This window comes from Ferrovum sp. (genome assembly GCF_027317285.1).
In the GTDB taxonomy this organism is placed as follows: Bacteria; Pseudomonadota; Gammaproteobacteria; order Burkholderiales; family Ferrovaceae; genus Ferrovum.
Genome location: NZ_DAHVHV010000002.1, coordinates 1 through 55907, shown reverse-complemented (window position 1 = coordinate 55907; position 55907 = coordinate 1). Strand labels below are relative to the sequence as shown.

The window sequence follows — 55907 nt, the reverse complement described above, 5'->3', positions numbered from 1 at the left end:
AAACAATCTGCCTGTGGTGGGCAAGGAACGCTTTGGCAAGGGGCAGGCCATGCACTGGATCCGCATCGAACGTTACTGGGGGGAGGGGGAGGCCATGACCTCCGAATTCCCCGATCATGGCGCGCAATACCTGCCCATGCTCTGCCAGCAGTGCGAAGCGGCTCCCTGTGAACCGGTCTGTCCCGTCGGTGCCACGCATCACTCGCCGGATGGTCTCAATACCCAGGTGTATAACCGGTGCGTGGGGTCGCGTTATTGTTCTGCCAACTGTCCGTACAAGGTTCGTTACTTCAACTGGTGGAATTACCCTGATCGGGCCTGGCCCAATCCGCTGGAATTGCAATTGAATCCGGACGTGACGGTGCGGAGCAAGGGGGTCATGGAAAAGTGTACGTTCTGCATGCAACGGTTGCGCGCGGGGATGGACAAGGCCAAGACCGAAGGGCGTATCCTGGCTGATGGCGAAGTGCTCACGGCCTGTGCGCAGGCCTGCCCCACCTCCGCCATCACCTTTGGAAACCTGGCGGATAAAAAGTCCAAGGTGGCCAGAATGTGGAAAAACCAGCAGGTCGATCTGGCCAAGGACAGTCAGGAAAAATCCGAGGAGGGGATTCGCGGTTACCGGATTCTGGAAGAGTTGAATACCTATCCGTCCATCGTGTATCTCGAACGCGTACGCAATCTCGAGGCTTGAGTTGACCCGCGCGTTCACGAATACCACCATTCAGGGAAAAAACCATGAGTCATAGTGTTCATAGCCATCCTCAGCTGGATGTGCAAGTTGAAAGAAAGTTCATCCCCAAGCAGAAGGATCTGGGGGCGGACGTTACCTGGGCCAAGATCAACAAGGATGTGCTGAAAAGTCTGGAAAAGCCGCGCCCCGTTTTCTGGGTGATTTTCTTTTCTGCCCTGGCCTTGTTTTCCTTTGGCGTTTACTGTGAGGTTTATCAGTATCAGAACGGAATGGGGGTGGCAGATTTGAACAACCCGCAGGTCTGGGGTTTATATATTGCCACCTTCATTTTCTGGATCGGGATGGGTCACTCCGGTACCCTGCTGTCCGCCCTGCTTCATATCATCCATGCGGACTGGCGAAAACCGATCTATCGGTATTCGGAAGCCATGACCACCTTTACCTTGCTTACGGCTGCCCTGTTCGTGCTGGTGCACATGGGACGGCTCTGGCAGTTTTACTATGTGGTGGCCTATCCCAACGAACGCTGGACCTGGCCTAATTTCACCTCACCCCTGGTGTGGGATGCCACGGCCATCGGAACCTATCTGACCTCGTCACTCCTGTTCCTCTACATGGGGATGATTCCCGATCTGGCGATCTGTCGTGACAATGCCAGGGGAGCACGGCGGGCACTCTATCGCTTTCTTTCCATGGGCTGGCAGGGAACCGATCGGCAGTGGGCCAATTTCAAGGTGGCTTACATGACCATGGCCTGCTTTCTGATGCCGCTGGCAGTTTCGGTTCACTCCATCGTGTCCACCGACTTTGCCGTGTCCCAGAACCCCGGTTGGCACGTGACGTCCTTCCCGCCTTATTTTGTGTTGGGTGCACTGTATTCAGGATGCTCGGGCATCATTACCCTGTTCATCGTGCTGCGTTATGTCTTCCGTTTCGAAGCCTACATGACCCAGCCCATCCTGAACAAGCTGATCAAGATGACCTTCGCCATTGCCATGGTATGGACCTATCTGGATCTGATCGAGTATGCCACCACCTGGTACGGCAGCGATGAAGTGGCCAAGGCCGACTTGATTTACCGGGCGACGGGGGATTATGCCCTGCAGTTCTGGGGAATGATTTTCTGCGCCATGGTGATGCCCTTCACCTTGTTGATCCGTTTCGTGCGTCACAACTATGTGGTCTTGCTGATCATTTCACTGATCCTCAATGTGGGGATGTGGCTGGAACGTTTCCAGATCATTACGCCTACCTTTGCGAAATCGCACTACCCGTGGACATGGACGGCGGGCTGGTGGCCGAGTTGGGTCCAGTGGGGCATCGTGGCCGGGAGTTTTGGCTGGTTCACCATGCTCTTCATGCTGTACTGCAAGATCTTCCCCAGCGTGTCCATGTATGAAGTCAAGGAAATGGTGCACGAACAGAACATGGAAGAAAAGGCGCTTGCGGCACAGACAGATGTCCATGAAGCTGGTCTGGTGCCAGAAATGAAGGGAGGACAGGCATAATGAAAAAATCTCATACTCTGGCGCTGTATGCGGATATGGATGAAGCGGCCAATGCCCTCAGGGAACTCAAGTCCTCCGGCATGTCGGGTTTCAGGATGGAGGACGTGGTGGTCAAATCCCCCATCGACCATCCTGAACTGAGCGAGTTGCTGGGCCCTCGTCCCGTCTATATCCAGTGGTTTACCTTGCTGGGGGTCCTGTTGGGCCCCACTACCGGGTTGGTGTTGATTGCGTCTGCCCAGGCCAGTTTCATCTATCAGGTGCGGGGCGGGCGACCGGTGGTTCCGCTTCCACCGGATATGGTGCTGACCTATGAGCTGTTCATCCTGTCCGGGGTGCTCATGACGGTTCTGGCGACTTTCGTGGCCATGAAGTTGCCGGGTAACCGGAGCCCGCTTTATAACGCCAGCGTGTCCGAAGACAAGATCGGTATCCTGGTGAAGGCAGACCCGCAAAGCATTCCTCAGATCAACGAAATTTTGGGGCGTCACAAGCCTCTCGAAATCATGGGAGACCAAGCACGATGAAATCCTTTACTCGCTGGATACCCATTCTGGCTCTGGTTCCCTCGGTCGCCCTGGCATGGCCGTGGAGCAAGGATATGGCCAATCAGATCAGCGTCAAACCCCAGGAGGGGCCGGATGCGGTGCGACCTTTTCCGGAAAATTCCGTGCCGATGTCCGGAACGCCGACCACCCCTTATGTGCACGATGGGGATGCGGCCATGAATCTGCCCAACCCCAATCCGCCTACTGAAAAGTCGGTGGCTTATGGGCGTGAGATGTTCAAGATCTACTGTGTTCCCTGTCACGGAGACTCGGGTACCGGAGATGGACTGGTGGGCGAGAAACTGATCGTACGCCCCTTTGACCTGACGGCTCCCCGGGTTCAGAAAGAAGTTCCCGAAGGCTATATCTGGGGACATATCACCTTTGGCGGGGCGCTCATGCCCTCCTACGGGAATGACATGTCGCCTTCCGAGCGCTGGGATGTGGTGAATTATGTGCGACATGGTCTGTTGACAGATCCTACCGCCAAAAAACGCGACATGACCACCACCGAAAACAAATAAACCACAAGGAGCCGCGCCGTGATTCCATTTGCAAGTTGGTCAGTATTGACCGTGGACTTTCTGATCGTGTTGCACCTGTGCCTGGCAGGCGTTGCCCTGCCTTGCCTGCTGCATCTGGTCAATGCCAAGTGGCGTTATGAAGTTCGCCACATTTCCGTTGCATTCTTCGCCCTGTATCCGCTGGCCGTGATACTTCTGCTGATCCTGCTGTTTGGGGGGGAAATGACCTTTCCCTGGGCGGGCACCTTCGAGCATCTGCCCAAGTGGAACAACCTGAAGTTTTTGCGGGTACGGGAGATCGCCGGCATCATCATCGTGGGGCTGGCTTATGGCGCATTCGTCCGCTTGCAGCGTACCTCTGAAGATTCTCCGGAAAATCTTTCCCGCTTCAAGGCGCTCGCCGCGGCCATTCCCTTCATCCACGTCCTGTATTGCACCATGGTGGCGTGGGATTTCGAGATGACCCTCTTGCCTCATTGGGAAAGTTCCATGTTTTCCGTGAACTACATTGTCAGTGTCTCGGGCATGTTCCTGGCTTCCTTCGTGATCCTGCTCACCATTCTTCAGAACACCGGGGTGATCCGGCAAAAGATCCGTTTCCAGATTTTCAATTATCTGGCGCAGATGATGCTGGGCTTCACCATTTTATGGATCTATACCTTCTTCGGTCAGTACCTCATCATCTGGTACGGCAACATTACGGAGGAAACGACCCGCATCTACCAGATGCAGTATGGTGACTACAGTCCGCTGTTCTGGCTGTTCTTTGTGATGAAGTTCATCATTCCCTTCGTGACCCTGGTTTTCCCCTTCAGTCGGCATAACCCGAGGGTGATTTTCTTCATTGCCTGCGACATCGTCCTGGGCAGCTGGATCGAGCGTTATACCTGGATTTCCGGTACCTACCCCACCCCGCACTTTCCGATGACCGGCAGTTTCGACATCGGCGTGACGGTGGTAGTGATGGTCACGGCGTTCCTGATCGTACGCAGCCGGTTGAAAAACACCCAGGTGATCAAGTAAGAAAGAAGAATTTCCAGTGCGGATGTTGAAAACCGCACGGGATGCTGGTATAAAGTGGCATGAGAGGTTGAAACCGCAAGGAAACGACCCACAGGTAAGACAAGAGAGATAATCAGCAAAATAAAAAGTTTTGTAAGTTGCTGAATATCATTAATTTCAGTAAAAACGAAAGAGAGGGGGGAGGAATGCAAAAAAAATCCATCATGTCGCGCGGCTTTTGGTGCATGATCGTCGGCGGAATGCTGACGGGTATGGGCAATGGCAGCGTGTTCGGTGCAGCCTTGATGTGTTTCCTGGGGCGCGGTGACTTCAATAATTGGGGAGGATGGAACGGTCAGGCCTATGACCCTCATACCTTCACGGGATTCATCGACTGGTGTATGCTCGTTTTCGGTTTCGCCTACATCGGTATTCTGGCCATCGCCTTTCAACGGCATGATGCCATTGAAAACGCTGCCTGATCCTCATCCAACCATTTGCGCGCCATTCGCGTCAAGGAGACATTGAAATGATCGGTACCATCGCCGCAGTTTTGGGGATTGCCCTTGCCTTCTCCAGCATGCTTCTTTCCTGGTATGTCCTGATGCCCCGCAAGCGTCAGGGTCACCATTAATTCATTCCAATAACACATTCATTTACTCACGTAATCTGATATAGAAAACAACAGGGGGGGTTCAAGATGTTCAAGTACCTATTTGCGCGTAGCGAGGATATTCCGGAGGGATCGGCAGCGGTTTACTTCGGTTTCTCCGCGATTACCTGGTTTGTGATTGGAACCGGGCTGGGTGCCTTCAATGCAGCCAAGTTGGCATTTCCTGATTTTGTCACGGGTCTCGAGTTCGTTTCCTTCGGTCACATGCGTCAGGTGCACGTTCACGCCGTGATTTTCGGCTGGATTTCCATGGCGTTTGCCATGGCCATGATGTACATGACCCCGGCCTTGGGTAACACCAAGTTGTGGTCGGAAAAGTTGGGCATCTGGAATGCGTTCCTCTGGAATGTCGGGCTGTCGCTGGGACTGACGCTGTTGTGGTCCGGGATGACCTCGGGGCGGGAATATTCCGACTTCCCCTGGTTCATCGATCTGTACATTGCGACCTTCATGACCATTCCTTTGGGGATCAATGTCTGGATGACCGTCATTCACCGCAAGACGCAGGGGATCTACACCACCAACTGGTTCTTTGCTTCTGCCGTGTTCATGGTCAGCATCGTGTTCATCGTGGGTAACCTGCCCGAGTGGTTCCATCTGACCGGGTTGACTGAAGCCTACCTGACCTGGTGGTTTGCGCACAATGTGCTGGGTCTGTGGATTACTCCGGTTGCAGCGGCCATTGCCTACTACACCATTCCCAAGGTGACCGGCAATCCGCTCTATTCACACCGGATCGGCCACCTGCACTTCTGGTCTGTGGTCGTGTTCTATTCCACCCCTGCTGCCCACCACCTGATGTCCGCTCCCCTGCCTGAATGGCTCAAGTCCTTCGCTTCGGTGGAAGGGGTGTTGATTCTGGTGCCGGCCGTTGCCTTCGTGTCCAACATTCTGTTGACCATGCAAGGGAAATGGAACATGTTCGTGGAAAACCTGGAAATCCGCTTCACGGTGACCGGCTGTCTGATGGCCATTCCGCTGAACATGCAAGGGGGTTTCCAGCAAACCCGTGCCATCAACTGGTACATTCACGGGACGGGCTGGATCGTGGCCCATGCCCACCTGGCTCTCCTGGGTTTCTCGACCTTCCTGGAAGCTGCCGCTGTCTACCTGGGTTTGCAAACCCTCATGAAGCGTAAACTGTACTCTCTGACCTTGGGGAATCTGCATTTCTGGTTCCTGTTGATCGGATTCACCACCTACTGGGTGTCCATGACCATTGCTGGATTGATTCAGGGGGCTGGAAAGATTTACGAAGTCCCGTACATTGATGTGGTCATGGCTGAACATCCCTACATGATTGCGCGCTGGATCGGTGGTTCCCTGGTGTTCACAGGAAACTGCTTCTGGCTCTACAACATGTGGATGACCGCACGCGCTGGGACGGTGATTCCAGAGGGACGCATGGCCCACGAACTGGCCTACGAACGTTAATCGGCCACTGATCGCAGAACTGGAGGAGAATATCAAATGGTCAATTTTAGAGAGTACAAGATCGGAGCGCGGTTTTTCGGTCTTGCCCTGGGTGGTTCGATGACGATCACCTTGTTTATGCCAAGTTTCGACTTGCGTAATGTGAATGCCACGGAGATGGCGCTGGACAAGCAACTGTGGGCCGGTCACGAATCTGGTTTTAGTCTGGATGATCCTTTCCTGACAGGGGAACATCGGCCAGTGCGCGTGACCTTGAAGGTGGACCCGAAAACGGGGCAACCCATGGCCTCTACGGTCGCCTATGTTTATCCTGCAGGAACGCCCCTTCCCAATGGAGTGGACCACCCCGATAACCTCGGGAGCATCGTGGAGCAATTGAGCCGGGACAAGGGTCGAATCGGTGAAGCCAGCAAGTCGCAAGGTGCTGTGTTCTTGCTGAGTTCTGAGCCTCAAGGGGATGGTTCCAAGCAGTTTTACATCGAAAATGCTTCAGCCACCAAGGGCTGGAATCCCGAAGAAGTCATGAAAGCAGCTGGAGATGAAAATACTTACCATGCTTCTTATGGGAAAGCCATTTTTGTGCGTGAAGGTTGCTGGTGGTGTCATACCCTGCTGCCGGAAGAAACCCAGGATTGGCAAGTGTTTGGTGCCCCTCCCATGTTGGGCGACTTCAATGGGGAATCCCCCACCGCCTTTGGTTCTGACCGCAAGGCACCGGATATCCTGCACGTGGGATCACGCAATTCGTCCCGGGAATGGATGATGTTGCACTTCTTCAATCCCCGTCTGGTCCAGCCTCATTCCATCATGCCCCGCTTCGATTATCTGTGGGGACCGGTTGATGACAAGGGTCAGAAGATTGATTTTGACAAGTGGCGTGCCGAATACAACGAGTATGTGGACGGAAAACGGATCACTCCGCCGGAAGTTCCCATGTATGCCAGCAATTCCGATGCCCGCGCGTTGATCGACTTCGTTCTGTCGCTCAAGTAATTATCTGATACCAAACAGACTGCCCTTTTATCTTTGACGGGTATGGGGCAGTCGATAATAAGTGGAGGTCTCTATGAGTAATTGGTCCTTTGATTCACCCCTGCGTACCCTTTCTGATGAGGAAAAAGTCCGTAGAGATGAGAAACTGTGGGAGGATGACAACCTGGGTGGCGTGCACGAAGACAACAACCCGGTTCCCGCGCCCGTGGTCTGGTTGGTTGCCTTGACGGTGGTGACCGCCTTTGCCATTACCTTCCCGCTCTGGGGACAACGTCCGACGGCGGCTTTGTATGAGCCCTACGTCAATTCCATGGACAAGCCCGAAGTCCTGGCTGCCAAGGATGACAAAGAAGCCATGGCCAAGATCGTGGAAATGAACAAGGGGACGCCGAATGATGCCTTGCTGGAGCGGCATCCCCTGACCATGGATGATTTGCGCATGATTGCCCCGCAAATCAAGGCCCTGGAAGCCAAGGGTGCACACATGCATGATTTTGAAGTGGTGGGCGATCAGGTGGTCACGGCCAACTTCGAAGGGAATTATCGTCCGGATGGATCCCGTATTCGCCAGCAACCCTGGTGGGACAAGGGGTACACCATCGATGTTTTCTATCTGAGTTACTTCTTTTTGTCAGTATTTACCATGATCAAGCGGTTGCCCCCCACCACGTGGCAACCCAAGCATGATCACTGAACCAGTCTATATTTAAGGAGATGAGATCATGATCGATCTGGATTACGGCCCCCTGGCCATTGCCCTGCCCATCAGTATCGCCTTCATTTGTCCGTTTCTCTATAGTTTCTTTGTAGATAACTTCGACAAGAAATAACGGGTTTTGATGGCAAGATGAAACCATAAGCGTTTAAATGACTCATGGTGCCATACCTGACGGTATGGCACTTTTTTTTGATTCCTTCTTGACGATATTCTCCCCCCTCATGATCAATGAAATCCTCTCTCTCGTGACCGCAACGACCTCTGGCAAAATCGATATGAGTATCGAAGGAATGAGGAGTCAGCGGTTCAGCGTGTATATTTTTGTTTTTCTGATGATCGGCATTGCGGTTTTTTCCGGAATCATTTATTCCCTGTTGAAAGGAAAATATGCACCGACCAAAATGCGCCTGGGGGAGCGTCTGATGTTCATCGCCATCATTCTGGGCGTAGTGGTGGCCACCGGATTTGGCGCCACACAATTGTTGACCGGTTATCTGTTTTAATGGGGCTGAACGGCCCGAGTATTTTGAACCTTTGCAGGAAGGACAACTCCAATTCTGGCAAGAGAGTGTTAGAATGACCAATGACCTTTATACAGGAGTCTGGCATGGGCAATTACCTTGATACCTTACCCGATGGGTGGACGATCTACCTGTGGCTCGTGGCGGGAGGGCTCATCATCGCCGTGAGTATTTATGGCATACGCTGGGGTTCCAAAAACGAACAATTCGACGAAGACATCAAGTATCTGGTGTTCAAGGAAAGCGACAAGGACAAGATGAGTCCGGAGGAATATGCCAAAAGTCGCGAGGTGCTGGCAAAACAGGAAGCCCGGCGGGCTGAAGTATTGGCAGAACATGCGGCAGCCAGGACAACCAAGACGACATGAAACGAGGTGAATGGGTCGTGCTGGGCCTGATTGGGGCGCTGGCGCTGGCGGGTGTCGTGCAAAATATCATCCATCATGAAAAAGGTGTCCAGGACGTCGATCGTGGCCTGCCTTTTTATACGACGGCCACACCGGAACTGGCACGGGAAGGGTCGGATCTGATCCGTCAGAATGACTGCCGTCAGTGCCATTCGCTTTGGTCCGTTCGCAATGTCATGCAGTCGGTTCCTTCCCCTTCACTGGATGGCATGGGCGATTTACGGAGTGAGGCCTGGCTTTACCAGTATCTGTCCTCTCCCCACCCCCAGGCTATTTTGCCCAGTCGCCTCAAGCCCGAGTATCGGATGCCCTCCTTTGCCTCGCTGCCCGAACAGGAAAGAAGGACACTGGCCCATTATCTGGCCAGCCTGCATGTCAAGGACTGGTATCTGGATGACATCAAAAAGAGTGAATATGAAAAACTCACGGGGAAGGATGACTACAAAAAATGACGGAAGCAGTCCCACAGGAAAAAGATACGGGTAAGTGGGGGCGGGCGCTGATCGGGTTGGGCGTCGCCTCTGCCATCAATCACTTTGGGGACCGTCTGCTGGGTGTCACCATCGAGGTTTTTACAAGCGCGCTGGATTATTTTTCTTTTCGGTGGATGCTGGATGTTTTTCTGGTCCCCATGGTGGCGAACTTTTTTCTGGCGTTGATTTTTGGCAAGGGAAGTAAATGGTTGTGCTATGCCACTCCCTTGATCGTCCGGGGCATCAGTTATTTCAATGTGGCGGAAATTACCGGAGTACCAGAGTATGGCCATCTGATTCCTTTGGGGTGGTGGGGATTCTTCATCATTCTGGCCATGGAAACCGGCATGGTGGGGGCGGTGCTTGGAGAAGCCATGATCAAACGTTATTACGGACGCAAGACCGTCGAGATGGTCTATCAGGAGCGTCTGGCCCGCGAAGAACGTCAACGCCAGCGTCGGCGCGCGCAAGAACCCAAGGAGTAAACGGTGGCACTTTCCCCTAAAATACCGTCTACTCCGGAAGAACGGCTCAAACGTAAAAAAATCCTGTCCGCCACCCTGGTGACCTGTATTGGTATCGTCATGATCGGCAGTTCGTTGCATGTCATCAGGTTGGGGCAAGGGCGCATGGAGGATATGCGTCATCTGGTGTCCTATAACATCAAGGACTCCGACAGCCATATTCGTGCAGCGGGTGAGGACATCCAGTTACATGCGCAGCACGAGAGTGGACAGGTCAAGGGCAGTTATACGGTGGAAGAGGCCGACCGCCTGTTGAATCGCGAGCAATGGGAAAATCTGAACACGATGGTGACCATTCCGGCGGGACCTTTTTTGATGGGGACCAATCTTGATCGTGGCGATCCACCCGACAAGCCGGAACATAAGGTGGATCTTCCGGCTTACGCCATCGATAAATATCCTGTCACCAACGCGCAATATGCCCGTTTTGTGGCGGCCACCGGACATCGTCCTCCGCTCAACTGGAAGGATGGGCGGATTCCGCCGGGGGCGGCGCTGTTGCCCGTGACCCTGGTGACCTGGTACGACGCCAATGCCTATGCCAAATGGGCCCATAAGCGGCTGCCCACGGAAGCCGAGTTTGAAAAGGCCGGGCGGGGTACGGATGGGCGCCGTTGGCCCTGGGGGAATACCATGGATCCGACCAGATTGAACACTTATTACAACCGCAATTCCCCGTCGCCTGTGACCGATTATCCCCAGGGGGCCAGTTCTTACGGGGTTTTTGATTTGTCCGGTAACGTGGACGAATGGACAAGCAGCGATTTTGCACCTTATCCCGGATCCATTGCACCGACCATCGTGTTCCAGGGCAAGGTGGCGGTCCAGGAATCTTCCCAGGATCGTAACCTGGGGATTTCCGATCAAAAACTGATCAAGCGCAGTTACAAGGTGCTGCGGGGAGGGTCCTGGAAAAGCGATCCCTTTTCCACCTCCCTTTTTCACCGCGATAATGCTTTTGCCAACATGACTTCCGATTTCTATGGATTTCGCTGTGCCAGTTCCCTTCCTTCCTCTCACTGAGTATTGACCCATGTTGCGTCAACTTCGTATTCCAGCCTTGCTGGCGCAGTGCCTATGGATTTCCAGCGCCCATGCCGTGGACAGTTATCGTTACCTGCATGTGACCGTGGATACCCCCTGGAACATTTTTCTCTTCCTGCTGATAGGCATATTCGCCCCGTTCATCCTGATGGGCGTGCTGGCCTGGTATTTTTCCTTCAAAAAGAAACCGGCGCCGCCCCATCCGCCCGCTTCTCCAGAGGATCATCCATGAACTTTCCTGGTCTTTTGGGATATCGTTGGACGGGACATCTATTGGCCGGGGTGATGCTCATCCTGGGACTGGCGTTCTTTCGACCGGCACTGGCCGCGTCGGATGCCCCGCAAAACCCCAATGCCGTCCAGATGATGGAGGCATTTCAGAAACAGCAAGGGGACAAGGACGATGGGGTGACGCCGGTGGATGACCACAAGAAAAAAATCATCATGTTCATCATGGGGGTCCCGCTCATCCTGATGGTTCTGGTGACGGGGGTTCTGGGCATCGGCATGGGCATCTATGGCAAACCCTGGTTCGTTCCCCACATGATCATGGCGGGATTGACCATGACCCTGGCCCTGGTCCACGCCATCGTGGGGGTGGCCTGGTTCTTTCCCTTTTGAACGCCTTCCTGATTCCGGCCCTGTACGGTTTGTCGGGCCTGGTGGGACTGGCCTATGAAGTTCTGTGGGTCCGCATGGTGACCCTCCAGTTTGGTCTGAGTGTCTTTGGCGTGGTCATTACGGTGGCCGCATTCATGGCGGGACTGGGGTTGGGCGCCTTGGCATTGTCCGGCCGCACCGTTCGACGCCCTTTGTGCCTGCTCGCCCTCCTGGAGGCGAGCGTGGCCCTCTTCTCCGCTCTTTTGCCTTTCTTGGCCCCCCTTGAAGAACATGCGCTTTGGGCGGGGTTTTCTCATCAAGGTGCGCTGGGTTGGCATTTGGGACTGGCCCTGATCTCTTTTCTCCTGCTGACCTTGCCCGCTGTGGCCCTGGGGGCCGGTTTTCCTCTGGTCCTGTCGCTCGGCCAACAGGTCTCCGGACGCCTGGGACTGCTGTACGGGGTCAATACGCTGGGCGCCGTGCTGGGCGCCTTGCTTCCCCTGATTCTGCTGCCGATGTTTGGCTGGGTCCAGGCGCTGCGTGGAATCGCTCTGCTGGGTGCTTTGCTGGGAGTCGGGTGGTGGGTGCTGGATCGCCTTGAGGGCGGTTCCTCTGCGGTCGTCCAGGACCGGGGAGCGCGGGTGGCCACGGATCGATCCGAAAGAACCGGTTCGGTGCTTCTGTTTTTTTATGGAATCCTGGGGATGGCCAGCCTTTCCCTGGAAGTGGCCTGGACCCGGCTCTTCGGACTGTTGTTTCTGCGTACCGAGTATGTTCTGGCCTTGATTCTGGCTTCCTTTCTGGTGGGAATCGGGTTGGGCAGCCTGGTGGCGACCCGCTGGCATTCCACGCTCCGACGATTCAGGGCGGCATTTCCATGGCTGGCGGCTGGCGGTGTTCTGGCAGGACTGGCCGTGTTGCCCATAGTGGCGGGTTGGGTCGAACATCCGCTGGGTCAGACCCTGACTCAGGCGCTTCTGCTGCAGGGGCTGATCCTGACCGTGCTCACTTTTCCGGTGACTTTCGTCCTGGGCTTATGGCTTCCTCTTCTGAGCGAAGAGCAGGGCAGTCTTCGGACCGGGGTGGAACTGTACGGAGCCAATTCGTTGGGAGGCGCCTTGGGCGCGTTGCTGACGGGTTTTGTCTGGATCCCCTGGCTGGGAACCACCGGAACCCTGGTCTGGAGTGCGCTGCTGATTCTGGGCGCCAGTCTGACCTGGACCCGTCCCTGGACGTTGCTGCAAGGGGGGATGATGGTGGGTTTTGTGGGGTTGGGGGCGGGACTCTGGGCTTTTCCGCCGGCACAGAAATTACTGCCGGAAACGCTGGCTGGAAGTCGGGATATCTATCGTTATGAAGATGCCGTGGCCATGACCCAAGTGGTGGAACAACCCGATGGGCAGCGGATCCTCCTCACTGATCTGCAACGTCACGATGCCTCCTCGGACCCCACCGCGGCTTTCGTGCAACGAAATCAGGGACGTCTGGCCCTGTTGCTGCAGGGCCATCCCCAACGGGTGCTGTTTTTGGGACTGGGTACCGGGTTGTCCCTGGCTGGAAGTTCGGCATATCCCGACGTGCGGCGGGTCGCTGTGGAATTGTCGCAGGGATCCATCGAAGCGGCACGTCGTTACTTTGCGCCCGTGGATGGCCCGATCCTGAGCGAAACCGAACTGGTTCAGGATGATGCGCGGCATTTCATGAATTCCACGGAAGCCCATTATGATGTCATCGTCGGCGATCTCTACCATCCTGACCTGGCTGGCGTGGGCGCTTTGCTCTCCCTGGAACAGTTTGCGCGGGTACGGAATCATTTGTCGGCCCATGGGGTGTTCGTTCAATGGTTGGCCTTGAACCAATTCGATCCTGCCGCTCTCCAGGTGGAGTTGAGAACCTTCCGGCGCGTATTTCCCGATGCCTGCCTGTTTCTGGATGGGATGCATCTGGCGTTGGTGGGGTTTCGTCAACCCTGGGCGGGTTGGCCCACGGTGGCGGCAGGTCAGGATCGCCTCAGTCCGGATCAACGGTTTGAAGCCACGGGCGGGGAGGGGGTGATGACCTGGATGGGGCGCTACTGGGGTAAAATTCCCGATACGCCGGGTCCCGTCCAGAAAGAGTGGGCACCGGTGATCGATTTTTCCCTGCCCCGACTGAAATATACCGGTGGCACCCTGGATGTGATGCTGGCGACCCTGTGGCATCAACGGCCTTCCCTGGAGCAGGCGACACGGGATCTGAATCTGCCCGAACGCCAGAGACCGGAATTTGCTGCCGCCTGGCATGCTACCCAATATCTGGTACAAAGTTGGCAGGATCGCATGACGGGTCGTGACGGCGAAGCCGAACGCCTGGTTCGCCTGGCGTTCGAGGCCAATCCGCGGGATCGCTGGGTGGGTTATGCGCTGGCCGATGAGGTTCTGGCCCAACTGGCCCGTGCACCGCTGCCCGATGCCCAGAAGGAAACGGTGCTCAACAAACTGGCGCTTCGTTTTCCCTGGCATGTGGAGGTGCAAAGAGCGCTTTGGAAAATACAAAGGGAGCGCCATGAACGCGCAGAGGCCGAAAAGACCCGCCTGAACCTGTTGCAGGAAGCCCCCCTTGACCGGGAAGCCGGAATGGCGAAGAATGAAAGTTTTCAATAAATTTTAGGGAGGCACAGGGCTAAATGAATGGGGCATTGGCACAGGTCTCGCGTTTTCATCTGCACCGTCGCATGGTCCAGGGAACTACCCTCCTGTTGGTCATTCTGGTGCCGGCCCTGGGGCTGTTTCGCATCGATCCGCGCGCCGGTGCCCTGGTCGTGCTGGATCGTCAGATCTGGTTCGCCGACTTCTTTCTGATCGCCGGACTGTGGATCATCCTGCTCAGTCTCTTGGTGATGCTCTATTCCACGGCGGGCACCGTATTTTGCGGGTGGGTATGTCCGCAGAACATTTTTTCCGAATGGGCCAATTACATGACCCATCGGCTGTTGGGAAAACGGGCCGAAGTCAGTCTGGACGGCCAGGCACCGGTCATCGCCCCGGCCAAGAATCGGGTGTGGAACTGGGTGTTGCTGGGCCTCTCCTTCGTGCTGGCGTCCATGTTCCTGGGCGTGATTCCCCTGTTCTATTTTTATGACCCTTCCACGATCCTGGCTTTTCTTCTCTGGCGGTCGGACCCTGCGCTGGCCAGTTCCCTGCATTGGATTTATGCGGTTTTTGTCTTGATCATTCTGGTGGATATTGCGGTGATCCGCCACTTCTGGTGCCGTTTTGCCTGCGTGTACCGGGTTTGGCAGCACAGTTTCCGGACCCGTGAAACCCTTCATGTGCGTTATGACGCCAGCCGTGCCAGTGCCTGCGAGAAATGTAACTATTGTGTGACCTCCTGCTTCATCGAGATCGATCCGCGCAAGACGGACGTCTATGACAGTTGCATCAATTGCGGCGAGTGTATCGATGCCTGTAACCGCCTTCAGGCAAAGAAGGGGAATCCGGGGTTGCTGAGTTTTGAATTTGGCGAACATAAAACCAAACGGGAGGCGCGGATTCACTTTCGCAACAACGCGGTCGGCCTGACTTCGCGCACCAGTTGGATGGCTGTCGTCATGATCCTGGGGCTGAGTTTTTTTGCCTGGGGATTGTGGACCTGGGAACCTCTTCATCTGGCCGCATACCGGGCCGAGGTGCAGGATGCTGCGAACGATCTGGATTACCGCATCGAAATCGCCAATAAACGTTATCGTCCTGAAACGGTGGAATTGTCGGTGCAGGGGTTGAAGCCGGGCGAGTATCATTTGTCCCGGACGCAACTGACGATTCCTGCGGCAGGGCGGCTGTCCGCGATCTTGTCCATCTCGCCGGCCCTGCCCCATGGCGTGCATTCCTTCAGAATTCTGGCCCGTGCCGTTCAGGAGAATTGGACCGACCAGTTTGCCATCCAGCATTTTTCAGAAGCCCCCAAAGGGAGGACTCCATGAATCAAACCCGTGAACCCGCGCCACCCCTGAGCGAGATTCAACCAGAATGGGGGCAACGAGACAAGGAACATTTCGGCTACGCATCCGACGAAGAACGAAAGGCCAAGCGAGGATTGGAGGACTGGGAGTTGTTGGAGAGTGTTCCTTTATCCCAGAAACCCGTGCCGTACTGGTTTTTTGCCGTGATCGTGGTGGTTCTGCTGGTGGCGGTCGGGCTCGCCTTCCCCTTCTGGGGAACTCGTCCCGGACACCAGAAGCACTGGTTGGACTGGGGGTTTTTATTGGCGCTGGTATACATCGCGGGCGCTGGAACCTTTGTGTACTTCATGGTCCGGATGTACGGGGCTGCCCACCCCGGGCCATCGGAGGCGGTTTCTCAAAACGGAAAGGATCCTGCCGAAACCCAACCTCAAAAAACCACCGATGAAGTACGTTGATTGGTGTCTGATTGGCGTGAGCGCCGTGCTGCTCCTGTCTGCCTGCGGAAAAACGGAACCGTCCCTGCCGGATACGACGTCTCAAACCTGGAATGAGTGGACCGTGCGCGTGGAATCCCGTCCTAGCCCCCCTCGGGATGGAATGAATGAATTTCTGGTCATGGTCACCGGGGCCAATGGTCGTCCCGGTTCCCGCTGTCTGGTGGATATCCGGACGGCCCAGGCCGATCCCTGGAAGCAGGCGATCCAGGATGGACGGGTAGGGGTGTATCGGCGGGCCGCGCTGGTCGAACCAGGGGAACGGCGCACGGTTCAGGTTCGTCTGAACTGCGCGGATGAGGCGCAGAAGGACAGCGTTCTGTTTTTCCCGCTTCACGTTCCCGACTAGGGGTCCGGCAAACCTAGTCTTCGGCGCGGGTGCTTTCCACCGGACCCATCAGGGTCAGGACGATATTGGAGAAGTAGACCATGAACCCCACCGCCATGCAGGTGCCGGCAACGGCCACGATAGGGCCGTAGAAATGGTGTGCATGGGTCATGGCCGCGCGGTCATGGAGCATCAGGTACCCCTCCCAGATGCCAAAGACCATTTGGGTGGCATAAAACCCGTAGACGCCGAGGAACAACCACCAGAAGGAATGCTGAACCAGACGCTGGGAATAGATGCGTTTGCCGCTCAAACGCGGAAGCAGGTAATAGGTGGTACCCATGGCCAGGGTGACCACGCCGCCCACCAGATTCATGTGGGCATGGGCCAGGGGGTCGATCATGTGTCCCGGGCCGCCGTAGGGGCTCCCGATGGAATCGAGCCAGGCCCGGATGGGGGGGAACACCTGGAGCATTCCGTGCATGGCTCCGATGAAGAGGGAAGTGGCAGAAACGATGAAGAATTTGACTAAACGGCGAAGGTCTGAGAGCGAATGCATGCGCCAACCTGTATAAATAGAGTCCGAAAAAGGGAGGCCTAAAAACAAAGCACCCGGTGAGTAGACACCGGGTGTTTGAAGAATTTCCCTCCGGCCAGCAAGGACCCAGGGATCAATCCGGATTATTTGCCTTTCTTTTGATCATTGGCCAGGATGTCGACGCCCATGCCACCAAGGGACAGGGACACCAGAATACCGCCAACGAACAGGATCACGGGAATGATCATGTAACCTTTATCCATAATTTCCATATTTCTCTCCCCCCGTTAAAATTTTAAGTGGACGACGTCAAGATCCAGCAGACATGACACTGGGATGGTAACAAAAGACTCGGGTTCTTGGCAAACATTTTATTCGCTCGCCAGAATAGCCTGGGTATCGCGGAACAAACCGTCCGGGGTCTGAGGCATCTGAAAGGATGCCTGGAGGCGACCCGAGGGGTTAAACAGGAAGATCGTACTGCTGTGATCCACCGGATAGTTTCCCCGCCCATCCCGCTCCTGGTCATGCAGGACGGCATAAACCCCCAAACTCTGGGTGAAGGGCTTGAGTTGGGCAGCGGTGGCCTGGGCGCCGATGAAAGAAGGGTCGAAGGCGGGGACATACTGTCCCAGAACAGACAGGGAATCGCGCCCGGGGTCCACGGAAACGAATATGACCTGGGGTGCGGGGTGCCCCCTCTTTTTGAAGGATCGGGAGACCGAGGCCAACAGGGCCAGATCGGTGGGGCAGACATCAGGACAGTGGGTATAGCCGAAGAGCAGAAAGGTCCAGCGTCCCGTCAGGGATTCCTGGGTCAGGATGCCCTGGGTGGAAGGCAGGGAGAAGGGGGGCAAGGAAGGCCCCCGAGCCAGCCACTGCGTCCGGTCTCCCAATCCCTGGGGCGGGGCGGGTTGGTGCCAGAAGAAGAACCCCAGCCCCCCCAACACGAGGAGCGCCGCGCAAAACAGAAAAATGACGGATGGAGAGGATCGGCTGCCTGTCCTCATTGATCTCGAACCACACGGAATCCAATGGTATCGACCCGCACGGTGGGGGCATCGGCCGTGCGCCGACTCAAGGCGAGATCGTGGGCGCTGTTGTTCCATGACCCCCCTCGCACGACCCGCGACAGGCATTCCCCATCCTGCTCGGCCGCATCGCCTTCCCAGGCCGCCCCGTTGTCTGGAACGCTGCGCCGATCATCCTGGTTGATGAACCGGGTACTCTGATAGCAATCTTCCATCCACTCCCACAGATTACCGCTCATGTCATACAGTCCCCAGGCATTGGGGGCCTTGGTAGCCACGGGATGGGGGTGATTGGCGCTGTTCTCCCCATACCAGGCGATGGGATCGAGGGTATTGCCCCCGCAGTAGGGGGTGGCGAGCCCGGCTCGACAGGCATACCCCCATTCGCTTTCGGAGGGCAAGCGGTAATGCCGTCCGGTCTTGGCGTTGAGGCGCAGGATATAAACCTGGGCATCCTCCCAACTGACGCGGTCCACGGGACAGTTATCGCCACAGAGGGGAAAGGAACTGGGATTGCGGTGCATGAGTGCGCGCCATTGCCCCTGGGTGATCAGGGTGGTGCTCATCATGAAGGGTTTGGAAAAAGTAACTTTTCCCCCGCCGTTGAGAACGAAACTTCCCGCTGGAATCAGGGTCATCCCCGGGCAGTCAGGGCAGTCCTGCGCCTGGGTGGGTCTGGAAGGGGAAGCCGCGCTGGCGAGGGAAAGGACGAGCAGCAGTCCCCCCAATGCTTTGGAACTCAAACTGACCATAGGACTTCTCCCCAAAAGAACCGAACGGGTGAATCCGTTCCGTGGAGGTTTCAGTTTATCCCACTCCCGTTGGGATGAAAAGAGGGCAGAAACGCAAAGAGTGGATGGGCGAAAGTCAGGGGGTGATGGGGGGAAGCGGGGTTTCATGAAAGACATCGCGGTAAGACGCATAGACGCTGGCGATGATGAGGGCCACGATGAAAAAACCGATCAAGCCGCTGATCCAGGGGAGCGCAAAACTGAGGAAAGTGGCGATGGCCAGGAGGCTTCCCATGATCAGGGTGAACAGCAGGAAGGCCGGTAGATTGAGCAGACAGCCCTGGGTACTGAGGGTCAGTGCCTCCAGCGTGGACATGGCAGTAAAGCGCAGGAGCGCCGGAGCAAACCAGCCCATCATGAGCAGGGCCAACTGAAGAAGCACGAGGGTAATGAACAGAGGGGTCAGGGAGAACAGGGCTTCCCGTAATTGTTCCAGATTCCCTGAACCATCCAGGGACAAATTCTGCAGGTCGATCATCTTTTGTCCTCCCCACAGGACCAATACCAGAGTCAGCAAGGTTTCGCCTGCAATATTGACCATCCCCAACTGAAATAACCGTCTGGAACTGCTTTTGAATCCGCTGAGCAGATGCGGGATCCTGAGAGAGCGGCCTTGTTCGACGGCTGCGCAGCCGGCCATCATGCCAGCAAACAAGGCCGGGAGTGACAGGGAAAAAAAGACAGGGCCCAGCATGGGGAACAGGCTGCAGACCAGGATGAATGCAAACCACAGCGCCAGACTGGTCGTCCAGCCGACGGGGCTGTGCAGGACCGTGCTGGCTCCCTGACGAATCCACAGGGCACCATGCCACAGCGGCACCTGACGGGGGGGGGTCAGAGAGGCCATGGGCAGGGCTGCTCGAGGTGATGGCTGAGGATCTGCTCGAACCAGGCGGGGTCATGGGGATTGAGGAGTGAACCGGGACGGGGCTGAAATTGGTCATGCAGGCGCGAAAGCCAGAAGCGTAAAGCGGCTGTCCCCAGCATTCGGGGCCAGAGCCCGATTTCCGCCGCAGTGAGGGCACGCTTCTCGTGATAGGCGCCCAGCAGGGCAGAGAGCCGGAGGGGATCGAGGCACGCTTGCGGAGTCATGCACCAGTCATTGGCGACGATGGCCAGATCGTAGGCCCAGTTGTCGGTCCCGGCAAAGTAGAAATCGATGAGGCCGCTGATACGCTCTCCCTCGAACAGGACATTGTCCCGGAACAGGTCTGCATGAACGGGACCCTGAGGGAGAGCGGCGTCGAACGACACGGCTTGTGCTAGGGCATGGTCCAGCAGGGTCTGTTGGGTGGCCGTCAGAAAAGTCCGGACCTCCTGAGCGGTCCGGATGCGCCAGTCCTGGCCTCTGGGATTGCCCTGTGTCTCTTCAAAAGTGAGGGCGGCCTGATGCATGCGGGCCATCATGTGCCCCAGGGCGGCGCAGTGTCGAGCGGTGGGCTGGGTCTGGGACTGCCCGCTCAAACGCGTCACCAGACTGGTGGGTTTGCCTTTGAGCAGGGCGTGGAACCGATGTTGCCGGTTTGGAAGAGGGGCGGGGCAAGGCAGACCCTGGGCAGCCAGATGATTCATCAGGCCCAGATAGTAGGGCAATTCCCGGGCCTGGAGTTTTTCGAAAATCGTCAGGACGTAATGCCCCGTGGTGGTGCGGACAAAGTAATTGGTATTTTCAATGCCCGCAGCAATGGGCACGAGATCCTGCAGCATCCCCACCGGATAGTGTTCGAGCCATAGCGAGAGTTCCTCTGGAGAAACCGTGGTAAAGACAGCCATGAAGCGGTGATATCCGTGCTTAAAATTCGAAAATGACCCACTGGGGGGGCTGAACGTAGTCTTCGATCACATCGCGCTGGTGCCAGATTCCGCTGCCATCTTCATCGATCAGGTAGTAGGGGGGGCCGACTTTGGGGGTGACTTTTATCTTGTACAGACGCCCGCGAATCCGGTATTCCTCGAAGGTTGCGCTGTTCCGTTCCACGATGGTGACTTGAGCATTGACATCATTGGCTTCGGCCGAACCGCTCTGGGGGTGCGGTTCCTGGGGCGGAGGCGGCGAAGGAGCCGCCTGAACGGGGCCGGGTGGAACCTCCCGGGAGGGAGGGGTTTCCGGCCCATCGGCGGGAGAATTGTCCAGGGTGGGGGGCAGAGGCGCGTCTGTCCCCAAAGGGGGAAGAGGGTCTTCGGCAAAGGATCCCTGCGTACCCAGAACCAGGAGCCCAATCAAAACCAGCAGGCGAAAGAAGGAAGTCATGGGTGAATTCTAACAGGTGTTGGGCGCTTGGTATATCCTGTCCTCTGTTCAACCGTACAGGACCCGATCGATCGGCATGGATGCACGCACGCGCGGATTGCGCGCTTTTCTTGACAAGGGGGGGCTCATTGCCTATCCCACCCGGGCCGTTTACGGCCTGGGCTGCGCCCCCGAAAATCACCGTGCCTTGCGCGCCCTGTTGCGGCTCAAGTCTCGTCCGGTTGACAAGGGTTTGATCGTGGTTGCGGCGAGCCGCGACCTTCTGCGCCGTTTCCATGCGCCCTTGAGCGCGGTGGAAGAAGCGCGTCTGCAGGCCCGGTGGCCCGGTGCCCACACCTGGCTGGTTCCCGCCCGTCTGCCCCTGACGACTTGGCTGAGGGGGCGTCGGCGGGGGTTCGGGGGGGATTTTCGACCGCGCATTGCCCTGCGTCAGGATGACTATGGGCCTTTGGTCCGGTTATGCCGACGCCTCGACAGGGCGCTCGTCTCCACCAGTGCCAATCGCAGTGGGGGGAAACCCTTGAAAACGGCACGAGCCTGCCGCCTGGCTTTTGGTCCCCGGGTAAGGGTCATCGAAGGACGCTGCCAGGCCAATGTCCGTCCTTCTACGGTTGCTGATCTGATGACGGGCCGGATTACTCGGGTTTAGAGGGGGCGTGGGGTTTCAGCGCGCGCCAGCCGATATCCTGTCGGTATTGCATGCCGTCGAAGTGCAGGAGCTGGATTTGTTCATAAGCCTGATGACGGGCGGCTTTCAGGGTATCGCCGAGGGCGGTGACACACAATACCCGCCCTCCCTGGGTCACCCATTGTTTCCCCGCCCGGCGTGTTCCGGCATGAAAGAGATGCGTGTCCGGCAAAGACGTATCCAGGCCCGTGATGGGAGAGCCCGCCACCGGATGCTCGGGGTAACCTGGGGCAGCCAATACCACGCCAAGCGCGGGACGACGGTCCCAGTCGGCCACGGCATTCCGCAAGCGACCTTCCAGGGCGGCTTCGATCAGATCCACCAGATCGGTTTTCAGACGCATGAGAAGCGGTTGGGTTTCCGGGTCCCCAAGACGACAGTTATATTCCAGGACCTTGATCGTTCCCTGGGGAGAGATCATCAGGCCGGCATATAAAAATCCCGTGTAGGGGCGTCCTTCCTGAAGCATGCCCTGCAGCGTCGGTTGAATGATTTCGCGCATGATGCGTCCATGCAGGGTGGGGGTGATGACGGGCGCCGGGGAATAGGCCCCCATGCCCCCGGTATTGGGGCCTTCATCATGGTCGCGCAGACGCTTGTGATCCTGGCTGGTGGCCAGAGGCAACACCTGTTCGCCCTCCGCCATGACGATGAAACTGGCTTCTTCCCCCGTCAGGAACTCTTCGATCACCACTCGCCGTCCCGCCTCCCCCAAACCCCCGCCCAGCATGGCATCGACCGCGTGATGGGCTTCTTCCAGGGTCTGGGCGACCACGACTCCCTTGCCAGCCGCCAGCCCATCGGCTTTGATGACGATGGGAGCCCCCACCTGTTCGAGGTGGGCATGGGCCAGTGCCGGGTCTTCGAAGGTGGAAAAATGCGCGGTGGGGATGCCATGCCGGTGCATGAAGCGTTTGGCATAATCCTTGGATATTTCCAGTTCGGCGGCCTCCAGGGTAGGGCCAAAAATGGCTTGCCCGGCATCCCGGAACCGGTTCACGATCCCCGCCGCCACAGGGGCTTCGGGGCCGACCACGGTGAATGCCACCTGCTCCCGGCGCGCCAGATCCAACCAGGCGTCGATCCCTTGTACGGGGACGCAATGGACGCCCTCTTCCTGGGCCGCGCCGTCATTGCCCGGGGATAAAAACACGTGGGAAACCCGGGGGGACTGGGCCAGACGCCATGCCAGCGCATGTTCCCGTCCCCCGCTACCGATGACCAAAATCTTCATGATTCAGTTTGCTCAATGACGAAAATGACGAATGCCTGTCAGTACCATGGCGACCCCTTGCTCGTCTGCAGCGGCGATGACTTCGCTGTCGCGCAGGCTGCCGCCTGGCTGGATGACGGCACGAGCGCCTGCGCGCGCCAGGACATCGAGGCCATCCCGAAAGGGAAAGAAAGCATCGGAGGCCGCCACGCTGCCCTGCAGGGAGAGTCCCGCATCCTCGGCTTTCCGTTGGGCAATGCGGGTGCTGTCCACACGGCTCATTTGCCCGGCGCCAATCCCCAGAGTCCGACCCTGGCCGCAGAACACCACGGCATTGGATTTGACGTAATGGGCGACATGAAAGGCCAGACGCAGATCGGTCCATTGTTCCCCGGTGGGGGCGGCTTGCGTGACCACCTTGAGGGCGTCTTCGTCCAATCCGCCGGAGTCGGGGGTTTGAACCAGCAGTCCGCCCCCGACGCGTTTCATGTCCCACCGGTTCAGCCCTTTGTCCTTGGGCAGTTGCAGGACGCGTACATTGGCTTTCTGGGCAAGGCGTTGCAGGGCGGCAGAGGTGAATTCGGGGGCGATCAGCACTTCCACGAACTGACGTTGCAGAGCTTCCACCGTGGTTTCGTCCACTGTTCGGTTGAAGGCGATGATGCCGCCATAGGCCGAGGTGGGGTCGGTGGCGTAGGCGCGCTGGTAGGCATCCAGTGCCTGGTCGCCCAGTGCCACACCACAGGGGTTGGCATGTTTCACGATGACGCAGGCGGGTGCGTCGAGGAAACGAACGCAATCCCAGGCGGTGTCTGCATCCGCGATGTTGTTGTAGGACAGGGGTTTGCCCTGCAGTTGACGGTAATGGGACAACACCCCGGAAGGAGCGTCGGGGTCGCGGTAGAACGCGGCTCCCTGATGCGGGTTTTCGCCGTAGCGCAGCGATTGATGCTTGACGAAGGACAGATGCAGTCGTTCTGGGTAACCATCGGCCTGGGACTCGGCGTTCAAGCCGGACAGGTAGGTGGCGATGGCGCCATCGTATTCTGCGGTGTGGGAGAAGGCCTTGACGGCCAGATCGAAGCGGGTGGCGGCACTGAGGGATCCCCGATTCTTTTCCAGTTCGTCGAGCAGGCGCGGGTAATCGGCAGGGTCCGTGACGACGGCGACATGGGCATGGTTCTTGGCTGCGGAGCGGACCATGGCGGGACCGCCGATGTCGATGTTCTCGATGGCTTCTTCCAGCGTGACGCCGGGCTGGGCGATGGTCTCCCGAAATGGGTATAAATTGACTACCACCAGATCGATGGGGTCGATCCCGTGCCGGGCCATGGCTTCCTGATGGCTGGGAATATCCCGATTGCCCAGCAAACCGCCATGAATCTTGGGGTGCAGGGTTTTGACCCGTCCATCGAGCATTTCCGGAAAACCGGTAAAGTTGGAAACGTCCCGCACGGGGATTTTGGCCTCGCGCAGAACCTGCGCCGTTCCGCCCGTGGACAGCAATTCGATGTCGAGGCGGTGCAAGGCCTGGGCCAATTCGATCAGGCCGGTTTTGTCAGAAACACTGAGGAGGGCGCGTTGAAGAGTCATAGGAGTTGATATCGTTGCATTTTTTTTCGGAGGGTCGTTCGGTTGAGGCCGAGCAATTCGGCGGCGCGTGTCTGGTTCTGGGCGCAATGCGCCAGAACGACTTCGAGCAGGGGCTTTTCGACGCTGTGAATGACCAGGTCATGGAGCGCGGAGCACCGCTCCCCCTCCAGGTGCTGGAAGTACATTTCGACCATGCGCCGGATGCAGGCAGACAATTCGGTTTCCACGGGCTTCATGCCGCGAGATCCTCGGGTGCCGTGTTTTCTTCATAACATAGGGTGGGGTTATGGATGGCTTGCCCTTCAAAGAACGCGGTGACGGCCTGACGCTGCGCTTCGACGCTCTGGAGACGGTTCATGGCGTGCCGGAAATGGGCGGAGTTCGCCAGTCCCCGGGTATACCAACTGATATGCTTGCGTGCGACACGCATGCCCAGTTCGGTTCCGTAAAAATGATAGAGATCTTCCAGGTGCATCAGCAGAACTTGGTGGATTTCGAGGACGCCCGGGGGCGGCAGCAGGGTTCCGGTGTCGAGGTAATGCTGGATTTCCCGGAAGATCCAGGGTCGCCCCTGAGCTGCCCGCCCGATCATGACGCCATCGGCGCCGGTCTGACGGAGCACGGCCTGGGCTTTTTGGGGACTGGTGATGTCGCCATTGGCGAGGACGGGGATCGTTACGGCGGACTTTACGGCGCGAATGGTGTCGTATTCGGCATCCCCGGAGTAACCGCAGGCCCGCGTCCGGCCATGAATGGCGAGGGACTGGATTCCGGCGTCTTGAGCCAGTCGTGCCACATTCAGGGCATTGCGGTGTTCACGGTCCCAACCCGTACGGATCTTGAGGGTGACCGGTACCGACACGGCGGCGACCACGGCTTCGAGGATGCGCGCCACCAGAGGTTCGTCCTGCAGCAGCGCCGAACCCGCCATGACGTTGCACACCTTTTTGGCGGGGCACCCCATGTTGATGTCGATGATCTGGGCTCCCTGATCGACATTGTAGCGCGCCGCCTCCGCCATCATGCGCGGGTCGGCCCCGGCGATCTGAACGGTGCGCGGTTCCACTTCTCCTTCGTGATTGGCCCGGCGGCGGGTTTTTTCAGAACCCCAGAGCAGGGAGTTGGAAGAAACCATTTCCGATACGGCCAGACCAGCGCCCATTCGCTTGCACAACTGGCGGAATGGACGGTCGGTCACGCCTGCCATAGGGGCGACCACGAGGGCATTTTTGAGCCGGTAAGGTCCGATCTGCATCACACGGGTTCGATGGGGATGGGAAAGCCGCCATTATACCCCCGCCATGGTTTTAGTGGGCCTCGTCCCAGTTCTTTCCTGTCCCCACTTCCACGCTCAAGGGTACCCGCAGGGAGGCGACCCCTTCCATGAGGCGGGCGAGTTGGGGGCGCAATCGGGAAACTTCATCTTCGGGGACTTCCAGAATCAGTTCGTCGTGGACTTGCAGGATCAGGTGGCTCTGACTCCGGGTTTCATCCAGCCAGTCCTGTACCGCCACCATGGCGCGCTTGATCAGGTCGGCGGCTGTCCCCTGAAGGGGGGCATTGATGGCTGCGCGTTCTGCGGCCTGGCGCCGTCCGGTTCCTGAGTTCCTGAGTTCGGGCAGAAACAGGCGCCGTCCGAAAAGGGTTTCCACATACCCTTTTTCCCTTGCCTGCTGGCGCGTTTCTTCCATGTAGCGGGCCACCCCGGGGTAGCGTTGAAAATAGCGTTCCATGTAGTGCTGGGCAGCGGAACGGGTAAGATTGAGTTGCCGGGCCAGGCCAAAGGCCGACATCCCGTAGATCAGTCCGAAGTTGATCGCCTTGGCCGCACGACGCTGGTCCGTGCTGACCTGATCCACGGCCACGGCAAAGAGTTCGGCGGCCGTCGAGCGATGCACGTCCTGACCCAGGGCAAAGGCGTTCAGCAGTCCGGGGTCCCCGGACAGGTGAGCCATGAGACGCAATTCGATCTGGGAATAGTCGGCCGCCATGAGCACATGCCCGGGTGGGGCGATGAAAGCGGCACGGATGCGTCGCCCGGCGGCCGTGCGAATGGGGATGTTTTGCAGATTGGGGTCGCTGCTGGAGAGGCGTCCGGTGACAGCCACTGCCTGGGCGAAATGGGTATGTACCCGCCCCGTTCGGGGGTTGATCCGTTTGGGCAGGGCATCGGTGTAGGTGGATTTGAGTTTGGCCAGGGTTCGGTAGTCCAGAAGCAACTTGGGGAGGGGGAAATCGAGCGCCAGTTGTTCCAGCACGCTTTCGTCGGTGGAGGGCTGCCCGCCGGGAGTCTTCTTGAGAACAGGCAGACCGAGAGTTTCGAACAACAGGGTTTGAACCTGTTTGGGTGAGTTGAGATTGAAGGGTTGTCCTGCCAGGAGATGAGCCTGGCTTTCGAGTGTGATGAGTTGTCCGGATAACTCGGCACTCTGCTGGGTCAAAACGGCCGCGTCCAGTAGTACCCCGTACCGCTCCATGCGCCACAGGACTTGCTGGATCGGCAGTTCCAGGGTTTCATACAACTCGAGGAGACGGGGTTCGGCGCAGAGTTGGGGATACAGGACCCGGTGTACCGCCAGCGTGACTTCCGCATCTTCGGCGGCATAGATCGTGGCCTGATCCAGCGCGACCTGTTCGAAGCCGATGGCGTTGGCCCCTTTGCCGGTCACCGTTTCGTAAGACAGGGTTTCCCGTCCCAGGTGGCGACGTGCCAAACTTTCCAGGCCATGGGGTTGGTGCGCTTCGAGTACATAGGACTGAAGCAGGGTATCGTGGCGGATCCCGCGCAGGGTGATGCCGTGATTGGCCAGAATGTGGGTGTCGTACTTGAGGTGTTGCCCCACCTTGGCCGCAGCCGGGTTTTCAAGCCAGGGACGCAGACGCTGAAGGGTTTCTTCGAAAGGAAGCTGGGGAGAGGGGCCCAATGTCCGGTGGGCCAGAGGCAGGTAGGCGGCATGAAGGCCATCGCAGCAGAAGGAGAGCCCCACCAGGGTGTCCTGGAGCGGGTCGAGTCCCGTGGTTTCCGTATCGAAGGCGGTCAGTTCGGCCTGTTCCAGTTGAGCCAGCCAATGCGTCAGTTGCGCGGGAGTCAGCAGGGTTTCGTAATGTACTTCAGGGCGCGGTTCCGGGGCCGGCGCCGGGGGGGTGTGGGGGGCGGGGGCGACGGGGCTGGCCTGGGCCGGGTTTTTCCAGCGCCTGAGGTCATAGCGCTCTGCCAAGGCCGCCAGCGCGGCGTCATCGGGCGTTTGCCAGACCAGGGTTTCCGGGGATTCGGACAGTTGGACGGCGGTGTCGAGGGTGATCAGGAAGCGGGCCCGGGGTAACCAGTCGAGACTTTGGCGCAGGTGATCGCCGACAACGCCGCCGATTTCGTCGGCGTGGGCCATCAGGTCATCCAGTGTGCCGAACTGCTGGATCCATTTGGCTGCGGTTTTGGGGCCGACTTTGGGAACGCCGGGGACATTGTCTGCCGTGTCGCCCACCAGGGTCAGGTAATCCACGAACTGGGTGGGCGACACGCCATACTTCTCGGTGGCTCGGGCCACATCCAGGCGCTCGTTGGAGAGGGTATTGACCAGGGCGACCCCTTCCGCCAGTAACTGGATCAAATCCTTGTCGCCGCTGGAGATGGTGACCCACCAGCCCAGTGCCCGGGCCTGGTGGGTGAGGGTCGCAATGACATCGTCCGCCTCCACGCCGGATTCCTGGAGGAGGGGCCAGCCCAGGGCACGGATGGCCTGATGCAGGGGATCGATCTGGGCGACCAGATCGGCCGGCATGGCGGGGCGCTGTGCCTTGTAGTCCGGAAAGGCCTGATGACGGAAGGTGGGGCCGGGGGCATCGAACACGCAGGCCACATGATCCGGCTTATAATCCTCTCTCAGCCGGGCCAGCATGTTCAGTACGCCGTACAATGCGCCGGTGGGTTCTCCATGGCGGTTGCGCAGGTCGGGCAGGGCATGAAAGGCGCGGTAAAGGTACGATGACCCGTCCACCAGCACCAGATGGGGGCGTTTTTCTTCACTCATGGATGACATTATGGCAGAACAGACCCTCTCCCACCCTTCTTTCGATCCCGTACGTTTGAAAGCCTATCTGATGGATCTGCAGGAGCGCATTGTCACGGCTCTGGAAAAAGCCGATGGTCATTCCTTTCGACGCGATGCCTGGACCCGGCCGGAAGGCGGCGGCGGAGTCAGCGCGCTCGTGGAAGAAGGGGCCCTCTTCGAACGGGGGGGGGTGAACTTCTCCCATGTCATGGGCCCCGGTTTGCCGCCTTCGGCCAGCGCCCATCGTCCCGAGTTGGCCGGGCGACGCTTCGAGGCCATGGGGGTCTCTCTGGTACTGCACCCCCGCAATCCCCACGTTCCCACCGTTCATATGAACATCCGGTTTTTTGCGGCCTTTGCCGAGGGTGCCGCGCCGGTCTGGTGGTTCGGGGGAGGCATGGACCTCACGCCTTATTATGGTTTCGAGGAAGATGCCCGTCATTTCCATCAAACCTGTCATGCTGCCCTGGCTCCCTTCGGGGCCGATTACTATCCCCGCTTCAAACGTTGGTGTGACGAGTATTTCTTTCTCAAGCACCGGCAGGAACCGCGTGGGGTGGGGGGGGTTTTTTTCGATGACTTCAACGAGTTGCCCCTGCCCCAGGCCGAGGCCCTCTGGCGCAGTGTGGGCGATCACTTTCTGGCGGCTTACCTGCCGATCGTCGAACGCCGTCGTTCCCTGCCCTACGGTGAACGGGAAAGGGATTTTCAGGCCTATCGGCGGGGACGTTATGTGGAATTCAATCTGGTCTATGATCGGGGAACGTTGTTCGGCCTCCAGTCCGGGGGGCGGACCGAATCGATCCTGATGTCCCTGCCGCCGATCGTGCGCTGGCGTTATGACTGGCATCCCGAAGCAGGATCGCCGGAAGCCGCGCTCCTCGAAGAATTCATCAACGGTCGGGACTGGTTGTGAGGTCAGGACGTTTTTGTCACACATGGTGACGTTCCTGCAGCAAGTGCTCAACGGTCTGACCCTGGGGTGCATCTATGCCCTGGTTGCCTTGGGGTACACCCTGGTATACGGGATTCTGGAGCTGATCAACTTTGCCCATGGGGATCTGGTCATGATCGGTGCCCTGGTTTCCCTTTCTCTGGTGCGTGTCCTGCTGGGTTGGGGGGCACCTCTTTCCGTGGCCCTGGCGGGGGGCTTGGCCGGGGCCATCGGGGTCTGTGTCCTGGTGGGGGTGGCTCTGGAACGGTTGGCTTATCGCCCCCTGCGCCACGCCCCCAAACTGGCTCCGCTGATTACGGCCATCGGGATGTCGATGGTGCTGGAGCAGGGATCGGCCCTGCTCTGGGGGCGTGGCTATCACTCCTTTCCGGACTTGGGGTTGACCCATTCCCTGAGGCTGGGGGGGGTGGTCATCAGTCCCCTCCAGGGGGTGATCGTGCTGGGGAGCCTCTGCCTGTTGGGCGGTCTGCTTTGGCTCGTGCAGCGTTCGGCGCTCGGGCGCGCCATGCGGGCAACGGCGCAAAATCCCATGGCCGCCCAGTTGCTGGGGGTGGATACGGAACGGGTGATTACCCTGGCTTTTGTGGTTGGGGCCGCGCTGGCAGCCGTTGCCGGATTGATGGTGGGTGCTTACTATCAGGTGGCCCACTACACCATGGGGTTCATGCTGGGGCTCAAGGCCTTTACGGCTGCCGTGCTGGGTGGGATCGGCAACCTGTCCGGCGCGGTGCTGGGCGGGATCCTGCTGGGTTTGCTGGAAGCCCTGGGGGCCGGATATCTGGGGGACTGGACGGGGAACCTGTTTGGCAGCAACTATAAGGATGTCTTTTCCTTTGCCACCCTGATCCTGGTTCTGGTGTTCCACCCCTCCGGTCTGTTGGGGCGCCATGCGCCGGAAAAGGTATGATCGCCCGTCTTGCCCGTTTCAAGCGTTTGTGGATGCTTCTGGGCATCCTGATCCTGCCCTGGGTGGTCGAAGGACTGCTGGGACGGGGTTGGGTACGTATTCTGGACTTTGCCCTGCTGTCCGTTTTGCTGGCTATTGGCCTGAACATCGTGGTGGGCTATGCCGGGCTTCTGGACCTGGGGTTCATTGCTTTCTTCGGGGTAGGGGCGTATGCCTATGCCCTGCTGGCCTCGCCTCAATTCGGGGTGCACTGGCCTCTCTGGGCCATTCTGCCCACCGGCGTTCTGGTGGCGGCAAGTTTCGGGGTGGCGCTGGGTTGGCCGACCCTGGGGCTGCGGGGGGATTATCTGGCCATCGTGACCATGGGGTTCGGCGAGATCATTCGGGTCTTTCTCAACAACCTGACTGCGCCGATCAACATCACCAACGGCCCCCAGGGGATTACGATGATCGACGCCCTTCATCTGGGAGGCTGGTCCTTTGCCCGCCCTCATCGGGTGTGGGGCATCCCATTGCCCGCCCTGGTGGGGACCTTCTATCTGTTTCTCCTGTTTGTCCTGCTGGCGCTTTTTCTGTCCAGACGGTTGGAATATTCCCGGATCGGCCGGGCCTGGATGGCCATTCGCGAAGACGAGATTGCGGCGGCCAGCATGGGGCTGGATACGCGTCGCCTCAAATTGCTGGCCTATGCTCTGGGTGCCGCTTTTGGCGGTGTGTCGGGTGGCCTGTTCGCGGGGTTTCAGGGGTTTGTCAGCCCGGAGAGTTTTACCTTGCAGGAATCGGTCATGATCCTGTGCATGGTGGTGCTGGGCGGAATGGGCAACCTGAGCGGCGTCGTGGTGGGCGCCCTCCTGCTTGCTTTCCTGCCCGAGGTGTTGCGTCCCCTGGGGGATTGGCAGCAGCACTGGTTTCATCACGTCCTGGTCGATCCGTCCACCCTGCGCCTGCTCCTCTTCGGGATCGCTCTGGTCATTCTGATGCGCTGGCGCCCTGAAGGGTTGTTGCCGTCCCGGGCACGGGCACGGGAATGGCATACGTCATGAAGTTGCTGGAAGCAAAGGGGATCAGCAAACGTTTTGGAGGGGTTCAGGCCTTGCACGACGTTTCCCTGGCGGTCGAGCCAGCCAGCATCGTGGGCTTGATCGGCCCGAATGGCGCCGGAAAGACCACCTTTTTTAACGTGTTGACCGGGGTTTATGTGCCTGATGCGGGGACGCTGACCTTTGCCGACCAGCCCCTGCCCTCAGGTCAGCCCCACCGGGTTGCCCGGGCGGGCCTGGTGCGTACTTTCCAGAATATCCGGGTATTTCCTCAGATGAGCGTCCTGGAAAACGTCATGGTGGGATTCCATGGACGGACGCACTGCGGACTGCTGGGGGCCTGGTTCAAGGGCCCGGCCGTGCGGCGCGAAGAGCGGGAGATTCTGGAGGGGGCTCAGGAACTGTTGGAATGGGTGGGGTTGCAGTCAATGGCCCAACGGGTGGCCAGTACCTTGTCCTATGGGGCGCAACGCCGCCTGGAAATTGCCCGTGCCCTGGCTACGGGGCCCCGCCTGCTGGCGCTGGATGAACCGGTGGCCGGAATGAATGGCGCGGAACGGGGACACATGGCCGAGTTGATCCTGCGCATCCGTGCTGCGGGGATTGCCTTGCTGGTCATCGAGCATGATGTGCGCTGGATCGCGCAATTGTGCGAACGCATCACCGTCCTGGACTATGGGCAACGCCTGGCCGAGGGAACGCCCGCCGAAATTCAGGCCAACCCGCGCGTCATCGAAGCCTATCTGGGGCACTCGTCCCATGACTGAACCGCTTCTGGAAGTACGTCATTTGGCCGTGCGCTACGGGGGAATCGAGGCCGTCTGCGATTTGTCCCTGCGCCTCGAAGAGGGAGAAAAGGTGGCCTTGATCGGCGCCAATGGCGCGGGCAAGAGCAGTACCCTGAAGGCACTGGCCGGGGTGGTACCTTTTGCACAGGGCAGCCTGAGTTTTGACGGCGGGGATTGGACCCGCCGACCGGCCTGGCAACGGGCGCGTGCCGGCTTGATTCTGGTGCCTGAAGGGCGGGGGGTTTTTCCTCGTTTGTCCATTGCGGAAAACCTGCAGATGGGACAGATGGGGCGCCCCGATCCGGCGGCGATGGAGAAGGTTTACGCCCGTTTTCCTCGTCTGTACGAGCGACGGACCCAGGCCGCGGGCACGCTCTCCGGGGGGGAGCAGCAGTTGCTGGCTCTGGGGCGTGCCCTGCTGACCCGGCCCCGTCTCCTGATGCTGGATGAACCCAGTATGGGGTTGGCCCCCCAACGGGTGGATGAGGTTTTCGAGGTCATCTCGGAAATGGTGCAGACCGGGGTAACCTTGCTGCTGGTAGAACAGAATGCCCGACGGGCCCTGGAACTGTGCGACCGCGCTCTGATCCTGGAGTCGGGGCGCGTGGTGTTTTCCGACCATGCGGCGGTCTGTCTGGCCAGTCCCGCATTGCGCGCGGCCTATCTGGGAGAATGAATGTCGTTTCTGCGCCGATATTACTGGGGAATTCTGGGGGGGGTCCTGGCGATCTACGTGTTTTCCCTGTTTCATGCCTATGTGGGCGAGGAGGCCAACTACACCATCATGTCCATGGAAATGTGGCAGCGCCAGATTTTCCGCAGTGTGGTGGCGCTCGGGGGGGTGGGCGGGCGACCCCCGCTGTACAACTGGTTGATGATTCCCGTGGCGCGTCTGGTGGGTTGGGCCCAGGTGTTGCTGGCAGCCCGCCTGGTGACCCTGGGGGCAACCCTGGGCACTGCTCTGACCCTGGGCTGGTGGGCGCGCAGCCTTTGGCCGGGCGTGGGGGCAGGAAAGTTGGCTGGGCTGCTCTATCTGGTGACGGCTGATGTCCTGTTTTATCGAGGCTGGCTGGCCTATGCGGACCCACTTTTCGCCTTTTTCATGGTGCTGTCGGCTTATTTGCTATGGAGCGCGGTTCAACGGCGCAACCTGTTCTGGCTTGTTCTGTCGTTATGGGTGATCTTTGCTTCCTATCTGACCAAGGTGATGACGGCCTATGCCTATTATGGCGGCGTCTGGCTGGTCCTGTCGAGCCAGCGCTCCGGCCGGGAGTTTCTGTGGTCCCGTCGGGCTCTGGGCATCTATGTTCTGGGCCTGATGCCCATGGGGCTCTGGCTCGGAGTCGTGGGACATCAGGATACCTTGCAGGTGACCGGACAACTGGACGATGTGAGCAACAAGTTGCTGTCCTTCGATGATTTGGGTGCCTGGTTCCTGAAATTGGGCGAATTTCCCCTTTCCATCCTGGCGGGGCTTCTGCCTTCTTCCCTGTGGGCGCTTTGGGGGATGGTCGCCCAGCGTCGTCAGGGCATCCCCTGGCCCATGCCGGTCAAGTTGCTGTCCGGCATGGCGCTGCTCAATTTTCTCCCCTACTGGGTTGCGCCGCACAGTGCTCTCCGCTACGTTTTGCCCGAATATGGCCTGGTGGTGCTGGTGGCAACCTATTACCTGACCCACGAGCCGGTTCTGTTCCGGAGCGGAATCCTGAGCCCGGAACGCTGGGTGGTGGGGCTGGCCCTGCTCGGACTCGGTGTTTCGGCGGTGGGGTACCCCCTCTATCAACAGCGGGTGCGCGGGGACGATTACGCGCGCATGGCGACTCAGATCGAAGCGCTGGCGGGTCCCCATCCCGTTTATACTCTGAACTGGACCTCGGCAGGCCTGTCCGTGGTGGCACTCATCGACAGTGAGCATTTCGATCGACCAGCCATTGTCACACCCCCACCTTGCTTTGCGGACGGGTTGGTCATTGCCTCTGCCCCTAGAGATCTGCCGGGTGAGGCATGGGCAAAACTCGAGGGGCAAGCCGAACAACTGGTTCTGATCTGTCGGGGAAAGGTTTGTGCAGCCCCGTTCTTTCATTCAGGGAGACCATGATGGCAGTGGATCTGGCGGGAAAATTGAGGGTGGGAATTTCATCGCGGGCATTGTTTGAACTGGGCGAAAGCCATTCCTTGTTTGAAAAGCGAGGGGTAGAGGAATACAGCAACTACCAGATTGCTCATGAAAACGAACCCCTGGGCGAAGGGGTGGCGTTTGGACTGGTGAAGAAATTGCTGGCCCTCAGGAATCAGCACGAGGAAGCCAGCGTGGAGGTCATTTTATTGTCCCGGAACAGTGCCGATACGGGGTTGCGCATTTTCAATGCCATCGAGCAACATGGGTTGAACATCACGCGGGCCGTTTTTTCGCGAGGGGAAACGCCCTGGAAGTATGCCGAAGCGCTGGGTGTCCATCTGTTTTTGTCGGCAGATGCGGGCGATGTGCGACTTGCCCTGCAGGCGGGGATTGCTGCCGCGACCATTTTGCCTTCTACGGTGGGAGATAACCCCTCTTCCCAGTTACGAATTGCTTTTGACGGGGATGCCGTGGTGTTTTCTGATGAAGCGGAATTGATCTACAAGACGCGCGGCCTGGAAGCGTTCATCGAGCATGAGCGATCAAAGGCCAATACCCCTTTGGCCAGCGGCCCTTTTCGCCCCTTCCTGGAGGCGTTGCATCGCATTCAACGGGACAGCAACCCGCAGGACAGCCCCATTCGTACTGCTCTGGTGACGGCACGCAATGCGCCGACCCACAAGCGCGTGATCCATACCCTGCGCGCCTGGGGCGTGCGGATCGACGAGGCCGTGTTTCTGGGGGGGGTGGAAAAAGGCCCGGTACTCAAGGCCTTCGGCGCGGACATCTTCTTTGACGACCAGACGACCCATTGCGACTCGGCGCGTCAACACGTGGCCACAGGGCATGTCCCCATTACTTCGGTTCAGCGCGCCTGAGCCGTGTTCACTCAAAGTCGCTGCTGCAAGGCCCGGGCATTGTCCAACAGGCCCTGATAACCATCACGCAGTTGATCGGGCAAGGCGGGGTCGCCGAGCAGAACCCCCAGGGTTTCCGTCAGACTATACAATAATCCCTTGGCCGCTCCACTGGCCAGGTGCCCCTGATCGAGGGCCTGCTGAATGTGGGTCAGGCCCGCATCGAGGTGTTCGTGTTCCGGATAGTGACGTGGTGAATTCATGGAAGATCTCTCAGTGGCGCGGGTGCCGGAAACGCCAAGCCATATGCCACATGCCAGCGGCACAAGCCCAGGAGATGACTTTGGCGGTATCGGAATCGATGGTCAACAGGTCCATCTGAACGGCAAGGGCAAAAACCGTCAGGTTCAGTGCCAGGATGGCGAAGACCGCAAAGAGAACGTTGAAGGAACTGAACATGAGGGCTCCGTGTCTAGTCGCCATGATACTATAGAATGACTGAACCTTGGGTGTAATGCAAGCGTCATGAAGGGGATGGGGAGAAGAATGTCGGAGGGGGGTAAAGTTCGGAGGACTCGGCGGTGAAGCCCTACCATGCCAAGCGTCGGGTCGTCCAGGTGGCGGTTCTGATCCTGTTGTGTGCGATCCCCATCCTGGGCGTATTCAGAATCGATCTGGCTTCGGCCAGTTTCGTGTTTTTTGGGCGTCCGGTCTGGTGGGACAATTACCGGTTTCTGAGCGGAATGGTGTTGGCGATCCTCAGTGCGCCCCTGCTGACCTATGTCACCATCGGTTCCCTGTGGTGCGGCTGGGCCTGTCCGCAGAACCTTCTGACTGAATGGGCCGATGCCCTGACCTTCAAATGGTTGGGGAAACGTGCCGACGTGCGGGTGGACGGCCAGGGTCTGGTGGTGGCGCCAGCCAAGAATCGCTGGTTGAACTGGTTCAAACTGGGTGCCACCTTGCTGGTTGCCTCCTTCTTTCTCGGTTTGGTCGTGCTCAAGGTGTATTACCCGGCGCAGGACGTCTGGGGGTTTCTGTGGGGGACCACGCCCCGTCAGGCCAATTTTGCCATCATGCTGGCATTCGTCGTTTTTTTTGTGTTCATCGATCTCGCGGTGGTCCGTTATTTTCTCTGCGACTATGCGTGTTTCTACCGCATGGGGCAGCGTCTGTTCCAGACCCGGGCGGCCCTTCATATCGAGTATGACGGGGCCAGGGAGGCGGACTGCGAGAAATGCCATTATTGCGCAACCGTCTGCCCGACCCGGATCGAACCCAACCGTATTCAACAACATGACATCTGCATCGATTGCGGAGAATGTATCGATGCCTGTGACCGCTTGCATCTCAAGGAGGGGACGGCGGGTCTGCTGGATTTCTCCACCCGTTCCTCCGCGCCCGAAGCGGCCCGGCGACGTTCCGGGTTGCGTCTGACATTGCTGCGCAGTGGCGCGGGTTTTCTGTTTCTGGTGGGCTGTGCGCTCATGGGTTGGGGAGCCTGGACCCAGAAGACGGTGGACTTCCGGAAGATAGAGGCGGATCAGGTGCGGCTGCAGGCGATTTCCCGCCACTGTCAGCCCCGTTGCGCGCCCTTGCAGGCCCAATGCCGAGGCGATCATCTGGCGGCCTGTTATCAGGCAGCTGCGTGTACCTGTGCCTGCGCTCTGGAGCAGGACCCCACCAACCCCCAGCGGGATACCTGGCAGCAATGCGTGCGTCTGAACCAGAAACACTTGCAGATGCTGGAAACCGCGTCTTTTCCTCAAGTCAGACCATGAGCGATTCTTCTGGACCTGAAAAGTCCACCTGGGCCGATTTTTTTATTCGCTATCTGGGCTCGGGTCGTCTCGACCAGGATCATTTGCGCCCGCTCAAGGGGGTTTCCTTCGGGTCGGTGCGCCGTCGCCTTTACTTTTACGGGCGATCCTTCTGGGATGTTGAGGTGCGCCTGGCATCTACGGGTCATGCCTGGAGTGAACGGGAGGGACGACGTCCCCATTGGCAGGAGGGGGTTCTTTACCTGCCGGAAACCTTCGAGTCGCAGGGGGCGGTGCCCGGCGCCGAAGTCTATCGTGCTGCCCTGGCTCATGCCCTCTGTCATCTGAAATATGGCATTCCTCTGGTGCAGGGTGGCCTGGATGCCTGGACCCGACGCGTGGTGGAAACGGTGGAAGATGCCCGTGTCGAAGCGCTGGCCCTGCGCATCTGGCCCGGGTTGTTGCGGCTGTGGCAGGGGTTGCACACCATTACCCCGGCTGCACGGAATTCGGCGGGCCACTATCTGGAACGTCTGGCGCGCGCCCTGCTGGATCCGACCTATGCAGACGAGGATGAGTGGATTCGCCAGGGAAGGGCTCTGTTCGGTTCGATGCCCCTCGATCAGGAAGATTTTTCTGTACGGGTGGGCCGTGCGCTGGCGCAGTCCTTCCGGACCAAAAAAATTCCCGTCAAGGTCCAGAGCGGCCAGATTTTTCTGACGTATCGGGACGATAACCGCCAATGTTGGATCGCCCCTCTCAAGGGAGGAAAGGCATCGGAATTCGCGCCAAAAAAAGTGGTCAGGAATCGCCGCTTCAAACTTTTTGGGCTCAATTTCAGGGTGGTGGACGAGTCCGATAATCCATCGGCCAAACAGTTTTCCCTGCTCGCGGCACTTTTCAATTTCAAACTGGATATCGGTGTTTCCGTCGAGGACAAGGATACCGATGCCCTGGGCGTGTATCGTTACCCGGAATGGGACTATAAGGGGCAAATCGAACGCCCTTCCTGGGTTCGCATCCTGGAGAAGTTGCCCAAAAGCGGGGATGCCCAATGGGTGGATGAGATCATTGCCGAGCACAAGCCCCTGATCTCGCGCATGCGCTTCGTGCTGGACGCCCTCCAGCCCGCAGAAAACCAGCGTTTGCGCAAGTTGGAGGAAGGGGATGAGATGGACCTCAATGCAGCCATTCGGGCTTACTGTGACATACGAATGGGCATTCCTCCCGATACCCGCATCATGATGCGCACTCTTCGTCAGGAACGGGATATCGCCGTGCTGGTATTGCTCGACCTGTCCCGTTCCACCAATGAAAAGGTTCCTGGCCAGAGCCACAGCGTGCTGCACCTGACCCAACAGGCATGCGTGCTGCTGGCCGATGCCATCGGCAAGGTGGGCGATCCCTTTGCCATCCATGGATTCTGTTCGGACAGTCGGCACAATGTCAGTTATTACTGTTTCAAGAACTTCGACCAGCCCTACGACCAGTTGGCCAAAGCCCGCCTGGCAGGGATGCAGGGTCAACTATCGACGCGCATGGGGGCCGCCATCCGGCATGCCACGACTCACCTGGAATGGCAGAAGAAGGGGCGCAAGTTGCTGATGCTGCTGACCGATGGGGAGCCCGCCGACGTGGATGTGCGAGATCGTAAATATTTGCGTTACGATACCCGCAAGGCAGTGGAAGATGCCGTTCGGGAAGGCGTGCAGGTTTATTGCCTGACTCTGGACCCCCGTGCAGACCAGTATGTCTCAACGATTTTCGGGGCGCGCAACTATCTGGTGGTGGACCATGTGGCCCGCCTTCCGGAGAAACTGCCGCTGCTCTATGCCGGGTTGACCCGATCCTAGAAAGAACCCATCCCCCTGAAGCGCAAGGTTACAGATTCCCCCGGATGATTTTATCGGCGGCTTTCTGGGCAAGTTCCACTTCTTTTCCATAAAGCGTGGTGGCATAACTGGGGTCCGTGAGGACGACCTCGGTGGTCAGCGGTTGAAATTCGTCATGGCGACTCGTGTCGATTTTGACCTTGACGGACATCCCGGGTCGTAAGGGATGTCCGGTCAGTTCGGACCTGGACAGACTAATTCGGACAGGAATCCGTTCGACGATATGGATGTAGTTGCCCGTTGCATTATTGGGGGGAAAAAGGCTGAACGTGCTGCCTCCCGAAGGGTCCAGGCCGAGGACTTTCCCGTGGTAGGTATGCTCCTTGCCGTAGGTATGGGAGACGATCTCGACGGTTTCTCCGGTTCGCACATCGGCGAGCCTGGTTTCCTTGATATTGGCGGTGATCCACAGGTCATCCAGCGGAACGATTGCCATGAGTTTCTGTCCGGTCCTGATCTGCTCCCCGGCCTGAACCTGCCGGTTGCTGATGTAACCCTCCACCGGTGAGTAAATATTGGCGCGTTGATTCTCGATGTGGGCCTCCATGAACTCGGCCTTGGCCTTGGCCACGAAGGGGTTATCCAGCCTCGAGGTGCCCGTCACCAGAGCCTGGGCCTTGAGTAATTGGGCCGCCGCCTTGTCGAGAGTCCGGTTCAATTCATCCAGTTCGTCCTGAGTATCCGAAACCAGTTGGGCGGATACGGCCCCGGAGGGCTCGGCGCTGCGGTAGCGGGCGAGATCATGGGTCAAGCGCTCCCGTTTGGCTTGCAAGGCAGCGATTTCGGCCCGTTCCATTTCGACCTGATGGAACAGGCCACTGGTGGAACGGACGGCCTGTGCCAAAGACGATTCTGCCTTCAGTAAACGGAGTTGAGACAGATTGTGTTCTTCCTTGATCAGTAACTGTCCCCGGTGAACCGGCAGGGTATCCTCCACCAGGACATCGGAAACGATGCCGGTGGTCAGGGCCTGCACCGGAATGATGTTGCCGGTGACATAGGCATCATCGCTTTCCACCACGGGGCGCAGAAACAGGTACCAGTAAGACAGCAGGGAGAACAGGGCGATGCCGCTGAGTATTCCTACGCCGCGCAGTCGATGATGGCGGATTCGGGAGTGTTTGACCGGACCCGTTTTCATGACGCCCACCCTCCGAATCCTCCCCCAAGGGCCGTGGCTGTGTCCGTGATACTGTTCAGCCAATCCAGACTCTCTTCGGTTTTTTTCATTTGTTCACTCTCCAAACGGATCAAGGCATCGAGATAGGGTAATTTTCCTGAAATTCCTGCGCCGAATTTTTCCTGGTCGATCTCTGTTTCTGCGGTTCTGGCAGTGACCGCGGCGGAAATTTCTTCAAGACGTTCACGGCGATGTTTCATGGTCGACAGACCGTCGGCAATTTCGCGTACGGCCACCAGCAAGGCATGGTTGTAGGCATCGATGGCACTGTTTCGGGCCGCTTCCGTCGCGTGCAATTGTCCCTCCAGAGCCCCTCCCTCAAAGATGGGCAAGTCAAAGGCCGGACCGTAGGCATAGGTTCCTCCGGCAGGGGTCACCAGATCGGAAATGCCGATACTGTTGAATCCCATCAGACCAACCAGATTGATATTGGGGTAAAAGGCGGCCCGTGCTGCTTTTTCCAGATGTTGGTTGCGTTTGACGTTCCATAGGGCGGCCTGCACATCCGGGCGCTGGGAAACGAGGTTCAGATCCACCCGGGCCGGAAGAGGGAATTGGTCCGGCCTCGACGGGACGGTTGGCGTCAGGGTGTCTTCGGGGCTTTTTCCGATCAATTCATAGAGCGCATAATTCAGGGAGGAAAGTTGACGCTGCAACTTTTCCAGTTCGTTCCGGGCTTCATGCCATTGGGTCTGACTGGTCAGCACGGGCGGTCTGGGTCCGATGCCCGTCTGAAACGAGGTGTCGAGAAGTTTCATCCTTTCTTCGCTCAACTGGACGATGCGGGTTTGTCGTTCGACCAGTTCCTTGGCGCTGTGCAGGGCAAAATAGGTTTTGATGACGGCGGAACTCAGCATCAGGGCGCTTTCCCTGTACCTGGCCCGGGTGATTTCTTCCGAGGCTTCGGAAGCCTGGATCAGAGCGTCATCGCGGCCCCATAAATCCAGGTCGTAGTTGACCATGAGGGGAAACAGGGTCGCCAGATTGGCGGTGACCCCGCTGTACGGTTCGGTGGGCCCATTGCGCGAGATGCGCGTATGGATGATGGCCCCCCCGGAATTGACGTGGGGGTAAAGCAGCGACTTGGATTTGAATACCAGGGCCTGGGCTTCCAGGAGGCGATTGCGCGCTTCGTCCAGGCCGGGATTATGCGCCAGCGCTTGTGCCACCAGCCGGTCGAGCGCAGGGTTGTGGAAGGATTCCCACCATTTGTCCGGAAGTGCGACATTTTCCTGGGGCTGCACGGCGGCATTGGCCTTCGTGAGCGCAGTGGGGACGGAGACCCCGCCCAGGACGGGGACGCTCGGGCTGACGGCAGGGACGCAACCCGCCAACGAACAGGCAAGTAGAAACGACAGACGTCTCATGGCTCTTCTCCAAGATTTTCGAGAATGATCAGGTCCGGATCGGGGAGGTGTGTCCGGGGCGGCGTCAGGAACCAGACGAGACAGGAAAAGAGCAGGGTGCCCCACGCCAGTAACTGAAAAAAGTCGTTGAAGGTCAAAAGGCCTGCCACTCTTTCCAGTTCGGTATGCGCCGTATGGGAGTCGATCGGCGAAAACGACAAAAAACGCAAGGAATTGGAAGGATCAGGGGTGGTGAAAAGATTCCATTGATGGGCTTGCAGGCGATCCCAACCGATATCCGAGAAAGTGATGGCCAAACCGGCGCCGATGTTTCTTGCCCCGTTGAGCAGATCGAGCGCGTTCAATTGCTGGCTCTTCGGTACATGGCCCAGGGCGAGGGTCGTCATGGACGAAAAGAAGGGGCCGATCGCGGCGCCCAGGAGAAGTTGGGGGAGAAGCAGTAATTCCCAGGTTGCGGGGCGCAGATAACTGGAAATCCACCAAAAATTCAAGGCGATGGCCAGAAGGGACAGACTGGCCGGAATTCTTGGGTCCCAGCCGTTCTGGATGCGGTTCTGGGTCAGCAGGCTGAAGGGTTTGGAAAATATGAATAGAGGCAGGAACAACAGTCCCACATGCCAGGCGGTATAGCCCTCCACCAACTGGAACCGGATGATGTACTGGACGATGCCCCCCTGCAGGAGCATGAAGGAGAGACAGAACAGGAGGGTGCCTGCACCAAAGTTGCGATGGGAAAAAAGGGAAAAGGAGAACAGGGGATTCTCGCTGCGGGCATTCCGAATCTGGAACAAGGCGAAACCGGTGAGCGTGAGGAACAGCATTCCCCATAACTCCTGAAAACGACTGGAAAGATCGCTCAGCAGACCGACATCGAAGAACTCCTGCAACATCAGGGCAGAGGCGAAAAACAGCCCAAAGGTCAGACTCTGGTCGAGGATGGGATAGGATCGGTCGATCACATCTTCCCAGTCGGCCAGCAACCCCCAGAGAATTCCGGCGATCAGGAGCGAAATCAGGAAGGAGGCGAAGAACAGCAACCGCCAATCTCCCAGTACGTAAGCGAACCAGCCGCCCAGCGCAGGTCCGACGGAAAAAGGGATGAATACCGCCAATCCCCAGAGGGCGGTGGCGGTGGGCTGGCGTTCGGTCTTGTAATATTCCAGGAGCAGAAAGAAGGAAGGAATGATGCCCAGCCCGGCGGCAAAGCCCTGAACGACCCGGAAACTGGTGAACAGGATCAGATTGTGGACGACGAACAGGGCCCCCAGGCTGGCAAAGGAAAACAGGAGAAAGGACGCAATGACGGTGACCTTGGGACCGAATCGTTTCATCAATGGGCGCGCGAAGAGGAAGGCGCATCCCAGCGCGGTAAAGTAATCACTCTGTCCCCATACCACGTAGGGTAGTCCTTCATCCATCGAACCGGTGACATAGGGCAGCATGGGTAGATACGCGCCCGCGTTGAGCAGGACCAGAAAATGTCCGATGCCCAGGGTGAGGTTGAACAGGACGAACTGGGCGGGGGTGAGGAACCGCGAATAACCGGAAATTTTGAACATGAAGAAGGGGCCTAGCGTTGTCCTTGGGTGACTGCCCAGACGGCCGCTTCAAGGCGTGAATGGAAGTTGAGTTTCTTGAGGAGGTTGCGAATATGGACTTTGACCGTGCTTTCCATGATGCCCAACTCGCGGGCGATCAACTTGTTGGACAGGCCCTGTGCCAAACACTGGACGATGCTGTCCTCCCGTTCGGTCAGGGCGGACGGTTGGCGCAATGTTTTCATCGAATCATCGCGCAAGGCAATGGCCAGGCAATGGGTCAACGTATCGCTGATGACGGTACGGCCGAACATGACTTCATTCAGGTGTCCGATCATCTGTTCGGGATCCGTGTCCTTCAGCAGGTACCCCTCTGCGCCGGCCCGAATGGCGGTCACCAGATCCTGGGGGTCGTCAGATACCGTGAGAATGACGATCTTGGTGTCCAACTCGGCCCCTTGCAGATGCTGGAGTGTCGCGATGCCGTCCAATCCTTTCTTCATATTGAGATCCAGCAGGATCAGATCCGGTTTCAGTTCCAGGGCCTGAACGATGCCGTCGTCGCCGGTATCGGCTTCGCCCACGGTCTTGAAATGAGGCGTGCTGGCCAGCAACTGGAGGACCCCGCGGCGAAACAGCGGATGATCGTCGATGACCAGAACGCGAATCTCATGCGGGGGGAGGGGGGGCGGTGGCAAGAGAACCTCAGCGGGCGGCGTAAGGGGTTTGGGCAATGAAGGTCAGGGTAATGCGCGCGCCGCCGTCAGGGCGGGTATCGAAGGTCAGCACCCCGTTCAGGAAGGCAGCGCGTTCACGCATGATCGTCAGGCCGAAATGTCCCCCGGAAGGGGCCGTTGCCGGCCATCCCTGGCCATTGTCTTCGATGCAGAGTTCCACCTGACGCAGACTGTTGGCTTCCAGCGTGACCCGTGCCCAGGTGGCTTTGGCGTGGCGTTCAATGTTGATGAGGGCCTCGCGGATCAGACGCATCAGGTGAATTTCCTCGTTGGCCCCCAATTCCAGGTTGTTCATGCGCTGCTCCAGAAGGATCTCGAAACCACAGCGCCGTTTGGCTTCCTGAACGACACTGGTCAGTTCTTCGGTGAAGGGCGTCTGACCCGGCGTGAGGCGGAACGTGGTCAGAAGTTCGCGTAATTCCCGATAGGCACTGTTGAGGCCGGTCTTGAGTTCCTCCACGGTGGCCTGCAGTTCGGGCGAGGCCTTCGGTTCCAGACGGGTTTGCAGGAGCGAAACCTGGATTTTCAGGTAGGAGAGCGACTGGGCCAGGGAATCATGTAGTTCACGGGCGATGACGGCCCGTTCCTCGTATACGGCCAGACGATGGCGTTCTTCGGTGCGTCGCGCGTTGGCCAGGGCCGTGGCGACATGGCCGGCCAGAGTCTGCAGGATCTGGGCTTGCCAGGTTTTCAGGGTGTTTCCCTCCCGGATCTGGAAAGGCATGACCCCCTGCCATTGTCCGCCGCCTGTCAGAGGAATGCTGACCAGATGGATCGTACCCACGCGATGTTCGCTGACGGCCGTGGGAGGGCGACCGGCGCCGAAACAGATGGAACAGCCCAGGGATTCACACAGTGCGGCCCGCTCGATTTCGGGTAAGGTGGTGGCGAGGGGGTAAGCGCGGCTGTCCTCTTCACGGCGTACGCAGACGATGCCCGGTCCCAGTTCCAGGGCTCGCTCCACGTCGACGAGCATCTCCAGAAGAATTTCCTGGGTCAGGTCCTGTTCGGTCAGCCGGGTTGCCGTGCGATAGAGCAGTTGCAGAAGATGGTTGCTGTGTTGCAGTTCACGGGTTTTTTCCGCGACCCGCTGTTCAAGCCCCTCATACAAGACCGAGAGTCTCTCCACCATGGCATTGAACGCGGTGCCGACTTCGCCCAGTTCATTGTTGGGCTGGGGCGAGACGCGTACCGAAAACTGTCCGTTCTGGACAGCCTGGGCAGAACGCAGGAGGACCTTGAGGGGGACGAAGAAATCCCGCTGGAGATGAAGGACGATGGACAGGGTCAGCAGCAATGCGCCCAACAGGGTGGCCCCCTGAACCCAGCGCAGGGTCTGGATGCGGGATTCCAGGTCTTGTTCCAGGCCGTTGGTCACCTGATCGATCAGGTGGGTGAAGGCCGGAAGTGCCTGATCCAGCCAGCGCTGGTTGACTGGATCGGGGGGAGCCTCGAGATGGGCGCGCAGGTCCGGCCATGCCTGAAGCAGCAAGCCCGGCCACGGGCTGTCGGCGAGAAGGAATCCGTCCTTAGTCAGTTGGGGCAGGGGCTTGAGCCGAACGTCGCATTCCCTCGTTTCCTCTTCCTGAACGGTGTGGTTGCCCGTGAGATGTGCCACCTCCAGGCGCCAGACCAGCATGCGCAGTTCGGCGGTGTGATTGAGGAGGCGTGCTTCACCGCTGCTGTGGATCGTCATGCGCCAGGCGCTGAGGACGCCGAGCAGGACCAGAAGGAAGAGTAACGCCAGGGAAAGAGCCAGACGCTGGCGCAACGATCCCAGACCTACCCGGCGACGCAAACCCAGGAGGCTCCAGGGACGTGCGGGAAGAAAGGACAGGGAGCGGGAAAACAGGTTCATGGGCAATTTTAACGCATCGTAAAGGTTATTCCAACCAAATGATTCACCGCATTTTCCGGTTTATTTCCCAGGGAGGGAATACCTCTTAGGAGGTAGAATGTTTCCGTCGACTACCCAATCATTGTCATACATCATGGCGCCATTTCTGCGATTATGACCCCGTGGTCGCGCGAGCCCTGCGAAGGGCGGCCCTGGAGTTTTCTTTAACGAACGACAACATTGAGGATCAATCATGAGTTTATACCAGCAACTGGGTGGAGAGGCTGCAGTCAATGCTGCCGTGGATATTTTTTACCGCAAGGTCCTGCAGGATGAGCGCATCAACCGTTTCTTCAGCGGAGTGGACATGGAAAAACAGGCAGCCAAACAAAAGGCTTTCCTGACCATGGCGTTTGGAGGGCCCAACAATTACACGGGCGCAGATATGCGTCGGGGGCATGCCCATCTGGTGGCGCAGGGGTTGAACGACAGCCATTTCGACGCCGTGGTGGAGGATTTGGGCGCTACCCTCAAGGAATTGGGGGTGTCCGACGCCTTGATTGCACAGGTGGCGGCAGTGGCTGAAACCACGCGCAACGATGTGCTGGGGAAATAACTTTTTTCCTTTTCGTTCCGGTCGGTGAGTTTTGTCCCCGTGGAGAGCCATTTCCACGGGGCTTTTTTATGCGAGGCGAGCATGACGATCATTCGGTTTCAGGGGCAGGATTTCGTGTACGAGGCGCCCCGGACGGTGCTGGAAAGTTTGGCCGAACACGGGGTGGAAATTCCCTCGGGTTGTCGGGCCGGTGTTTGCCAATCCTGTCTGATGCGGTGTCTGGAGGGAGAGGTCCCCGCCGGGGCCCAGGAAGGTTTGAAACCCGCTTTGGTGGCGCAAAAGTATTTCCTGGCCTGCCGGGCTCGTCCTTCATCGGACCTGACGGTGGCGCTGGCCGACGCGGAGGGCTTGCGTCAGAAAGCACGGGTCCTTGCCGTGGAGTCCCTGAATCAGGATATCGTGGCGCTGCGCCTCAAACCGGAACGCCCTCTGGACTATCGGGCCGGGCAATATCTGCGTTTATACCGTCAGGCGGACCTGTCGCGCTGTTATTCCCTGGCCAGCGTTCCCGAACTCGATGACTGGCTGGAATTGCACGTTCGCCGGATTCCGGAGGGGCGGGTCAGTACCTGGGTACACGATCAACTCCAGGTGGGTGAGCAGATCGAAATCGGGGATTCACTGGGACAGTGTTTTTATACCGCCGGACAGGAAGGACAGACCTTGCTGCTGCTCGGGACGGGGTCCGGCCTGGCCCCCCTTTATGGGATCGTGCGCGATGCCCTTGCCCAGGGGCATCTTGGGCCGATCTGGCTCTACCACGGCAGTTTCACGGTGGAGGGCCTCTATCATCAGGCTGACTTGCAGCGCCTGGCCGGGCAATTTCCCAATTTCCATTATGTTCCCTGCGTGGATCGTGCCAGCCCGGAAGCACAGTCGTTGAATGCCCGGGTGGGGACCGTGCTTGAAGCCGCCGTGAATGATCACCGGGGATTTACGCGCCATCGTGTCTTTCTTTGCGGTCATCCGGACATGGTCAAGGAGGCGCGCCTCAAGATTTTTCTGGGCGGGGCATCCATGGCGGAGATTCATGCGGATCCTTTCCTGCCTTCGGGTACATGACCAAGTGGAAGCGGGGGAGGAAATGGTGATCACACGCCGCGGCCAACCTGATGAATGTCCACGCCAGTCGAGGCATCAAATAACGTCTGGGCGCATTACGGCGTCGCAAGGGGCAGAGAAAGGGAACTCCGGTCCGGCATCGATGCGACCGGGGTTGCCTGGGAGGCCGGGATCTCCAGTTCCACGGACTGCGCCCTGCAGGACAGGACGCCCGCCGTCTGCAAGGGTAAGGGTACCGGCTGGAAATCCGGGCGCCGCGCCCGCAAGACAAGCAGGTCCGGGTGTTCTCCGGCCTTTTGCAGCCACTGTCCCCATGCCTGGGACGTGGTCCAGCCTACCATCCCGTTGTGCGGAAGGGGTCGAGCGGACTCGGGGGGATGCAGCACGAGTTCCGGGAAGCGTTGATGCCGTGCAAATTGTTCCGGGCCGGTCACCACCAGGACCAGGGATGCTCCCCGGGCCAGGGCATGATCGATCCGGTCCGCCTCTTTCGGGTCCAGGGATTGACCTGCCGAAGCCAGGGCCTGCGCCGAGTCCACCAGGACATCGTCGGGCAAACGGGAATTTCCGGCCACCAGGATGACGGTTTTTCCCGTCAGGTCCTGAGCGCCGAAATCATCGATGCCCAAGGCCGGGATCCATCGTCCATACCCCGCAAACAGCCAGGGCGAATCCACCAACGTGTGTTCTCCCTGTGGCTGCCGGCAGGACACCACCAAGTCATCGTTCAATTTCACGGGCAGCGTCTTATGGTGGGTAATCCAGGTCATTTGCCCGGTTCCGCGCAGTTGGTCCACCGTCAGGTACAGGGTTTCCGGCATTTTATGCGCGCAAGCGCGGAGCCAGCGAATTTCCTCGCCACGATCGGGTATCTCCGCCACGGGCCCCGGCGTTTCTGCACAGCCTGCCATGACAAGCATGAACGCCCCCTGTATCACCGCTGCCAGACGCATCGTTTATCCCTCCCGCCGATCGTGTCCGGGCCATTATGGCGTACGGATTACCCCCCAACTGCGTTAGAATGGGCACCAATTTTTTCTATTTGTCGGAACCTCCTGTCATGCGCGCCAGCCAACTGTTTATCCCTACCCTCAAGGAAGCCCCTGCCGAAGCCGAACTGATCAGTCACCAACTGATGTTGCGGGCGGGTCTGATCCGGCGCCTGGGCAGCGGGCTCTATACCTGGATGCCCCTGGGGTTGCGCGTGTTGCGCCGGGTGGAGGCGGTGGTGCGGGAAGAAATGGACCGGAGCGGCGCCCAGGAAGTGTTGATGCCTGCCATCATCCCTGCCGAGTTATGGCAGGAAACAGGCCGCTGGGACAAGTTTGGCCCCCAGATGCTGAAAATGAAGGATCGTCACGAGCGGGATTTCTGTTTCGGTCCCACCCACGAAGAAGTGATCAGTGACATTGCACGCCGGGAGATTCGCAGTTATCGGCAACTTCCCGTGAATTTCTACCAGATCCAGACCAAGTTTCGCGACGAGATTCGCCCCCGTTTCGGGGTCATGCGTGCCCGCGAATTCGTCATGAAGGATGCCTATTCCTTTCATGCCGATCGCGCCAGCCTGGAATCCACGTATGCCCTCATGGTTCAGACCTATCAACGGATCTTCACCCGCCTGGGCCTGGAATTTCGTGCGGTCTCTGCCGACACCGGAGCCATTGGGGGGTATGCCTCCCAGGAGTTCCATGTCCTGGCGGATTCCGGTGAAGATGCCCTGGCCTTCTGCCCTCATTCCGATTACGCGGCCAACGTGGAGCTGGCCGAGGCGCTGGCTCCCACGATTCCTCGTCCCGCGCCCTCCGCGCCCCTGACCACGGTGTCCACCCCCGGCATCACGACTTGTGAGGCCGTGGCGAAGGCCCTGAATCTGCCTCTCGACCGGATCGTGAAATCCCTGCTGGTCATGGATGACGAACAACACCCGCACCTGCTGCTTCTGCGCGGGGATCATATCCTCAACGAAGTTAAAACCGAAAAACTCCTGGGTTCGTTCCGTTTGGCATCGGACTCTGAAATCATCCAGTGGCTGGGCCCCGTCAAAGGTTTTGTCGGTCCCGTCGGTCTGCCTGCTGGCATCACCCTGTGGGCGGATCGGGCCGTGCCTGTTCTGGCCGACTTTGCCTGTGGCGCCAACCAGCCCGACGCCCACTTCATCCAGGTCAATTTCGGTCGGGACCTGCCTGAACCGGAGCGGGTAGTGGACCTGCGCAACGTGGTTGCTGGCGACCCCTCTCCCGATGGCCGGGGCTTCCTCGAATTGGCTCGGGGGATCGAGGTCGGACACGTTTTCCAGTTGGGGGCCCGGTATAGTGAGGCCATGGGGGTCAACTATCTGGACGAAGAAGGCCGTTCCCGGGTAGTGGAAATGGGGTGTTACGGCATCGGGGTCAGTCGCATCGTGGCGGCAGCCATCGAGCAACACCATGATGCGCGGGGGATTTGTTTTCCCCCGGCGCTGGCCCCTTTCCAGATCAGCCTGATTGCCCTGGGCCCGAGCAAGAGCCCCCTGGTGCGGGACACGGCAGAACGCCTCTATGCCGACTTGCGGGCGGCGGGGGTGGAGGTGCTCTTTGACGACCGTGACGAACGCCTGGGCGTCATGCTCGCCGACCAGGAATTGATGGGGATTCCCTGGCGCATCGTGGTCGGCGAACGCAACCTGAAAAATGGGTGTGTGGAAATTCAGGGCCGGCTCGAAACCAGTGCCCGCCTGGTCTCTGCCGAAACTGTCGTTGCGCTGGTGTCCGCACAGGTCGACCGGAGATAGGAAAAGTTTTTTCCGGATCGGATGGTTCCCTTGACAGGGGTTCTGGCTTTTTCGTAGAATCAACCCATGAACTCAAATTTCACTTCCGCTCTTCTTTTCTGCACGGGATCCCTCCTGCTGCTGCGCCTTGCGCGCTAAAATCCTTCTTCTTCCATCGTTGTGTATCGATCCCCCTCTCCTGAGGGGTTCTCCGCCATGAATGAAAGTCTCTGGACTTTCAAGGACGAGACCATGAATACTGTAAAAATTTTTGATACGACCCTGCGCGATGGCGAACAAAGCCCCGGCGCCTCCATGACCCGTGAAGAAAAGGTCCGCATTGCCCGCCAGTTGGAGCGCTTGCGTGTGGACGTGATCGAGGCGGGCTTTCCTGCGGCCAGTCCCGGCGACTTCGAGGCCGTCAAGGCGGTGGCCGGCGCGATTCGGGAAAGCACTGTCTGCGGATTGGCCCGTGCCCAGGAAAAGGATATCCGCAGCGCGGCAGAAGCCCTGGCCCCCGCTCCTTCAAAACGTATTCATACTTTTATCGCCACCTCTCCCGTGCACATGGAACGCAAGTTGCGCATGACCCCGGAGCAGGTGCTTGGGCATGCGGTGTCGGCCGTGACGCTGGCCCGACAGTTCACGGATGATGTGGAGTTTTCCTGCGAGGATGCGGTCCGTTCCGAACCGGACTTCCTGTGTCGGGTGATCGAGGCGACGATCCGGGCGGGAGCCCGCACCATCAATATCCCGGATACCGTGGGCTATGCCATTCCCTTTCAGTATGGGGCGCTCATTGCCGACTTGATGAACCGCATTCCCAATGCCGACCAGGCGGTTTTTTCGGTGCATTGTCACAATGATCTCGGTTTGGCCGTCGCCAATTCGCTGGCTGCCGTGCTGGCGGGGGCCCGGCAGGTGGAATGCACGATCAACGGACTGGGGGAGCGCGCCGGGAATGCCGCCCTGGAAGAGATCGTCATGGCGTTGCGCACGCGCCAGGATGTATTCGGCTTGACCACGCGCATCGATACCACCCAGATCGTCCCGGCCAGTCGTCTGGTCTCCACCATCACCGGTTTTCCGGTGCAACCCAACAAGGCCGTGGTGGGGGCCAATGCCTTTGCGCACGAATCCGGGATTCATCAGGATGGAGTCCTCAAGCATCGGGAAACCTACGAGATCATGAGTGCCGAGGAAGTGGGTTGGAAAGCCAACAAGTTGGTGCTGGGCAAACATTCGGGACGCAATGCCTTTCGTACCCGCTTGCAGGAGTTGGGCATCGTGCTGGATTCGGAGGCTGCGCTCAATGCCGCCTTCCAGCGTTTCAAGGTGCTGGCCGACAAGAAGCATGAGATTTTCGATGAAGATCTTCAGGCCCTGGTGGGGGAAGAAGTCGGAGAAGGCCAGAATGATCACTACGGACTGGTTTCCCTGATGGCGCATAGCGAAACGGGGGAGTCCCCCCGGGCCCGCCTGGTTTTGACCCTGGGAGGAGACGAACGGACCACGGAGGCGGAGGGGAGCGGCCCGGTGGATGCTTCTTTCAAGGCCATCGAGCAGGTGGCGCAAAGTGGTGCCGAGTTGCAACTCTATTCGGTCAACAACATTACCAGCGGCACCGAATCCCAGGGGGAAGTGACCGTCCGGCTGGCTCTGGATGGGCGCATCGTCAACGGGCTGGGGGCGGACACGGACATCGTGGTGGCCTCTGCGCGGGCCTATCTGAATGCCTTGAACAAACTGCAGGTGCGCACGGAACGGGTCAATCCGCAAGTGTGAAGATCATGGGACGGGCCCTGTGGCAGTTCATGCTCATGGTGGGGCGAAAGTTTCAACAGGACCGCTGCATGCAATCGGCATCCAGCCTCACCACCACCACGCTTTTCGCGCTGGTGCCACTGATCACCTTCAGTATCGACATCTATTCTCTTTTCCCCGAATTTGGGCATTTCGGGAAGGTCGTGCGAGGGTTTCTGCTGGCCAATCTTCTGCCTGATGTGGCGGCCCGACTGGTCGCGGTTTATGCAACCCAGTTCTCCGGGCACGCTGCCCAATTGACCTATCTGGGGCTGGGTATGCTGATGGGGACGGTGTTTTCCCTGATCCTGACGGTGGATCACACCTTCAATGCCATCTGGGGAACGGCTCCTCGTCGTCCCCTGCACACCCGTCTGGCGATCTATGGGGGGTTGATCCTTCTGGGGCCCCTGCTTTTCGGGTTGGGGCTATGGGGGATGACGCTCCTGGTGCAGACGTCCATCGGGTGGGCCGGGAAGGGCGCACACCTGACTCATCTGGTGCTCAAGTGGCTGTCTTTTCTGGTCATGGCGGCAGGGTTGGCACTGGCCTTCTACAAGGTGCCCGATCACCCGGTGCGGCGTCGGCATGCCCTGTTTGGCGGCGTATTGGGTGCCTTGCTGTTTGAAATCATGAAAAATGGCTTCACCTGGTTTGTCGCCCACCTCTCCAGTTATACCCTGATCTACGGCGCCTTTGCCGCCTTCCCCATTTTTCTGGCGTGGATTCATCTGTCCTGGGCCGTGATCCTGTTTTCCGCGGTGCTGACGGCCTGCCTGCCCCAGTGGAAGGAAAAATCCTTTCCCAGGACGTTGAAAACGCATAAAAATTGATTTTAATCAAAGGTAAATCACGATTTCTTTCGTATCTTTGAACCATGCGCCGGACATGCTCAGGGGAGCGGTACCATCAGGGCGCAGACAACGAGATGAGGGGGGTGTGATGAGCGTTACTTGGATGGAAATCATTGGAATCGTAGGGCCAGCCGTTCTCGTTTTCATGCTGGACAATGCGGTATGGCATAAATAACTTTTGCTCCTGTCCCCCGGTGAGGGGAACCGAAAGAACGAGAGAGCCGGGAAATCCCGGCTCTCTCGTTTATGGGAGTGCGTTGCAGTTGTGCAACGCGATAAAGTTGCGTCATACTACGGGTATGAGACGATGAATCCTGCCTGGTAATTTTTCCTTATGATCCGGATAAAAAATACTTAGGGTTGCTTATACTGGATTCAGGATATCATCGACAGATAACCATAAATCCCTGGGGGGAGTCCTGTGTCTTTGGAATCTTCCGGGGGCCAAAATAATGCGGCAACGCTTGATTGACGGAGAAAACATACCATGCATCTGGGGCGCAAGACCTTATCCAAGTATTTGATCGAAAATGTCAGTGGCACCAAGGATGGGGCCGATCTGGCTGCCCTGCTGGTGGATGTGGCCGCTGCGGTGAAAGCCATTTCCGCCCTGAGTTCCAAGGGCGCGTTGGGCGGTGCGACGGGCAGCATGGATACCACCAATGTGCAGGGCGAGACCCAGAAGAAACTGGATGTCCTGTCCAACACGGCGTTCGTGAACACCTTTGAATTGGGCGGACTGGTGGCAGGAGTCGCTTCGGAAGAGATGGACGATCCCTTCCCCGTGCGCGCACCGCACAAGCGCGGTCCCTTCCTGGCGATTTTTGATCCGCTGGATGGCTCATCCAATATCGATGGGAATGTCTCGGTGGGTTCCATTTTTTCGATCCTGCGTGCGCCTGAAGGGAGAGAGCCCGAGGTGCAGGATTATCTCAAGCCCGGGACCGAACAGGTGGCGGCCGGGTATGCCCTGTATGGCCCGGCAACTCTGCTGGTCATCACGGTGGGCAAGGGAACCCATGGCTTTACCCTGGACCGGGAAGTGGGCAACTTCATCCTGACCCATCCGGATATCCAGATTCCGGCGGATACCAACGAATTTGCCATCAACACCTCCAACGAGCGTTTCTGGGAGCCCCCGGTCACCCGTTACATCAGCGAATGCAAGGCGGGTAAGACGGGCGTGCGCGAGCGCGATTTCAATATGCGCTGGATTGCTTCCATGGTGGCGGAAGTGCACCGTATCCTGATTCGCGGCGGGATCTTCCTGTACCCACGGGATACCAAGGAACCTGTGAAGCCCGGGCGTCTGCGGCTCCTGTACGAAGCCAACCCCATGAGCATGATCGTGGAGCAGGCGGGCGGGCTTTCCAGCACGGGCCGGGAACGCATCATGGAAGTGGTGCCCACCCAGATCCATCAGCGCATTGCGGTCATTCTGGGGTCCCGTCACGAGGTGGCCCGGGTGGTTCAGTATCACCAGGAGCACGACGAAGGAAAGGGAGAACCCTTTTCTTCCCCGCTGTTCAGCGAGCGTGGCCTGTTCCGGGCCTGAGAAACTTAGTAAAATAATTGCATAAAAGAGGTCATCGATCATGTCCCGCAAACACCCTATCATTGCCGTGACGGGCTCCTCCGGTGCTGGTACCACCACCGTGATGAACAGTTTCAAACATATTTTTCGCCGTGAAAAGATCACTGCCCAGTTGGTGGAGGGCGATTCCTTTCACCGTTACAATCGCGCAGAAATGAAAGCGCAGATGAAGGAACGGGAAGACAAGGGCAATCGCAATTTCAGCCACTTCGGTCCCGAGGCCAATCTCCTTGAAGAATTGGAGAACCTGTTCAAGACCTATGGTGCGACCGGGATGGGTAAAGTCCGCAAATATCTGCACGATGCCGGTGAAGCCGCTCCCTACAAGCAGGAACCGGGGACCTTCATCCCCTGGCAGGACATCGAGTCGGGGACCGACCTGATGTTCTACGAAGGGCTGCATGGCGGCTATGCCGACGACAAGGTCAATGTGGCGGCCCAGGTGGATCTGTTGGTGGGCGTGGTTCCCATCATCAATCTGGAGTGGATCCAGAAACTCCACCGGGATCAGAAATTGCGGGGCTATTCTCAGGAAGCCGTCATGGACGTGATCCTGCGCCGCATGCCCGATTACGTCAACCACATCTGTCCCCAGTTTTCGCGCACCCACGTCAACTTTCAGCGCGTGCCCACCGTGGATACCTCCAACCCCTTCATCGCCAATGACATTCCCAGTCCGGATGAAAGCATGGTGGTGATCCGTTTTTCTGATCCGCACGGCATCGATTTCCCTTATCTGCTGTCCATGTTGCACGATGCCATGATGACCCGTCCCAATACGCTGGTGGTTCCTGGCGGCAAGATGGGCCTGGCCATGCAATTGATCTTTACGCCCATGATTCTCAAGATGATGGATTACAAGCGCAAGGCTGCTTGCTGATGGGACAGGTTGCTCCCCTGCCGCGCCTGATCATGTTTGACCTGGACGGTACCCTGGTGGATACCGCCCTCGAGATTGCCTGCTCCGTGAATCAAACCCTGGACGAGGCGGGTTTTGACCCTTTGCCTGCGGCGTTGATCCGGGAGTGGATCGGCAAGGGCACCGCCTGGTTGTTTGCCACCGTGTTGCAACGGGTGACGGGGCAGGACGAGGAACGGGCGGCACAATTGTATGATCGGTACTACCCGCGCTTTCTGCAGGTCTATCATGACCTGACCGGAATTCACAGTCGGCCTTATCCCGGTGCGTCCGAGGCCCTGGAAGCCCTGCGTTCGGCGGGCTGCCAACTGGCCGTCGTGACCAACAAGGATCGGGACCTGTCCCAACGTTTGCTGGACAGCCAGGGGCTGGCCCAGGCCATCGACATTCTGGTGGGGGGCGGAGATACCCCGGAAGGAAAACCCAGCCCCCAGCCACTCCAGAAGGCCCTGGTCGATGCAGGGTTGGGCGCGCAGGACGCTCTTTTTGTGGGGGACTCCAGCAATGATGTCCAGGCTGCGCGTCGTGCCGGTGTAACAGTCTGGGCGTTCAACCATGGGTATAATCACGGGGAACCCATTGCTGCGGCCAACCCTGACCGCGTGCTGGACAGTTTTCCGGAACTGCTTCAACAGTTGGGGGTAGAACCCCCACTGGCTTCATTTTCCTTCTAACTCCATCCACATTCCGAGGATACATCATGGCTCTCATTTCCCTGCGTCAGTTGCTCGATCACGCCGCCGAACAC

Annotated in this window: 58 protein-coding genes (1 of these 58 running past the window's edge); 38 read left to right on the top strand and 20 right to left on the bottom strand. The window is 58.6% G+C overall.

The features are described 5' to 3' along the window. The 20 genes from M6F29_RS01190 to M6F29_RS01095 all read left to right on the top strand — a co-directional run. Window positions 1-694: the 3' portion of a 4Fe-4S dicluster domain-containing protein gene (locus M6F29_RS01190; protein WP_298156727.1), read on the top strand. 155 nt of this gene lie to the left of the window's left edge; 694 of the gene's 849 nt are visible here — the last part of the coding sequence; the start codon falls outside the window, past its left edge; the stop codon is at window positions 692-694. A 44-nt stretch (window positions 695-738) separates the two neighbouring features. Beyond that, on the top strand, window positions 739-2202 hold the full coding sequence (nrfD, locus tag M6F29_RS01185; RefSeq protein ID WP_297472843.1) for an NrfD/PsrC family molybdoenzyme membrane anchor subunit: 1464 nt from the start codon (window positions 739-741) through the stop codon (window positions 2200-2202). Next, window positions 2202-2729, top strand: coding sequence for a quinol:electron acceptor oxidoreductase subunit ActD (locus M6F29_RS01180; RefSeq protein WP_297456041.1), 528 nt, complete (start codon window positions 2202-2204; stop codon window positions 2727-2729). Before nrfD ends, M6F29_RS01180 begins: the two co-directional genes overlap by 1 nt. Continuing rightward, window positions 2726-3274 (top strand): c-type cytochrome, encoded by a 549-nt coding sequence (locus tag M6F29_RS01175; RefSeq protein ID WP_297472844.1) that lies wholly within the window; start codon window positions 2726-2728, stop codon window positions 3272-3274. The genes M6F29_RS01180 and M6F29_RS01175 overlap by 4 nt, the downstream gene beginning before the upstream one ends. An 18-nt stretch (window positions 3275-3292) precedes the next feature. Beyond that, window positions 3293-4297, top strand: coding sequence for a polysulfide reductase NrfD family protein (locus M6F29_RS01170; protein ID WP_297486639.1), 1005 nt, complete (start codon window positions 3293-3295; stop codon window positions 4295-4297). Window positions 4298-4482: 185 nt separating this feature from the next. After that, window positions 4483-4758, top strand: coding sequence for a hypothetical protein (locus M6F29_RS01165; protein ID WP_197456370.1), 276 nt, complete (start codon window positions 4483-4485; stop codon window positions 4756-4758). 218 nt (window positions 4759-4976) lie between these two features. Further along, on the top strand, window positions 4977-6383 hold the full coding sequence (locus M6F29_RS01160; RefSeq protein ID WP_298156724.1) for a cbb3-type cytochrome c oxidase subunit I: 1407 nt from the start codon (window positions 4977-4979) through the stop codon (window positions 6381-6383). A gap of 36 nt (window positions 6384-6419) precedes the next feature. Further along, complete coding sequence (locus tag M6F29_RS01155) at window positions 6420-7376, top strand: cbb3-type cytochrome c oxidase subunit II (RefSeq protein ID WP_298156722.1); 957 nt, start codon at window positions 6420-6422, stop codon at window positions 7374-7376. Between the two features lie 73 nt (window positions 7377-7449). Beyond that, window positions 7450-8070 carry a hypothetical protein gene (locus tag M6F29_RS01150; RefSeq protein WP_298156719.1) on the top strand — a complete coding sequence of 207 codons (621 nt, stop codon included), beginning with the start codon at window positions 7450-7452 and terminating at the stop codon, window positions 8068-8070. 299 nt (window positions 8071-8369) lie between these two features. After that, window positions 8370-8597, top strand: coding sequence for a hypothetical protein (locus M6F29_RS01145; RefSeq protein WP_298156716.1), 228 nt, complete (start codon window positions 8370-8372; stop codon window positions 8595-8597). Between the two features lie 104 nt (window positions 8598-8701). Then, the gene (locus M6F29_RS01140) at window positions 8702-8983 is read left to right on the top strand and encodes a hypothetical protein (protein WP_297486647.1); all 282 of its coding nucleotides are present in this window, start codon (window positions 8702-8704) and stop codon (window positions 8981-8983) included. Continuing rightward, window positions 8980-9474: a c-type cytochrome gene (locus M6F29_RS01135; protein ID WP_298156715.1), complete on the top strand. Its 495-nt coding sequence runs from the start codon at window positions 8980-8982 to the stop codon at window positions 9472-9474. The genes M6F29_RS01140 and M6F29_RS01135 overlap by 4 nt, the downstream gene beginning before the upstream one ends. Further along, window positions 9471-9980 (top strand): hypothetical protein, encoded by a 510-nt coding sequence (locus M6F29_RS01130; protein ID WP_297486649.1) that lies wholly within the window; start codon window positions 9471-9473, stop codon window positions 9978-9980. The genes M6F29_RS01135 and M6F29_RS01130 overlap by 4 nt, the downstream gene beginning before the upstream one ends. A 3-nt stretch (window positions 9981-9983) precedes the next feature. Then, entirely contained in the window at window positions 9984-11042 is a 1059-nt protein-coding gene (locus M6F29_RS01125) for a formylglycine-generating enzyme family protein (protein ID WP_298156713.1), read from the top strand. Between the two features lie 10 nt (window positions 11043-11052). Continuing rightward, entirely contained in the window at window positions 11053-11295 is a 243-nt protein-coding gene (locus M6F29_RS01120) for a hypothetical protein (RefSeq protein ID WP_297456065.1), read from the top strand. Continuing rightward, window positions 11292-11684, top strand: a complete 393-nt coding sequence (locus M6F29_RS01115; RefSeq protein ID WP_297486656.1) for a hypothetical protein — start codon at window positions 11292-11294, stop codon at window positions 11682-11684. Before M6F29_RS01120 ends, M6F29_RS01115 begins: the two co-directional genes overlap by 4 nt. After that, window positions 11681-14305, top strand: coding sequence for a spermidine synthase (locus M6F29_RS01110; protein ID WP_298156711.1), 2625 nt, complete (start codon window positions 11681-11683; stop codon window positions 14303-14305). The genes M6F29_RS01115 and M6F29_RS01110 overlap by 4 nt, the downstream gene beginning before the upstream one ends. Before the next feature lie 23 nt (window positions 14306-14328). Further along, the gene (locus M6F29_RS01105) at window positions 14329-15624 is read left to right on the top strand and encodes a 4Fe-4S dicluster domain-containing protein (RefSeq protein ID WP_298156707.1); all 1296 of its coding nucleotides are present in this window, start codon (window positions 14329-14331) and stop codon (window positions 15622-15624) included. Continuing rightward, the gene (locus M6F29_RS01100; protein ID WP_298156706.1) at window positions 15621-16061 is read left to right on the top strand and encodes a hypothetical protein; all 441 of its coding nucleotides are present in this window, start codon (window positions 15621-15623) and stop codon (window positions 16059-16061) included. The genes M6F29_RS01105 and M6F29_RS01100 overlap by 4 nt, the downstream gene beginning before the upstream one ends. Then, on the top strand, window positions 16048-16449 hold the full coding sequence (locus M6F29_RS01095) for a hypothetical protein (RefSeq protein ID WP_297485635.1): 402 nt from the start codon (window positions 16048-16050) through the stop codon (window positions 16447-16449). The genes M6F29_RS01100 and M6F29_RS01095 overlap by 14 nt, the downstream gene beginning before the upstream one ends. Window positions 16450-16462: 13 nt before the next feature. Here the strand turns inward: M6F29_RS01095 and M6F29_RS01090 are convergent, their stop codons facing one another. From M6F29_RS01090 to M6F29_RS01060, 7 genes are all read right to left on the bottom strand, one after another. Further along, window positions 16463-16987, bottom strand: a complete 525-nt coding sequence (locus M6F29_RS01090; RefSeq protein WP_297478604.1) for a cbb3-type cytochrome c oxidase subunit I — start codon at window positions 16985-16987, stop codon at window positions 16463-16465. Between the two features lie 122 nt (window positions 16988-17109). Continuing rightward, a complete protein-coding gene (locus M6F29_RS01085) occupies window positions 17110-17238 on the bottom strand; it encodes a hypothetical protein (RefSeq protein WP_264753743.1) in 129 nt (42 codons plus the stop codon). 99 nt (window positions 17239-17337) lie between these two features. Then, window positions 17338-17976, bottom strand: a complete 639-nt coding sequence (locus tag M6F29_RS01080; protein ID WP_298156703.1) for an SCO family protein — start codon at window positions 17974-17976, stop codon at window positions 17338-17340. Continuing rightward, complete coding sequence (locus tag M6F29_RS01075) at window positions 17973-18749, bottom strand: formylglycine-generating enzyme family protein (protein ID WP_297485639.1); 777 nt, start codon at window positions 18747-18749, stop codon at window positions 17973-17975. The genes M6F29_RS01080 and M6F29_RS01075 overlap by 4 nt, the downstream gene beginning before the upstream one ends. A 115-nt stretch (window positions 18750-18864) precedes the next feature. After that, window positions 18865-19635, bottom strand: coding sequence for a BPSS1780 family membrane protein (locus M6F29_RS01070; RefSeq protein WP_297478606.1), 771 nt, complete (start codon window positions 19633-19635; stop codon window positions 18865-18867). Continuing rightward, window positions 19623-20561 (bottom strand): homoserine kinase, encoded by a 939-nt coding sequence (locus tag M6F29_RS01065; RefSeq protein WP_298156700.1) that lies wholly within the window; start codon window positions 20559-20561, stop codon window positions 19623-19625. Before M6F29_RS01065 ends, M6F29_RS01070 begins: the two co-directional genes overlap by 13 nt. A gap of 19 nt (window positions 20562-20580) precedes the next feature. After that, complete coding sequence (locus tag M6F29_RS01060; protein WP_298156697.1) at window positions 20581-21039, bottom strand: DUF2782 domain-containing protein; 459 nt, start codon at window positions 21037-21039, stop codon at window positions 20581-20583. Window positions 21040-21115: 76 nt separating this feature from the next. Here M6F29_RS01060 and M6F29_RS01055 point away from each other — a divergent pair, with 76 nt between their 5' ends. After that, window positions 21116-21688 (top strand): L-threonylcarbamoyladenylate synthase, encoded by a 573-nt coding sequence (locus tag M6F29_RS01055; protein ID WP_298156695.1) that lies wholly within the window; start codon window positions 21116-21118, stop codon window positions 21686-21688. On the opposite strand, the gene purD is transcribed toward M6F29_RS01055, so the two are convergent. From purD to polA, 5 genes are read right to left on the bottom strand one after another with little or no spacing between them, the layout of a single operon-like run. Beyond that, window positions 21675-22961: a phosphoribosylamine--glycine ligase gene (purD, locus tag M6F29_RS01050; RefSeq protein ID WP_298156692.1), complete on the bottom strand. Its 1287-nt coding sequence runs from the start codon at window positions 22959-22961 to the stop codon at window positions 21675-21677. The genes M6F29_RS01055 and purD overlap by 14 nt on opposite strands. 12 nt (window positions 22962-22973) lie before the next feature. After that, window positions 22974-24533 carry a bifunctional phosphoribosylaminoimidazolecarboxamide formyltransferase/IMP cyclohydrolase gene (gene purH / locus M6F29_RS01045; protein WP_298156690.1) on the bottom strand — a complete coding sequence of 520 codons (1560 nt, stop codon included), beginning with the start codon at window positions 24531-24533 and terminating at the stop codon, window positions 22974-22976. Further along, the gene (locus M6F29_RS01040; protein ID WP_031597880.1) at window positions 24530-24769 is read right to left on the bottom strand and encodes a helix-turn-helix domain-containing protein; all 240 of its coding nucleotides are present in this window, start codon (window positions 24767-24769) and stop codon (window positions 24530-24532) included. Before M6F29_RS01040 ends, purH begins: the two co-directional genes overlap by 4 nt. Continuing rightward, window positions 24766-25788 carry a tRNA dihydrouridine synthase DusB gene (gene dusB / locus M6F29_RS01035; protein WP_297500175.1) on the bottom strand — a complete coding sequence of 341 codons (1023 nt, stop codon included), beginning with the start codon at window positions 25786-25788 and terminating at the stop codon, window positions 24766-24768. The genes M6F29_RS01040 and dusB overlap by 4 nt, the downstream gene beginning before the upstream one ends. Window positions 25789-25840: 52 nt before the next feature. Then, window positions 25841-28561 (bottom strand): DNA polymerase I, encoded by a 2721-nt coding sequence (gene polA, locus M6F29_RS01030; protein ID WP_298156687.1) that lies wholly within the window; start codon window positions 28559-28561, stop codon window positions 25841-25843. A gap of 10 nt (window positions 28562-28571) precedes the next feature. Between polA and hemF the strand changes: the two genes are divergently transcribed. The 7 genes from hemF to M6F29_RS00995 are packed head-to-tail and all read left to right on the top strand — an operon-like array spanning window position 28572 to window position 35269. Continuing rightward, a complete protein-coding gene (gene hemF, locus M6F29_RS01025; RefSeq protein ID WP_297505096.1) occupies window positions 28572-29498 on the top strand; it encodes an oxygen-dependent coproporphyrinogen oxidase in 927 nt (308 codons plus the stop codon). Window positions 29499-29520: 22 nt separating this feature from the next. Then, the gene (locus tag M6F29_RS01020; RefSeq protein ID WP_297456104.1) at window positions 29521-30444 is read left to right on the top strand and encodes a branched-chain amino acid ABC transporter permease; all 924 of its coding nucleotides are present in this window, start codon (window positions 29521-29523) and stop codon (window positions 30442-30444) included. Beyond that, entirely contained in the window at window positions 30441-31487 is a 1047-nt protein-coding gene (locus tag M6F29_RS01015) for a branched-chain amino acid ABC transporter permease (RefSeq protein WP_297500163.1), read from the top strand. Before M6F29_RS01020 ends, M6F29_RS01015 begins: the two co-directional genes overlap by 4 nt. Continuing rightward, a complete protein-coding gene (locus M6F29_RS01010) occupies window positions 31484-32251 on the top strand; it encodes an ABC transporter ATP-binding protein (RefSeq protein WP_298156684.1) in 768 nt (255 codons plus the stop codon). The genes M6F29_RS01015 and M6F29_RS01010 overlap by 4 nt, the downstream gene beginning before the upstream one ends. Next, window positions 32244-32948 carry an ABC transporter ATP-binding protein gene (locus M6F29_RS01005; RefSeq protein WP_298156682.1) on the top strand — a complete coding sequence of 235 codons (705 nt, stop codon included), beginning with the start codon at window positions 32244-32246 and terminating at the stop codon, window positions 32946-32948. The genes M6F29_RS01010 and M6F29_RS01005 overlap by 8 nt, the downstream gene beginning before the upstream one ends. Then, entirely contained in the window at window positions 32949-34370 is a 1422-nt protein-coding gene (locus tag M6F29_RS01000) for an ArnT family glycosyltransferase (RefSeq protein ID WP_298156678.1), read from the top strand. It abuts the gene before it with no gap. Next, complete coding sequence (locus M6F29_RS00995) at window positions 34370-35269, top strand: 5'-nucleotidase (RefSeq protein ID WP_366525911.1); 900 nt, start codon at window positions 34370-34372, stop codon at window positions 35267-35269. Before M6F29_RS01000 ends, M6F29_RS00995 begins: the two co-directional genes overlap by 1 nt. A gap of 11 nt (window positions 35270-35280) precedes the next feature. Here the strand turns inward: M6F29_RS00995 and M6F29_RS00990 are convergent, their stop codons facing one another. Further along, on the bottom strand, window positions 35281-35511 hold the full coding sequence (locus M6F29_RS00990) for a hypothetical protein (RefSeq protein ID WP_298156676.1): 231 nt from the start codon (window positions 35509-35511) through the stop codon (window positions 35281-35283). 10 nt (window positions 35512-35521) lie between these two features. Then, on the bottom strand, window positions 35522-35707 hold the full coding sequence (locus M6F29_RS00985) for a hypothetical protein (protein ID WP_297497785.1): 186 nt from the start codon (window positions 35705-35707) through the stop codon (window positions 35522-35524). Between the two features lie 122 nt (window positions 35708-35829). On the opposite strand from M6F29_RS00985, the gene M6F29_RS00980 reads away from it, so the two are divergent. Both M6F29_RS00980 and M6F29_RS00975 read left to right on the top strand, forming a co-directional pair. Further along, window positions 35830-37029, top strand: coding sequence for a 4Fe-4S binding protein (locus M6F29_RS00980; protein WP_298156673.1), 1200 nt, complete (start codon window positions 35830-35832; stop codon window positions 37027-37029). Continuing rightward, window positions 37026-38861, top strand: coding sequence for a nitric oxide reductase activation protein NorD (locus M6F29_RS00975; protein WP_298156671.1), 1836 nt, complete (start codon window positions 37026-37028; stop codon window positions 38859-38861). Before M6F29_RS00980 ends, M6F29_RS00975 begins: the two co-directional genes overlap by 4 nt. A 28-nt stretch (window positions 38862-38889) precedes the next feature. On the opposite strand, the gene M6F29_RS00970 is transcribed toward M6F29_RS00975, so the two are convergent. From M6F29_RS00970 to M6F29_RS00950, 5 genes are read right to left on the bottom strand one after another with little or no spacing between them, the layout of a single operon-like run. Beyond that, the gene (locus M6F29_RS00970; RefSeq protein ID WP_298156669.1) at window positions 38890-40041 is read right to left on the bottom strand and encodes an HlyD family secretion protein; all 1152 of its coding nucleotides are present in this window, start codon (window positions 40039-40041) and stop codon (window positions 38890-38892) included. After that, complete coding sequence (locus M6F29_RS00965; RefSeq protein WP_298156666.1) at window positions 40038-41447, bottom strand: efflux transporter outer membrane subunit; 1410 nt, start codon at window positions 41445-41447, stop codon at window positions 40038-40040. The genes M6F29_RS00970 and M6F29_RS00965 overlap by 4 nt, the downstream gene beginning before the upstream one ends. Then, window positions 41444-43006 carry an MFS transporter gene (locus M6F29_RS00960; protein WP_298156664.1) on the bottom strand — a complete coding sequence of 521 codons (1563 nt, stop codon included), beginning with the start codon at window positions 43004-43006 and terminating at the stop codon, window positions 41444-41446. Before M6F29_RS00960 ends, M6F29_RS00965 begins: the two co-directional genes overlap by 4 nt. An 11-nt stretch (window positions 43007-43017) precedes the next feature. Continuing rightward, a complete protein-coding gene (gene narL / locus M6F29_RS00955; RefSeq protein WP_298156661.1) occupies window positions 43018-43683 on the bottom strand; it encodes a two-component system response regulator NarL in 666 nt (221 codons plus the stop codon). Window positions 43684-43690: 7 nt separating this feature from the next. Next, a complete protein-coding gene (locus M6F29_RS00950) occupies window positions 43691-45580 on the bottom strand; it encodes a histidine kinase (RefSeq protein WP_298156659.1) in 1890 nt (629 codons plus the stop codon). A gap of 232 nt (window positions 45581-45812) precedes the next feature. Between M6F29_RS00950 and M6F29_RS00945 the strand changes: the two genes are divergently transcribed. Together M6F29_RS00945 and M6F29_RS00940 are read left to right on the top strand one after the other, a co-directional pair. After that, window positions 45813-46175, top strand: a complete 363-nt coding sequence (locus M6F29_RS00945; protein WP_297462330.1) for a group I truncated hemoglobin — start codon at window positions 45813-45815, stop codon at window positions 46173-46175. Window positions 46176-46256: 81 nt separating this feature from the next. Next, complete coding sequence (locus tag M6F29_RS00940; RefSeq protein ID WP_298156656.1) at window positions 46257-47237, top strand: 2Fe-2S iron-sulfur cluster-binding protein; 981 nt, start codon at window positions 46257-46259, stop codon at window positions 47235-47237. Between the two features lie 95 nt (window positions 47238-47332). Here M6F29_RS00940 and M6F29_RS00935 read toward each other — a convergent pair whose 3' ends face one another. Next, window positions 47333-48190 carry a protease-associated domain-containing protein gene (locus tag M6F29_RS00935; RefSeq protein ID WP_298156654.1) on the bottom strand — a complete coding sequence of 286 codons (858 nt, stop codon included), beginning with the start codon at window positions 48188-48190 and terminating at the stop codon, window positions 47333-47335. Window positions 48191-48297: 107 nt separating this feature from the next. On the opposite strand from M6F29_RS00935, the gene M6F29_RS00930 reads away from it, so the two are divergent. From M6F29_RS00930 to M6F29_RS00905, 6 genes are all read left to right on the top strand, one after another. After that, the gene (locus M6F29_RS00930) at window positions 48298-50010 is read left to right on the top strand and encodes a proline--tRNA ligase (protein WP_298156651.1); all 1713 of its coding nucleotides are present in this window, start codon (window positions 48298-48300) and stop codon (window positions 50008-50010) included. A 231-nt stretch (window positions 50011-50241) separates the two neighbouring features. Further along, entirely contained in the window at window positions 50242-51774 is a 1533-nt protein-coding gene (locus M6F29_RS00925; RefSeq protein ID WP_298156648.1) for a 2-isopropylmalate synthase, read from the top strand. Between the two features lie 5 nt (window positions 51775-51779). Next, window positions 51780-52625, top strand: a complete 846-nt coding sequence (locus M6F29_RS00920) for a YihY family inner membrane protein (protein WP_298156646.1) — start codon at window positions 51780-51782, stop codon at window positions 52623-52625. A gap of 508 nt (window positions 52626-53133) precedes the next feature. After that, window positions 53134-54201 carry a class 1 fructose-bisphosphatase gene (locus M6F29_RS00915; protein WP_297479714.1) on the top strand — a complete coding sequence of 356 codons (1068 nt, stop codon included), beginning with the start codon at window positions 53134-53136 and terminating at the stop codon, window positions 54199-54201. A gap of 40 nt (window positions 54202-54241) precedes the next feature. After that, complete coding sequence (locus tag M6F29_RS00910; protein WP_297479712.1) at window positions 54242-55120, top strand: phosphoribulokinase; 879 nt, start codon at window positions 54242-54244, stop codon at window positions 55118-55120. Beyond that, window positions 55120-55833, top strand: coding sequence for an HAD-IA family hydrolase (locus M6F29_RS00905; protein WP_298156642.1), 714 nt, complete (start codon window positions 55120-55122; stop codon window positions 55831-55833). Before M6F29_RS00910 ends, M6F29_RS00905 begins: the two co-directional genes overlap by 1 nt. Window positions 55834-55907 lie beyond the last annotated feature (74 nt).

What these genes read in the sequence shown, in the direction of transcription:
- M6F29_RS01140 (WP_297486647.1), top strand. Translation starts at nt 8,702, where the DNA reads ATGGGCAATTACCTTGATACCTTACCCGATGGGTGGACGATCTACCTG.
- M6F29_RS00910 (WP_297479712.1), top strand. Translation starts at nt 54,242, where the DNA reads ATGTCCCGCAAACACCCTATCATTGCCGTGACGGGCTCCTCCGGTGCT.
- M6F29_RS01180 (WP_297456041.1), top strand. Translation starts at nt 2,202, where the DNA reads ATGAAAAAATCTCATACTCTGGCGCTGTATGCGGATATGGATGAAGCG.
- M6F29_RS00925 (WP_298156648.1), top strand. Translation starts at nt 50,242, where the DNA reads ATGAATACTGTAAAAATTTTTGATACGACCCTGCGCGATGGCGAACAA.
- M6F29_RS00945 (WP_297462330.1), top strand. Translation starts at nt 45,813, where the DNA reads ATGAGTTTATACCAGCAACTGGGTGGAGAGGCTGCAGTCAATGCTGCC.
- M6F29_RS01000 (WP_298156678.1), top strand. Translation starts at nt 32,949, where the DNA reads ATGTCGTTTCTGCGCCGATATTACTGGGGAATTCTGGGGGGGGTCCTG.
- M6F29_RS01145 (WP_298156716.1), top strand. Translation starts at nt 8,370, where the DNA reads ATGAGTATCGAAGGAATGAGGAGTCAGCGGTTCAGCGTGTATATTTTT.
- M6F29_RS01100 (WP_298156706.1), top strand. Translation starts at nt 15,621, where the DNA reads ATGAATCAAACCCGTGAACCCGCGCCACCCCTGAGCGAGATTCAACCA.
- M6F29_RS01175 (WP_297472844.1), top strand. Translation starts at nt 2,726, where the DNA reads ATGAAATCCTTTACTCGCTGGATACCCATTCTGGCTCTGGTTCCCTCG.
- M6F29_RS01105 (WP_298156707.1), top strand. Translation starts at nt 14,329, where the DNA reads ATGAATGGGGCATTGGCACAGGTCTCGCGTTTTCATCTGCACCGTCGC.
- M6F29_RS01115 (WP_297486656.1), top strand. Translation starts at nt 11,292, where the DNA reads ATGAACTTTCCTGGTCTTTTGGGATATCGTTGGACGGGACATCTATTG.
- hemF (WP_297505096.1), top strand. Translation starts at nt 28,572, where the DNA reads ATGGCAGAACAGACCCTCTCCCACCCTTCTTTCGATCCCGTACGTTTG.
- M6F29_RS00985 (WP_297497785.1), bottom strand. Translation starts at nt 35,707, where the DNA reads ATGTTCAGTTCCTTCAACGTTCTCTTTGCGGTCTTCGCCATCCTGGCA.
- M6F29_RS00930 (WP_298156651.1), top strand. Translation starts at nt 48,298, where the DNA reads ATGCGCGCCAGCCAACTGTTTATCCCTACCCTCAAGGAAGCCCCTGCC.
- M6F29_RS01095 (WP_297485635.1), top strand. Translation starts at nt 16,048, where the DNA reads ATGAAGTACGTTGATTGGTGTCTGATTGGCGTGAGCGCCGTGCTGCTC.
- purH (WP_298156690.1), bottom strand. Translation starts at nt 24,533, where the DNA reads ATGACTCTTCAACGCGCCCTCCTCAGTGTTTCTGACAAAACCGGCCTG.
- M6F29_RS00935 (WP_298156654.1), bottom strand. Translation starts at nt 48,190, where the DNA reads ATGCGTCTGGCAGCGGTGATACAGGGGGCGTTCATGCTTGTCATGGCA.
- M6F29_RS00920 (WP_298156646.1), top strand. Translation starts at nt 51,780, where the DNA reads ATGGGACGGGCCCTGTGGCAGTTCATGCTCATGGTGGGGCGAAAGTTT.
- M6F29_RS00960 (WP_298156664.1), bottom strand. Translation starts at nt 43,006, where the DNA reads ATGTTCAAAATTTCCGGTTATTCGCGGTTCCTCACCCCCGCCCAGTTC.
- polA (WP_298156687.1), bottom strand. Translation starts at nt 28,561, where the DNA reads ATGAGTGAAGAAAAACGCCCCCATCTGGTGCTGGTGGACGGGTCATCG.
- M6F29_RS01055 (WP_298156695.1), top strand. Translation starts at nt 21,116, where the DNA reads ATGGATGCACGCACGCGCGGATTGCGCGCTTTTCTTGACAAGGGGGGG.
- M6F29_RS01020 (WP_297456104.1), top strand. Translation starts at nt 29,521, where the DNA reads ATGGTGACGTTCCTGCAGCAAGTGCTCAACGGTCTGACCCTGGGGTGC.
- M6F29_RS01165 (WP_197456370.1), top strand. Translation starts at nt 4,483, where the DNA reads ATGCAAAAAAAATCCATCATGTCGCGCGGCTTTTGGTGCATGATCGTC.
- M6F29_RS01085 (WP_264753743.1), bottom strand. Translation starts at nt 17,238, where the DNA reads ATGGAAATTATGGATAAAGGTTACATGATCATTCCCGTGATCCTGTTC.
- M6F29_RS01070 (WP_297478606.1), bottom strand. Translation starts at nt 19,635, where the DNA reads ATGGCCTCTCTGACCCCCCCCCGTCAGGTGCCGCTGTGGCATGGTGCC.
- M6F29_RS00965 (WP_298156666.1), bottom strand. Translation starts at nt 41,447, where the DNA reads ATGAGACGTCTGTCGTTTCTACTTGCCTGTTCGTTGGCGGGTTGCGTC.
- M6F29_RS00970 (WP_298156669.1), bottom strand. Translation starts at nt 40,041, where the DNA reads ATGAAAACGGGTCCGGTCAAACACTCCCGAATCCGCCATCATCGACTG.
- M6F29_RS01010 (WP_298156684.1), top strand. Translation starts at nt 31,484, where the DNA reads ATGAAGTTGCTGGAAGCAAAGGGGATCAGCAAACGTTTTGGAGGGGTT.
- M6F29_RS00950 (WP_298156659.1), bottom strand. Translation starts at nt 45,580, where the DNA reads ATGAACCTGTTTTCCCGCTCCCTGTCCTTTCTTCCCGCACGTCCCTGG.
- M6F29_RS01060 (WP_298156697.1), bottom strand. Translation starts at nt 21,039, where the DNA reads ATGACTTCCTTCTTTCGCCTGCTGGTTTTGATTGGGCTCCTGGTTCTG.
- M6F29_RS00995 (WP_366525911.1), top strand. Translation starts at nt 34,370, where the DNA reads ATGGCAGTGGATCTGGCGGGAAAATTGAGGGTGGGAATTTCATCGCGG.
- M6F29_RS01075 (WP_297485639.1), bottom strand. Translation starts at nt 18,749, where the DNA reads ATGGTCAGTTTGAGTTCCAAAGCATTGGGGGGACTGCTGCTCGTCCTT.
- M6F29_RS00905 (WP_298156642.1), top strand. Translation starts at nt 55,120, where the DNA reads ATGGGACAGGTTGCTCCCCTGCCGCGCCTGATCATGTTTGACCTGGAC.
- M6F29_RS00990 (WP_298156676.1), bottom strand. Translation starts at nt 35,511, where the DNA reads ATGAATTCACCACGTCACTATCCGGAACACGAACACCTCGATGCGGGC.
- M6F29_RS01090 (WP_297478604.1), bottom strand. Translation starts at nt 16,987, where the DNA reads ATGCATTCGCTCTCAGACCTTCGCCGTTTAGTCAAATTCTTCATCGTT.
- M6F29_RS00915 (WP_297479714.1), top strand. Translation starts at nt 53,134, where the DNA reads ATGCATCTGGGGCGCAAGACCTTATCCAAGTATTTGATCGAAAATGTC.
- purD (WP_298156692.1), bottom strand. Translation starts at nt 22,961, where the DNA reads ATGAAGATTTTGGTCATCGGTAGCGGGGGACGGGAACATGCGCTGGCA.
- dusB (WP_297500175.1), bottom strand. Translation starts at nt 25,788, where the DNA reads ATGCAGATCGGACCTTACCGGCTCAAAAATGCCCTCGTGGTCGCCCCT.
- M6F29_RS01015 (WP_297500163.1), top strand. Translation starts at nt 30,441, where the DNA reads ATGATCGCCCGTCTTGCCCGTTTCAAGCGTTTGTGGATGCTTCTGGGC.
- M6F29_RS01135 (WP_298156715.1), top strand. Translation starts at nt 8,980, where the DNA reads ATGAAACGAGGTGAATGGGTCGTGCTGGGCCTGATTGGGGCGCTGGCG.
- M6F29_RS01120 (WP_297456065.1), top strand. Translation starts at nt 11,053, where the DNA reads ATGTTGCGTCAACTTCGTATTCCAGCCTTGCTGGCGCAGTGCCTATGG.
- M6F29_RS01065 (WP_298156700.1), bottom strand. Translation starts at nt 20,561, where the DNA reads ATGGCTGTCTTTACCACGGTTTCTCCAGAGGAACTCTCGCTATGGCTC.
- M6F29_RS01005 (WP_298156682.1), top strand. Translation starts at nt 32,244, where the DNA reads ATGACTGAACCGCTTCTGGAAGTACGTCATTTGGCCGTGCGCTACGGG.
- M6F29_RS01150 (WP_298156719.1), top strand. Translation starts at nt 7,450, where the DNA reads ATGAGTAATTGGTCCTTTGATTCACCCCTGCGTACCCTTTCTGATGAG.
- M6F29_RS01155 (WP_298156722.1), top strand. Translation starts at nt 6,420, where the DNA reads ATGGTCAATTTTAGAGAGTACAAGATCGGAGCGCGGTTTTTCGGTCTT.
- M6F29_RS00940 (WP_298156656.1), top strand. Translation starts at nt 46,257, where the DNA reads ATGACGATCATTCGGTTTCAGGGGCAGGATTTCGTGTACGAGGCGCCC.
- M6F29_RS01080 (WP_298156703.1), bottom strand. Translation starts at nt 17,976, where the DNA reads ATGAGGACAGGCAGCCGATCCTCTCCATCCGTCATTTTTCTGTTTTGC.
- M6F29_RS01130 (WP_297486649.1), top strand. Translation starts at nt 9,471, where the DNA reads ATGACGGAAGCAGTCCCACAGGAAAAAGATACGGGTAAGTGGGGGCGG.
- nrfD (WP_297472843.1), top strand. Translation starts at nt 739, where the DNA reads ATGAGTCATAGTGTTCATAGCCATCCTCAGCTGGATGTGCAAGTTGAA.
- M6F29_RS01160 (WP_298156724.1), top strand. Translation starts at nt 4,977, where the DNA reads ATGTTCAAGTACCTATTTGCGCGTAGCGAGGATATTCCGGAGGGATCG.
- M6F29_RS00975 (WP_298156671.1), top strand. Translation starts at nt 37,026, where the DNA reads ATGAGCGATTCTTCTGGACCTGAAAAGTCCACCTGGGCCGATTTTTTT.
- M6F29_RS01040 (WP_031597880.1), bottom strand. Translation starts at nt 24,769, where the DNA reads ATGAAGCCCGTGGAAACCGAATTGTCTGCCTGCATCCGGCGCATGGTC.